General features: G+C 71.8%; 55 protein-coding genes, 1 rRNA gene and 1 riboswitch (1 of these 57 cut by a window edge). Of the genes, 21 read left to right on the top strand and 35 right to left on the bottom strand.

All coding sequences use genetic code 11. From position 1 onward, the window contains the following. Window positions 1-1338, top strand: the 3' portion of a protein-coding gene (gene lnt, locus ABTZ54_RS31930; RefSeq protein WP_351669990.1) for an apolipoprotein N-acyltransferase. The gene continues 258 nt to the left of window position 1, outside the view; only the last 1338 of its 1596 coding nucleotides appear in the window; the start codon falls outside the window, past its left edge; it ends in the stop codon at window positions 1336-1338. On the opposite strand, the gene ABTZ54_RS31925 is transcribed toward lnt, so the two are convergent. Both ABTZ54_RS31925 and ABTZ54_RS31920 read right to left on the bottom strand, forming a co-directional pair. Then, complete coding sequence (locus ABTZ54_RS31925; RefSeq protein ID WP_351669987.1) at window positions 1262-2167, bottom strand: Gfo/Idh/MocA family protein; 906 nt, start codon at window positions 2165-2167, stop codon at window positions 1262-1264. The genes lnt and ABTZ54_RS31925 overlap by 77 nt on opposite strands. A gap of 77 nt (window positions 2168-2244) precedes the next feature. Then, entirely contained in the window at window positions 2245-3432 is a 1188-nt protein-coding gene (locus tag ABTZ54_RS31920) for an FAD-dependent monooxygenase (protein ID WP_351669984.1), read from the bottom strand. Window positions 3433-3599: 167 nt separating this feature from the next. On the opposite strand from ABTZ54_RS31920, the gene ABTZ54_RS31915 reads away from it, so the two are divergent. The 3 genes from ABTZ54_RS31915 to ABTZ54_RS31905 all read left to right on the top strand — a co-directional run bounded on the left by ABTZ54_RS31915 (window position 3600) and on the right by ABTZ54_RS31905 (window position 5408). Beyond that, window positions 3600-4208 carry a TetR/AcrR family transcriptional regulator gene (locus ABTZ54_RS31915; RefSeq protein WP_502997351.1) on the top strand — a complete coding sequence of 203 codons (609 nt, stop codon included), beginning with the start codon at window positions 3600-3602 and terminating at the stop codon, window positions 4206-4208. 76 nt (window positions 4209-4284) lie between these two features. Continuing rightward, window positions 4285-4815: a DinB family protein gene (locus tag ABTZ54_RS31910; RefSeq protein WP_351669978.1), complete on the top strand. Its 531-nt coding sequence runs from the start codon at window positions 4285-4287 to the stop codon at window positions 4813-4815. A 110-nt stretch (window positions 4816-4925) separates the two neighbouring features. Continuing rightward, window positions 4926-5408 (top strand): hypothetical protein, encoded by a 483-nt coding sequence (locus ABTZ54_RS31905; protein ID WP_351669975.1) that lies wholly within the window; start codon window positions 4926-4928, stop codon window positions 5406-5408. Here ABTZ54_RS31905 and ABTZ54_RS31900 read toward each other — a convergent pair. The 8 genes from ABTZ54_RS31900 to ABTZ54_RS31865 form a co-directional block, all read right to left on the bottom strand. Continuing rightward, window positions 5396-5839, bottom strand: a complete 444-nt coding sequence (locus ABTZ54_RS31900) for a hypothetical protein (RefSeq protein WP_351670016.1) — start codon at window positions 5837-5839, stop codon at window positions 5396-5398. The two genes, ABTZ54_RS31905 and ABTZ54_RS31900, sit on opposite strands and share 13 nt — an antisense overlap. 121 nt (window positions 5840-5960) lie before the next feature. Then, complete coding sequence (ung, locus tag ABTZ54_RS31895; protein ID WP_351669972.1) at window positions 5961-6644, bottom strand: uracil-DNA glycosylase; 684 nt, start codon at window positions 6642-6644, stop codon at window positions 5961-5963. A gap of 137 nt (window positions 6645-6781) precedes the next feature. Then, window positions 6782-8362, bottom strand: coding sequence for an ABC transporter substrate-binding protein (locus ABTZ54_RS31890; protein ID WP_351669969.1), 1581 nt, complete (start codon window positions 8360-8362; stop codon window positions 6782-6784). Between the two features lie 149 nt (window positions 8363-8511). Next, window positions 8512-9279, bottom strand: a complete 768-nt coding sequence (locus ABTZ54_RS31885) for an SDR family oxidoreductase (RefSeq protein ID WP_351670014.1) — start codon at window positions 9277-9279, stop codon at window positions 8512-8514. Window positions 9280-9314: 35 nt separating this feature from the next. Next, entirely contained in the window at window positions 9315-10076 is a 762-nt protein-coding gene (gene fabG / locus ABTZ54_RS31880; RefSeq protein ID WP_046912306.1) for a 3-oxoacyl-ACP reductase FabG, read from the bottom strand. Window positions 10077-10253: 177 nt separating this feature from the next. Continuing rightward, complete coding sequence (locus ABTZ54_RS31875) at window positions 10254-10637, bottom strand: DUF3037 domain-containing protein (protein WP_351669966.1); 384 nt, start codon at window positions 10635-10637, stop codon at window positions 10254-10256. Further along, on the bottom strand, window positions 10634-11518 hold the full coding sequence (locus ABTZ54_RS31870; RefSeq protein ID WP_351669963.1) for a HipA family kinase: 885 nt from the start codon (window positions 11516-11518) through the stop codon (window positions 10634-10636). Before ABTZ54_RS31870 ends, ABTZ54_RS31875 begins: the two co-directional genes overlap by 4 nt. A 68-nt stretch (window positions 11519-11586) precedes the next feature. Continuing rightward, window positions 11587-12915: an NsdA family TPR-like regulatory protein gene (locus ABTZ54_RS31865; protein ID WP_351669960.1), complete on the bottom strand. Its 1329-nt coding sequence runs from the start codon at window positions 12913-12915 to the stop codon at window positions 11587-11589. A 262-nt stretch (window positions 12916-13177) separates the two neighbouring features. Between ABTZ54_RS31865 and ABTZ54_RS31860 the strand changes: the two genes are divergently transcribed. Together ABTZ54_RS31860 and ABTZ54_RS31855 are read left to right on the top strand one after the other, a co-directional pair. Continuing rightward, window positions 13178-14356 (top strand): CaiB/BaiF CoA transferase family protein, encoded by a 1179-nt coding sequence (locus ABTZ54_RS31860; protein WP_351669957.1) that lies wholly within the window; start codon window positions 13178-13180, stop codon window positions 14354-14356. Beyond that, window positions 14353-15567 (top strand): cytochrome P450, encoded by a 1215-nt coding sequence (locus ABTZ54_RS31855; protein ID WP_351669954.1) that lies wholly within the window; start codon window positions 14353-14355, stop codon window positions 15565-15567. The genes ABTZ54_RS31860 and ABTZ54_RS31855 overlap by 4 nt, the downstream gene beginning before the upstream one ends. 4 nt (window positions 15568-15571) lie before the next feature. Here ABTZ54_RS31855 and ABTZ54_RS31850 read toward each other — a convergent pair whose 3' ends face one another. Continuing rightward, on the bottom strand, window positions 15572-16816 hold the full coding sequence (locus ABTZ54_RS31850) for a C40 family peptidase (RefSeq protein WP_351669951.1): 1245 nt from the start codon (window positions 16814-16816) through the stop codon (window positions 15572-15574). A 180-nt stretch (window positions 16817-16996) separates the two neighbouring features. Between ABTZ54_RS31850 and ABTZ54_RS31845 the strand changes: the two genes are divergently transcribed. Together ABTZ54_RS31845 and ABTZ54_RS31840 are read left to right on the top strand one after the other, a co-directional pair. Continuing rightward, complete coding sequence (locus tag ABTZ54_RS31845; RefSeq protein ID WP_502997350.1) at window positions 16997-17668, top strand: adenosylcobinamide amidohydrolase; 672 nt, start codon at window positions 16997-16999, stop codon at window positions 17666-17668. Window positions 17669-17793: 125 nt separating this feature from the next. Further along, window positions 17794-18285, top strand: a complete 492-nt coding sequence (locus tag ABTZ54_RS31840) for a Rieske (2Fe-2S) protein (protein ID WP_351669948.1) — start codon at window positions 17794-17796, stop codon at window positions 18283-18285. Between the two features lie 37 nt (window positions 18286-18322). Here the strand turns inward: ABTZ54_RS31840 and ABTZ54_RS31835 are convergent, their stop codons facing one another. Continuing rightward, complete coding sequence (locus ABTZ54_RS31835; protein WP_351670008.1) at window positions 18323-18979, bottom strand: cysteine hydrolase family protein; 657 nt, start codon at window positions 18977-18979, stop codon at window positions 18323-18325. A gap of 117 nt (window positions 18980-19096) precedes the next feature. On the opposite strand from ABTZ54_RS31835, the gene ABTZ54_RS31830 reads away from it, so the two are divergent. Next, window positions 19097-19558 carry a pyridoxamine 5'-phosphate oxidase family protein gene (locus ABTZ54_RS31830; RefSeq protein WP_351669946.1) on the top strand — a complete coding sequence of 154 codons (462 nt, stop codon included), beginning with the start codon at window positions 19097-19099 and terminating at the stop codon, window positions 19556-19558. An 18-nt stretch (window positions 19559-19576) separates the two neighbouring features. Here ABTZ54_RS31830 and ABTZ54_RS31825 read toward each other — a convergent pair whose 3' ends face one another. Continuing rightward, window positions 19577-20482 carry a LysR family transcriptional regulator gene (locus tag ABTZ54_RS31825; protein WP_351669944.1) on the bottom strand — a complete coding sequence of 302 codons (906 nt, stop codon included), beginning with the start codon at window positions 20480-20482 and terminating at the stop codon, window positions 19577-19579. 74 nt (window positions 20483-20556) lie between these two features. On the opposite strand from ABTZ54_RS31825, the gene ABTZ54_RS31820 reads away from it, so the two are divergent. Further along, window positions 20557-21597: a DMT family transporter gene (locus tag ABTZ54_RS31820; protein ID WP_351669941.1), complete on the top strand. Its 1041-nt coding sequence runs from the start codon at window positions 20557-20559 to the stop codon at window positions 21595-21597. A gap of 39 nt (window positions 21598-21636) precedes the next feature. Here the strand turns inward: ABTZ54_RS31820 and ABTZ54_RS31815 are convergent, their stop codons facing one another. Beyond that, window positions 21637-22968 (bottom strand): aminotransferase class I/II-fold pyridoxal phosphate-dependent enzyme, encoded by a 1332-nt coding sequence (locus ABTZ54_RS31815; protein WP_351669938.1) that lies wholly within the window; start codon window positions 22966-22968, stop codon window positions 21637-21639. A 71-nt stretch (window positions 22969-23039) separates the two neighbouring features. Here ABTZ54_RS31815 and ABTZ54_RS31810 point away from each other — a divergent pair, with 71 nt between their 5' ends. Further along, window positions 23040-23708, top strand: a complete 669-nt coding sequence (locus ABTZ54_RS31810) for a pyridoxamine 5'-phosphate oxidase family protein (RefSeq protein ID WP_351669935.1) — start codon at window positions 23040-23042, stop codon at window positions 23706-23708. Between the two features lie 10 nt (window positions 23709-23718). Beyond that, on the top strand, window positions 23719-24366 hold the full coding sequence (locus tag ABTZ54_RS31805) for an FMN-binding negative transcriptional regulator (protein ID WP_351669932.1): 648 nt from the start codon (window positions 23719-23721) through the stop codon (window positions 24364-24366). Between the two features lie 12 nt (window positions 24367-24378). Here the strand turns inward: ABTZ54_RS31805 and ABTZ54_RS31800 are convergent, their stop codons facing one another. From ABTZ54_RS31800 to ABTZ54_RS31790, 3 genes are all read right to left on the bottom strand, one after another. After that, on the bottom strand, window positions 24379-25359 hold the full coding sequence (locus ABTZ54_RS31800; protein WP_351669929.1) for a DMT family transporter: 981 nt from the start codon (window positions 25357-25359) through the stop codon (window positions 24379-24381). Window positions 25360-25534: 175 nt separating this feature from the next. After that, window positions 25535-26581, bottom strand: coding sequence for an EamA family transporter (locus ABTZ54_RS31795; RefSeq protein WP_351669926.1), 1047 nt, complete (start codon window positions 26579-26581; stop codon window positions 25535-25537). A 41-nt stretch (window positions 26582-26622) separates the two neighbouring features. Next, window positions 26623-27195 (bottom strand): peptidase, encoded by a 573-nt coding sequence (locus ABTZ54_RS31790; RefSeq protein WP_502997348.1) that lies wholly within the window; start codon window positions 27193-27195, stop codon window positions 26623-26625. 257 nt (window positions 27196-27452) lie between these two features. Between ABTZ54_RS31790 and ABTZ54_RS31785 the strand changes: the two genes are divergently transcribed. Together ABTZ54_RS31785 and ABTZ54_RS31780 are read left to right on the top strand one after the other, a co-directional pair. After that, window positions 27453-27665 carry a hypothetical protein gene (locus tag ABTZ54_RS31785; protein ID WP_351669923.1) on the top strand — a complete coding sequence of 71 codons (213 nt, stop codon included), beginning with the start codon at window positions 27453-27455 and terminating at the stop codon, window positions 27663-27665. Window positions 27666-27734: 69 nt separating this feature from the next. After that, window positions 27735-28163 (top strand): type II toxin-antitoxin system Rv0910 family toxin, encoded by a 429-nt coding sequence (locus ABTZ54_RS31780; RefSeq protein WP_351669920.1) that lies wholly within the window; start codon window positions 27735-27737, stop codon window positions 28161-28163. Between the two features lie 63 nt (window positions 28164-28226). Here the strand turns inward: ABTZ54_RS31780 and ABTZ54_RS31775 are convergent, their stop codons facing one another. The 4 genes from ABTZ54_RS31775 to ABTZ54_RS31760 all read right to left on the bottom strand — a co-directional run bounded on the left by ABTZ54_RS31775 (window position 28227) and on the right by ABTZ54_RS31760 (window position 33963). Beyond that, window positions 28227-28649 (bottom strand): PadR family transcriptional regulator, encoded by a 423-nt coding sequence (locus ABTZ54_RS31775; RefSeq protein ID WP_351669917.1) that lies wholly within the window; start codon window positions 28647-28649, stop codon window positions 28227-28229. 1455 nt (window positions 28650-30104) lie between these two features. After that, on the bottom strand, window positions 30105-31139 hold the full coding sequence (locus tag ABTZ54_RS31770; protein ID WP_351669914.1) for a TniB family NTP-binding protein: 1035 nt from the start codon (window positions 31137-31139) through the stop codon (window positions 30105-30107). Then, entirely contained in the window at window positions 31136-33217 is a 2082-nt protein-coding gene (locus ABTZ54_RS31765; protein ID WP_351669911.1) for a TnsB C-terminal domain-containing protein, read from the bottom strand. Before ABTZ54_RS31765 ends, ABTZ54_RS31770 begins: the two co-directional genes overlap by 4 nt. Next, the gene (locus ABTZ54_RS31760) at window positions 33205-33963 is read right to left on the bottom strand and encodes a TnsA-like heteromeric transposase endonuclease subunit (protein WP_351669908.1); all 759 of its coding nucleotides are present in this window, start codon (window positions 33961-33963) and stop codon (window positions 33205-33207) included. Before ABTZ54_RS31760 ends, ABTZ54_RS31765 begins: the two co-directional genes overlap by 13 nt. Window positions 33964-34353: 390 nt before the next feature. Between ABTZ54_RS31760 and ABTZ54_RS31755 the strand changes: the two genes are divergently transcribed. The 4 genes from ABTZ54_RS31755 (at window position 34354) to ABTZ54_RS31740 (ending at window position 37675) form a co-directional block, all read left to right on the top strand. Next, window positions 34354-34983, top strand: coding sequence for a hypothetical protein (locus tag ABTZ54_RS31755; protein ID WP_351670004.1), 630 nt, complete (start codon window positions 34354-34356; stop codon window positions 34981-34983). A gap of 165 nt (window positions 34984-35148) precedes the next feature. Next, entirely contained in the window at window positions 35149-35559 is a 411-nt protein-coding gene (locus ABTZ54_RS31750; RefSeq protein WP_351669905.1) for an Imm10 family immunity protein, read from the top strand. A gap of 839 nt (window positions 35560-36398) precedes the next feature. Beyond that, window positions 36399-36755: a hypothetical protein gene (locus ABTZ54_RS31745; RefSeq protein WP_351669902.1), complete on the top strand. Its 357-nt coding sequence runs from the start codon at window positions 36399-36401 to the stop codon at window positions 36753-36755. Window positions 36756-36865: 110 nt separating this feature from the next. Continuing rightward, window positions 36866-37675 carry a PhzF family phenazine biosynthesis protein gene (locus ABTZ54_RS31740; protein ID WP_351669899.1) on the top strand — a complete coding sequence of 270 codons (810 nt, stop codon included), beginning with the start codon at window positions 36866-36868 and terminating at the stop codon, window positions 37673-37675. 69 nt (window positions 37676-37744) lie between these two features. Here ABTZ54_RS31740 and ABTZ54_RS31735 read toward each other — a convergent pair whose 3' ends face one another. Both ABTZ54_RS31735 and ABTZ54_RS31730 read right to left on the bottom strand, forming a co-directional pair. Then, the gene (locus ABTZ54_RS31735; protein WP_351669896.1) at window positions 37745-38536 is read right to left on the bottom strand and encodes a CPBP family intramembrane glutamic endopeptidase; all 792 of its coding nucleotides are present in this window, start codon (window positions 38534-38536) and stop codon (window positions 37745-37747) included. Between the two features lie 63 nt (window positions 38537-38599). Beyond that, the gene (locus tag ABTZ54_RS31730; protein ID WP_351669893.1) at window positions 38600-40108 is read right to left on the bottom strand and encodes a glutamate-cysteine ligase family protein; all 1509 of its coding nucleotides are present in this window, start codon (window positions 40106-40108) and stop codon (window positions 38600-38602) included. A 481-nt stretch (window positions 40109-40589) separates the two neighbouring features. Between ABTZ54_RS31730 and ABTZ54_RS31725 the strand changes: the two genes are divergently transcribed. Both ABTZ54_RS31725 and ABTZ54_RS31720 read left to right on the top strand, forming a co-directional pair. Further along, a complete protein-coding gene (locus ABTZ54_RS31725; protein WP_502997349.1) occupies window positions 40590-41210 on the top strand; it encodes a hypothetical protein in 621 nt (206 codons plus the stop codon). A gap of 302 nt (window positions 41211-41512) precedes the next feature. Next, complete coding sequence (locus tag ABTZ54_RS31720) at window positions 41513-41719, top strand: DUF5999 family protein (protein ID WP_046912031.1); 207 nt, start codon at window positions 41513-41515, stop codon at window positions 41717-41719. Window positions 41720-41795: 76 nt separating this feature from the next. Here the strand turns inward: ABTZ54_RS31720 and gcvP are convergent, their stop codons facing one another. After that, window positions 41796-44681 carry an aminomethyl-transferring glycine dehydrogenase gene (gene gcvP, locus ABTZ54_RS31715; protein WP_351669886.1) on the bottom strand — a complete coding sequence of 962 codons (2886 nt, stop codon included), beginning with the start codon at window positions 44679-44681 and terminating at the stop codon, window positions 41796-41798. Window positions 44682-44861: 180 nt separating this feature from the next. After that, window positions 44862-44960: riboswitch (glycine riboswitch) on the bottom strand. A gap of 113 nt (window positions 44961-45073) precedes the next feature. Here gcvP and ABTZ54_RS31710 point away from each other — a divergent pair. Next, window positions 45074-45448, top strand: coding sequence for a PRC-barrel domain-containing protein (locus tag ABTZ54_RS31710; protein WP_351669883.1), 375 nt, complete (start codon window positions 45074-45076; stop codon window positions 45446-45448). Window positions 45449-45490: 42 nt separating this feature from the next. Here ABTZ54_RS31710 and ABTZ54_RS31705 read toward each other — a convergent pair whose 3' ends face one another. The 11 genes from ABTZ54_RS31705 to rrf form a co-directional block, all read right to left on the bottom strand. After that, a complete protein-coding gene (locus ABTZ54_RS31705) occupies window positions 45491-46882 on the bottom strand; it encodes a DNA polymerase IV (protein WP_351669880.1) in 1392 nt (463 codons plus the stop codon). A gap of 74 nt (window positions 46883-46956) precedes the next feature. After that, window positions 46957-47568, bottom strand: a complete 612-nt coding sequence (locus ABTZ54_RS31700) for a MerR family transcriptional regulator (RefSeq protein ID WP_351669877.1) — start codon at window positions 47566-47568, stop codon at window positions 46957-46959. Between the two features lie 182 nt (window positions 47569-47750). Further along, a complete protein-coding gene (locus ABTZ54_RS31695) occupies window positions 47751-48224 on the bottom strand; it encodes a bifunctional nuclease family protein (protein WP_046912036.1) in 474 nt (157 codons plus the stop codon). Between the two features lie 53 nt (window positions 48225-48277). Beyond that, entirely contained in the window at window positions 48278-49021 is a 744-nt protein-coding gene (gene ftsR, locus ABTZ54_RS31690) for a transcriptional regulator FtsR (protein WP_351669873.1), read from the bottom strand. A 28-nt stretch (window positions 49022-49049) separates the two neighbouring features. Next, complete coding sequence (locus tag ABTZ54_RS31685) at window positions 49050-50006, bottom strand: FHA domain-containing protein (RefSeq protein ID WP_351669870.1); 957 nt, start codon at window positions 50004-50006, stop codon at window positions 49050-49052. Between the two features lie 61 nt (window positions 50007-50067). Next, window positions 50068-50946: a DUF881 domain-containing protein gene (locus ABTZ54_RS31680; RefSeq protein WP_351669867.1), complete on the bottom strand. Its 879-nt coding sequence runs from the start codon at window positions 50944-50946 to the stop codon at window positions 50068-50070. Next, the gene (locus ABTZ54_RS31675) at window positions 50943-51275 is read right to left on the bottom strand and encodes a small basic family protein (RefSeq protein ID WP_015032176.1); all 333 of its coding nucleotides are present in this window, start codon (window positions 51273-51275) and stop codon (window positions 50943-50945) included. The genes ABTZ54_RS31680 and ABTZ54_RS31675 overlap by 4 nt, the downstream gene beginning before the upstream one ends. Continuing rightward, entirely contained in the window at window positions 51272-52201 is a 930-nt protein-coding gene (locus ABTZ54_RS31670; protein ID WP_351669864.1) for a DUF881 domain-containing protein, read from the bottom strand. The genes ABTZ54_RS31675 and ABTZ54_RS31670 overlap by 4 nt, the downstream gene beginning before the upstream one ends. 111 nt (window positions 52202-52312) lie before the next feature. Then, entirely contained in the window at window positions 52313-54808 is a 2496-nt protein-coding gene (locus ABTZ54_RS31665; protein WP_351669861.1) for a sugar phosphate nucleotidyltransferase, read from the bottom strand. A gap of 116 nt (window positions 54809-54924) precedes the next feature. Continuing rightward, entirely contained in the window at window positions 54925-55533 is a 609-nt protein-coding gene (gene clsA / locus ABTZ54_RS31660) for a cardiolipin synthase ClsA (protein WP_351669858.1), read from the bottom strand. 137 nt (window positions 55534-55670) lie between these two features. Beyond that, a 5S ribosomal RNA gene (rrf, locus tag ABTZ54_RS35755) occupies window positions 55671-55738 on the bottom strand; the annotation flags it as partial.

Raw genomic sequence — 55738 nt, 5'->3', positions numbered from 1 at the left:
CTGGTCGTCCTCGCCGCGCTCCTGGGGCTGTTGTGGCTGCCGTGGGGCTGGCTGGTGCGGGTGATGCTGGGCGGGGAGCCGTCCGCCGGGCGGGCCGCCGCCGCGCTCGTCGTCGTCCCGTCGGGCTGGCTCCTCGTCGAGCTGGCCCGCTCCTGGGAGGGCCTGGGCGGGCCGTGGGGGCTGCTCGGGGCAAGCCAGTGGCAGGTGCCGCCCGCGCTGCGGCTCGCCTCGGTCGGCGGGGTCTGGCTGGTGAGCCTGCTCGTGGTGGCGGTCAACACGGCCCTCGCGCTGCTGATCGCGGTGCGGCCGGTGCGGCGCACGGCGCTGGTGGGCCTGCTGGGCTGCGCCCTGGTGCTCGGCGCCGTCTGGTGGGGCACGGCCCCGCCGCGTACCACCGGCACGGTGCGGATCGCGGTGGTCCAGCCGGGCGTGTTCGACGGGCCGGGCGGCGTGGACCGGCGCTTCACCCGCGCCGAGGAGCTGACCAGGACGCTCGCCGGACAGCGGCCCGACCTGGTGGTCTGGGGCGAGAGCAGCGTCGGCGCGGACCTGGGCGCCCGGCCCGACCTGACCGCCCGGCTCACCACGCTCTCCAGGACCGTCGGCGCGCCGCTCCTGGTCAACGTGGACGCGCGCCGCTCCGACCGGCCGGGCATCTACAAGAGCGCGATCCTGATCGGACCGCACGGCCCGACCGGAGAGCGCTACGACAAGATGCGGCTCGTGCCGTTCGGCGAGTACGTCCCGGCACGCGCCCTGCTCGGCTGGGCCACCTCCGTCGGCAAGGGCGCCGCGGGCGAGGACCGCCAACGGGGCACCCACCCGGTCGTGATGACCCTCCCCGCCCCGCGCGAAGGCGGCCGGCCGCTGCGGATCGGGCCGCTGGTCTGCTTCGAGTCGGCCTTCCCCGACATGAGCCGGCGGCTGGTCAGGGACGGCGCGGACGTGGTGGTCGTGCAGTCGGCGACCTCCACCTTCCAGGACACCTGGGCCCCGGCGCAGCACGCCTCGCTGGCCGCGCTGCGGGCCGCGGAGTCGGGGCGTCCGGTGGTGCACGCGACGCTGACGGGGATCAGCTCCGCGTACGCCCCCGACGGGCGCCGGACCGGCAGCGCGCTCGGCACCGACCGCAGCGCCGCCACGGTCTACACGCTCCCCCTCGCCGACACGGTCACCCTCTACGACCGGTTCGGCGACTGGCCGGTCTACGGCGCGCTCCTGGTGATCGGCGCGCTGTGCGCGGCCGAGGGCGCGCGGACGTTCAGGAGGCCTGGGCGAGGGCCTCGCGTACCACCCGCTCGCACAGCTCGTGGCTCAGCAGGGCGTCCCGTGCGCTGAGCGGCCGCCCCTCGCGTACGGCGTCGAGGAAGCCCAGGACCGCCTGCTCGATGCCCCGCTGGCGGGCCACCGGCACCCAGTCGCCGCGACGGCGCACGGTCGGCTGGCCCTTGTGGTCGACGACCTCGGCGAGGTTGAGGACCTGGCGCTTGGTGTCCTGTCCCGACACCTCCAGGATCTCCTCGGTGGAGCCGTTCAGACGGTTCATCATGCCGATGGCGGTGAAGCCGTCGCCGGAGAGCTGGAGCACGACGTGGTGCATGAGCCCGTCGCGGACGCGGGCGCGCACGTCGACGTGGTCGACCTCGCCGGGCAGCAGGAAGCGCAGGGTGTCGACGACGTGGATGAAGTCGTCGAAGACGAAGGTGCGCGGGTCCTCGGGCAGGCCGATCCGGTTCTTCTGCAGCAGGATCAGCTCGCGCGGGTGCTCCAGGCACTGGGCGTAGCCGGGGGCGAGCCTGCGGTTGAAGCCGACGGTGAGGCCGACGCCGCGCTTCTCGGCCAGCTCCACGAGCGCTTCGGAGGTGGCGTAGTCGTAGGCGAGCGGCTTGTCGACGTAGGTCGGCACCCCGGCTTCCAGGAGCCGGGTGGTGATCTCGGCGTGCGCGGCGGTCGCGGCGTGCACGAAGGCGGCGTCGAGTCCGACGGCGAGGAGCGAGTCGAGGTCGGTGTGCCGCTGCCCGGCGGGCAGGTGGTAGGTGTCGGCGACCCGTTCGACGGTGGCGGGGGTCCGGGTCTGCACATGGAGTTCGACCCCGGGAAGGGCGGACAGGACGGGCAGATAGGCCTTCTGCGCGATGTCGCCGAGTCCGATGCAGCCAACCTTCACGGGTGCTCCTTGCCGTAGTTCGCTCGCGCGCGTGATCGCTTGTTCGCCCACGTCCCCCGAAGGGCCGTACGCGCCGGTCAGCTTACGCGCGGCGGTACGGGGCCGGCGGGCGGCCTCCAGTCGGCGATGCCGTCGAAGCCGCGCAGCACGAGTCCGGGGCCGAGGCGGGAGACGGCGGTGACGGCCGTGTTCCGCAGGGCGACGGCGGGGCGGGCGGAGAGCAGCGCGAGCCGGCCGGTGCGGGCGGCCTTGCGGACGAGGGCGCCGGTACGGGGCAGCCGGTCGGCGCTGTACGCGGCGAGCGCGGTCGGCACGGGGCCCCCGCGGCCGGTGTGGTGGGCGAGGACGATCGCGTCCTCGACGGCCTGGTTGCCGCCCTGGCCGAGGGTGGGCTGCATGGCGTGGGCGGCGTCGCCGAGCAGTGCCGTGCGGCCCTGGTGGAAGGCGGGCAGCGGGTCGATGAGGTGGTGGACGTCGTGGCGCAGGACGGCCGCCTCGTCGGTGGCGGCGAGGATCGCGGGGACCGGGTGGTGCCAGTCGCCGAACAGGCGCAGGAGCTCGGCCTTCTCGCCGTCGGGCGCGTGGGCCCCGGCGGGTGCGGCGGCCATGGCGTACGCGTAGACGCGCCCGTCCTTGAGGGGCTGACTGCCCCACAGACGCCCGGGGCCCCAGGTCTCGTGCGGGGCGAAGGGCTCGGCGGGGGCGGGGACGACGACCCGCCAGGTGGTGTATCCGGTGTACCGGGGGCCCGGATGGACGGGGAAGAGGGCGCCGCGGATCGCGGAGCGGATGCCGTCGGCGGCGACGACGAGTTCGGCCTCGTGCGTGCCGCCCGGGGTGGCGACGCGGGCGGGCCGGTCGGCGGAGCCGGGGTCGGCGAGGGCGGCGGCGGTCCCGGTGCGCACGGCGGTCGCCGGGAGGGCGGCGCGGAGCAGGTCGACGAGGGTGGAGCGGTGGAGCAGGACGAGCGGTCCGCCGAAGCGTTCGGCGGCGGCTCCCGCGTCGGTACGGGCGAGCCAGCGGCCGTCCGGGCGGCGCATCCCGCCGTCGCCCTGCCAGGCGGCGAGCGCGCGGACCGGGTCGCCGAGGCCGATTACGTCCAGGGCGCGCAGGGCGTTGGGCGCGAGGCCGATCCCGGCGCCGACCGGGGTGAGCCCGGCGGCGCGTTCGAGGACGGTGACGTCCCAGCCGCGGGCCCGCAGAGCGATGGCGGCGGTGAGACCGCCGATGCCTGCGCCGACGACGACGGCACGGTGCTGTTCCATGACTCCCCCTTCGGAGGGCTCCGAGCCGCCGGACGGCAGGCGACCTACGAACTACAGGTGTAGTGACACCCTGACCGTACTACAGCCGTAGTCGCCCCGACACCCCCTCTCACTACACACGTAGTCCCACCCGCCCCGACGGTCGCTAGGTTGTCCCCATGACCCCCATGACCCCCATGACCGCCGCACCGACCCCCCACACCCCGCCCACCCGCGCCGACCGCATCGGCGACGCCGCCCTCGATCTGCTCGTCGAGCGGGGCATGCGCGGGCTCACCCACCGTGCCGTCGACGAGCGGGCCGGGCTCCCCCAGGGCTCCACCTCCAACCACGCCCGCACCCGCCAGGCGCTCCTGGAGACCGCCGTCCGCCGCCAGGTCCAGCGGGAGGCGGCGGTGCTCACGCCGGACGAGCTGCCCTCGGCCGACGCCGGGCCCCAGGCGCTCGTCGACGCCCTCGCGCTCGCGCTGCACCGCTACCTCACCGATCACAGGACCCTGCTCGTCTCCCGCTACGAGCTCGCCCTCGAGGCCACCCGCCGCCCCGAGCTCCGCGCCTTCTTCGACGCCGCGGGCTCGGTCTTCCACGGCCCGGTGACCGCGATGATGGCCGAGGCCGGATCGCCCGCACCCGAGCGGCACGCGCTCTCGCTGATCGCCTGGTGCGAGGGGATGATGTTCTCCTGCGCGGCCGGCTCCTTCCACGCCGCCGCGCCCGGCCTCGCCGAACTGCGCACCGGATTCGACGAGTTGCTGCGCGGACTGCTCGCCCGCTGACACCCCGCCCGCACCCCCGCGTGAAGACACGGCAAAACGCTGGCCCGCCGGACGATCTTGGGCGACGATGCGGGGCATGAGCACCGAACAGACCGACGCCGGCTCCCGCGTCGACCCCGGCACCCTCACCGGCGAGCGCGAAGCCCTGGAGCAGTGGCTCGACTTCCACCGCGCGACCCTGGCGACGAAGTGCGAGGGCCTCGACGACGCGCAGCTGCGCACCGCCTCCGCCCCGCCCTCGGACCTCAACCTGATGGGCCTGGTCCGCCACATGGCCGAGGTCGAGCGCGGCTGGTTCCGCCGCGTCCTGGCCGGCGAGAAGGAGGCCGGCTGGATCTACTCCACCAAGGAGGACCACGACGGCGACATCCACGTCACCGCCGAGGACACCTGGGAGGAGGCGTACGCCACCTGGCAGGCCGAGATCGCCCACGCCAGGGCCAACGCCGCAGGCCGCGGCCTCGACGACCTGGGCAGCGGGACGCACCGCACCGGGCGGACCTTCAACCTGCGCTGGATCTACCTCCACATGATCGAGGAGTACGCGCGCCACAACGGTCACGCGGACCTCATCCGCGAGCGGATCGACGGCGCCACCGGGGACTGAGAACCGGCCGGGACGAGCCGGGTCAGCCCGCGCCCGGGTGATCACCCATGCGGGGCATTCCCCGCGAGTAGGGGTGTGAGAAACCGCGCCCGACCAGCAGAGTTGCCCGGGTGCATGGAACCAGAACCACAGTGAGGATCCTGGCCGGAGTCGCGATGGCCGCCCTCTCGGGCTGCGTCGCGGTGCAGGCGCCGCCCACGGCCCCCGCGCCGGTCCCGAGCCCGGCGGGCGAGCGGCCCGGCCACGACGTCGCGCCGCAGATCGTCCAGGGCCCCGCCCGGGAGGCCCTGGAGGCGGCGATGCCCGATCCCCCGGCCCCCGAACCCCGCGCGACCACCGGACGGCAGCGCGGCACGGACGACGGGCGCGGCGAACGCGCGGGCGACGCCGCCGACACCCCGCGACACCACCCGAGGAAGCCGCACTCGTCCACCGCGCCCGGACAGCGGCACGGCCGCCCGGCCGTCGACCTGCCCGGACTCCTCGAACCGCCCCGCTCCGCCGCCGAGCTGTGCGAGCTGGGCGCGCGCTACGGCGGCTGGAGCCCGGACAGCGAGCAGGCGAGGATCTGCCGTGGCACCTACGGCCGCTGACCCCGCAGCCGTACCTCCAGGCGCTCGATCGCGGCCCGCACCCCGTTGCCGTAACCGTCGTCGTCCAGGACCTCGGCGGCGGCGCGGGCCCGGTCCAGGTGGACGCGGGCCGCGTCCGGGCGGTCCAGCTTCACGTAGTCGGCGGCCAGGTTGAGGTGGAGCGAGGGGTAGAGGGCGCGCAGCGCCACGGCCGAGTCGTGCCGGGCCAGCCGGTCCTCGTCGAGCCCCTCGGCGGCGGTCAGGGCCCGCAGGTCCCAGGCCAGCTCGGTGTCGGGGTCGTCCTGGGCGTCGGCCATGTAGTGGGCGAGGGTGCAGCGGTGCAGCGGGTCGCCGTCCGGTCCGATCTGCGCCCAGATCGCGCCGAAGCGGTTGCGGGCCTCTTCCCTGTCCCCGCCGTGGAGCAGCATCATCGCCTGCCCGATCCTGGTCATGACACCGTCGTCCGACACCTGCTGCCCGGTCACTGCGACCTCCACCCGCTGTCGATCCGGCCCCCGGTACGAAACGGGCCGGACCCGACGCTAGCGCAGCCGCGCCGGATCCGGCCGAGGCTCAGCCGAGGTCGGGGATGCGCCAGTCGATCGGCTCGTGCCCCTGGGCGGCGACGGCCTCGTCGATCTGGGTGAAGGGGCGGGAGCCGAAGAACTTCTTCGCCGAGAGCGGCGAGGGGTGGGCGCCCTTCACCACCACGTGCCGCTCCTCGTCGATGAGCGGCAGCTTCTTCTGCGCGTAGTTCCCCCACAGCACGAAGACCGCCGGGTCGGGCCGGGAGGCCACGGCCGTGATCACCGCGTCGGTGAACTTCTCCCAGCCCTTGCCCTTGTGCGAGTTCGCCTCGCCGGCCCGGACGGTGAGCACCGCGTTGAGCAGCAGGACGCCCTGCTCGGCCCACGGCATCAGATAGCCGTTGTCGGGGACCGGGTGTCCGAGCTCGGCGTGCATCTCCTTGTAGATGTTGCGCAGCGAGGGCGGGGTCTTCACACCCGGCCGGACGGAGAAGCAGAGCCCGTGGCCCTGCCCCTCGCCGTGGTACGGGTCCTGACCGAGGACCAGGACCTTCACCTGGTCGAACGGGGTGGCGGCGAGGGCCGCGAAGACCTCCTCGCGCGGCGGGTAGACCGGCCCGTCGGCCCGCTCCTTCTCGACGAACTCGGTGAGCTGCTCGAAGTACGGCTTGCGCAGCTCCTCGCCGAGGACGCCGCGCCAGGACTCGGGCAGCATGTCGGTGTCGGTCACGTCCACAACCTCCGGTGGGTGTTTCGCCTTTACGCACGAGAACCTACCGGGAGCCACTGACAACGCGGTCCGCCGCCCGCTCCCCGAGGGGGGCGGACGGCGGACGGACGGCTCCGGATCCGGCGGGGACCCGGCTCCTACCAGCTGGTGCGGCGGCTGAGCTCCCACATCTGCATGACGGTCTGCGGGTCGAGCGCCCGCTCGCCGCCGCCGATGTCGTCGCTGGCCGCGATGTACAGCTTGCCCTGCCACAGCGGGAGCAGCCGGACGTCCTGGACCATGATCTCCTGGGCCTGCGCGAACTCGTCGAGGACGGCCCCGCGGTCGCTCTCGCGCCGGGACTTCGGGATCAGCTCGTCGGTGATCTTCGGGCTGACGTACGGGGTGCCGAGGACGTTGTCCTTGCCCATGAAGGGGGCGACGAAGTTGTCCGGGTCCGGGAAGTCGGGGAACCAGCCGCGGCCGAAGACCGGGTACTGGCCCTTCTGGTAGCCCGCCTGGAACTCCTTCCAGGGCTTGCCGTGCAGGGTGACCTCGAAGAGGCCGTTCTCCTCCAGCTGCCGCTTGAGCTCGGCGAACTCGGCGGCGGTCGAGGAGCCGTACCGGTCGGTCGTGAACCAGAAGTCCAGCTTGACCGGTTCGGTGATGCCGGCGGCGCGCAGGATGCTCTTGGCCTTGGCCGGGTCGGGCGAGCCGAAGCGGTCGTAGAACTTGGTGGTGTGGCCCGCGATGCCCTTGGGCACCATGGAGTACAGCGGCTCGGCCGTGCCCTGGTAGACCTTGTTCACCAGCTCGTCGCGGTCGACGAGCTGGGCGATGGCCTTGCGGACGGGGAGCCGGGCGACCGAGTCGTCGCGGGTGTTGAAGACCAGGTAGCGGATGTCCGCGCCGGTGGACTCGACGAGCTGGAGGCCCTTGTTCTCCGGCTTGTCGGCCTGGAGCGCGACGACCTCGGCGGCGGTGAGACCCCGGTAGGTGGCGTCGATCTCCTTCTTCTTCAGGGCGGCGACCATCGGGTCGGACTCCTTGAAGTACCGGATGGTCACGCCGCCGTTCTTACGGTCGGCGAAGCCCTTGTAGCTGGGGTTGCGGGTCAGCTCGGCCTTCTCGCCCTCCTTGTACGCGTCGAGGACGTACGGGCCGGAGCCGACCAGCTTGCCGTCCTTGCGGAGCTGGTCCGCCGGGTACTCGGCCGGGTCGACGATGGACATGGCCGGGGTGGCGAGGATGAACGGGAAGGTCGCGTCCGACTTGTTCAGCCGGAAGACCACCGTGCGGTCGTCGATCGCCTCGACCTTGTCGAGGGAGCCCAGCATGCCGTTGGGGCCGCCCTTGACGTCGATCGTGCGGATGCGCTCGATCGAGTACTGGACGGCCTTGGCGTCCAGCTTGTGCCCGTTCGAGAAGGTCAGACCGTCATGGAGGACGCATTCGAAGACCCGGCTCGAACTCCCCTCCTTGAACTTGCAGTCCGCCGCGTCCGGCTTCGGACTGGTGCTGCCGGTCGGGAAACTCACGAGCGTCTGGAAGACATTCCGGAAAAGCTCCCAGGAATTGTCCCAGGCGGCCGCCGGATCAAGCGTGGACGGAGAACTCGTCGTACCGACGACGATTCTCTGATCCCCTGCGGATTCACCGTCCGAAAACACACTGCATCCGGACAGGAGGGATATGGACGCAAGGGCTGCAGCGGCCTGCAGACTGGTCCGGTTGAACACGTGCACGCTCCTCGTTCAGCCTGGGGTCGGCAGACGATACCGCAGCGCCCCACCAGGTCAACGTTCGACCCTGGCGGGGCACTTGAGGGCATTCAGCCTATAACCGGGGCCAAACCGGTCATGAATTCAGGAAAGTGTCCGGATATCGGTCACCCGACACCGGCGTTCAGAAAAAGACCCCCGTCGACGACGAGCGTCTGGCCGGTGATCCAGTCCGACTGGGCGGAGGTGAGGAAGGCCGCCGCACCGCCGATGTCCTGCGGCTCGCCGAGCCGGCCGAGGAGATACGGGGCGGCCGCCTCGGCCTCCCGCCCCTCGTACAGCGCCGCGGCGAACCGGGTCTTCACGACGGCCGGGGCGATGGCGTTGACCCGGACCGACGGGGCGAACTCGTGCGCCAGCTGGAGGGTCAGGTTGATCATGGCCGCCTTGCTCATCCCGTACGCGCCGATGAACGGCGACGGGGCGAGTCCGGCGATCGAGGCGATGTTCACGATCGCCCCGCCGTGCTCCTTCTGCCACGCCCGGTAGGTCTGCTGGGCGAAGCCGAGGGCCGACACCACATTGGTCTCGAAGACCTTGCGGGCCACGTTCAGGTCCAGCTCGGCGATCGGCCCGAAGACCGGATTGGTGCCGGCGTTGTTGACCAGGAAGTCCACCCGGCCGAAGGCCTCCATGGTGGCGGCGACCGCGGCGGCCTGGTGGGCCTCGTCGTGCGCCTTGCCCGGCACGGCGATGACCCGGTCGGCGCCGAGCCGCTCCACGGCCTCCTTGAGGGCCTCCTCGCCCCGTCCGGTGATGCAGACCCGGTCGCCACGGGCCACCAGGGCCTCGGCGACGCCGTAGCCGATGCCCCGGCTGGCGCCGGTGACCAGGGCGACCTTGCCCGAGAGCTCGGGCGGTTCCTGCGCGCTCATCGCGTTCATCGCGTCCTTCCTCCCGTGCCCGTACGTCAGTTGAGCGGGCCGCCGGCCACGTACATGACCTGGCCGGAGACGAAGCCGGCGTCGTCGCCCGTGAAGAAGGCGATGGCGTTGGCGACGTCCTCGGGACGGCCGACCCGCTGGACCGGGATCATCGAGGCGGCCGCGGCCTGGAACTCCTCGAAGCCCATGCCGACGCGCTCGGCGGTCTGCGCGGTCATCTCGGTGACGATGAAGCCGGGGGCGACGGCGTTGGCGGTGACGCCGAACTTGCCGAGCTCCTTGGCGAGGGTCTTGGTGAGGCCCTGGAGACCGGCCTTGACGGCGGAGTAGTTGGCCTGGCCGCGGTTGCCGAGCGCCGACGAGGAGGAGAGCGAGACGATCCGGCCGAAGCCCGCGTCCACCATGTGCTTCTGGCAGGCCTTCGCCATCAGGAACGCGCCCTTGAGGTGCACGTTCATCACGAGGTCCCAGTCCGACTCGGACATCTTGAAGAGCAGGTTGTCGCGGAGCACGCCCGCGTTGTTGACGAGGATGGTCGGCGCGCCGAGCTCGGCGGCGACGCGCGCGACGGCGGCCTCCACCTGGGCGCCGTCCGAGACGTCGCAGCCGACGGCGAGCGCGGTCCCGCCCGCGGCGGTGATCTTCTCGACGGTGTCCTTGCAGGCCGCCTCGTCGAGGTCGAGTACGGCGACGGCGCGGCCCTCGGCGGCGAGCCGGATCGCGGTGGCGGCTCCGATGCCGCGAGCCGCACCGGTGACGACGGCTACGCGCTGCTCGGTGGTGGACATGCTTGGTTCTCCTCGCCCTTGGATCATCCCTGGATGCGGTCCGTACCGGCGGCCGCCCGCTCTCCCGCACATGAGCGACCGCTTAGTATCATCCGCAGACGAGACGCTAGAAGCCCTGGCACCCGGTGTCAACGGCCCACCGGGTGCACTGGCCCACTCCCCTGGGCCGGATGCGCCCTAGCGGACCAGCAGGTCGAGCAGGCGTTCCACCTCGGCCTCGGGGTCGGCCGTCAGACCGGTGTGCACCGGTCCCGGCTGGACCACCGTCGAGCGGGGCGCGATCAGCCAGCGGAAGCGCCGTCCGGCGTCGTCCCCGGCCGCCTGGCCCGCGTCGGCGCCGCCCAGGCAGACCCCCTCGACGGCGCGCAGCGCGGCCCGGACCCCGGCGACGTCGGCGGCCGGGTCGAGCGCGCCCAGCTTGGCCGCGTCCAGATGGGTGCGGGCGGCCACGAAGGAGCGGGCCCGGCAGTAGACGACCACACCGGCGTTGAAGCACTCGCCGCGCTCCACCCGGGGCACGACGCGCAGCAGCGCGTACTCGAATACATCGCGTTCGGTCACGTGGTGCTGTCCTCGCCGTTCTCGGTACGGTCCTGCTGGTCGTGCTGGTTCTGCGCGGCGGCGTGCGGCCGGGGCGCGAGCCGCTCGGCCAGCCAGCCGGGGGGCTGCGAGGGGCGGCGCTCGGTGCGCGGCCCCAGCGTGATCCGCTCGTGGATCGTCGCGGCGCGCGGCAGCAGCGCCTCCACGTACGCGTTCCGCAGCTCGTCGGTGGTCGTGAAGCCCGGCTCGTCGACCAGCCACTCGTCGGGGACGTCGGCGGCGACCTCGTCGAGGAGCTCGCGGGTCACCAGCGGCGCCAGCTCGGCGGCCGCGGCGGCGACGTCCGGCGCGAACGGGGCCAGGGCGTGGTCCGAGGCGTCGTAGGGCTTGGCGGCGGAGGCCTGGGCGCCGGGCCAGTTGTGGTGCCAGATCATGGTGGCGCCGTGGTCGATGAGCCACAGGTCGCCGTGCCAGACGAGCATGTTGGGATTGCGCCAGGACCGGTCGACGTTGTTGATCACGGCGTCGAACCAGACGACCCTGCCGGCCTCCTTGGCGTCCACCTCGTAGGCGAGCGGATCGAAGCCCAGCGAGCCGGGCAGGAAGTCCATGCCGAGGTTGAGCCCGCCGCTCGCCTTGAGCAGCTCCTGCACCTCCTGGTCCGGCTCCGCGAGCCCGATGACCGGGTCGAGCTGAATACCGACCAGCTCCGGCACCCGCAGCCCGAGCCGCCGGGCGAGCTGCCCGCAGATCACCTCGGCGACCAGGGTCTTGCGCCCCTGCCCCGCGCCGGTGAACTTCATGACGTACGTGCCGAGGTCGTCGGCCTCGACGATCCCGGGGAGCGACCCGCCCTCACGCAAGGGCGTGACGTAACGGGTCGCCGTCACCTCTGTAAGCATGTTCCGAGGCTGTCCAATCGTTTCGGGGAGCGCTGGTGGCTTCCGCCCCCAGCCTAGGCGGCGCGCGGTCAGGACGGGACGCGGAGGAGGTCCCGTACGCCCGGGCGTCGGGCGTAGGGCGCGAGCGCCGCCCGCATTCCCCGTGAGGCGTCCACGACGGTACGGGAGCGCAGCCCCGCGCGGGCCTCGGTGAACGCCGCCCAGGTCACGCACGCCTCGTCGATCCGGCCGCTCGACAGCAGCAGCTCCGCCCGCCTCGCCAGGGTGAGCGCGAGGCCCCGCCGGTCGTGGGGGGCGCGGGCGCGGGCGGAGCGGTCGAGGGCCCGCAGGGCGAGTCCCGGCCGCCCGAGGAGGCGGTGCAGCTCGGCCTCCTGGAAGGCCAGCGCGCTCTCCGGGTACGAACGGAACGGGCCGTCCCCCTCGTCGCCCTCCCGGGCCCGCTCCGCCTGGTCGAGCGCGCTCAGCGCGGCGCGCTCCTCCTTCATGGCCGCCCGGACGACGGCGAGTTGGGACAGCGTGTAGGCGCGCACCGCGCCCGAAGGGCGGCCGGACGTCGCGTCGACGGCGGCGACGGCGCACCGCAGGGCGGCCGCGCGGTGGCCGAGGGTGAGCGCCTGCGCGGAGAGGGCGCGCAGGCCGATGGCCCAGACGTCCTGGTCCCCGGACTCGCCGGCCAGCGCGAGCGAGGCCTTGAAGTAGCCCTGGGCGCGCCCGTGTTCGCCCATGTCGGTGTGCATGAGACCCAGCACCAGGACGAGATGGGCCGCCTCGCGGCGCAGGCCGCGGTGGACCTCCTCCGCGCAGGGCGCGCGCAGCCACGCGGCGACCGTCTCGGAGAGGTAGACGGCGAGCGCCCTGCGCGCGTGGGCGCCGCCGTGGGTGCCCAGGGCGAGCGCGAAGTGCCGGACGGCGTCACCGAGCAGCGCGACCTCGCAGGCGCCGACGCGCACGGGCCCGGCCGGCTCCGCGGCCGGGGGCAGGGGGGCGGGCTCCCGCCAGCGCGGTGCCCGGGTCATGGTCCGGTAGGGCGTCGCCCTCGCCTGCCGGCCGCCCTGCCCGTCGCCCTCGCCGAGCATGGCCGTGGCGAGCACCGCCTCGGCGCCGGCGTCGCGCACGTCCGGCTTCCGCTCGGTGTCCGTCCCGCGCGTGAGGCCCAGTGTCTCGGGCGTCACCACCCGGCCGAGCCGGCGTGTGAACGCCTCGGACATGAGCAGCGGCACCGGCTCGTACGGTTCCGTGCCGCCCAGCCAGTGCGCGACCGCGGTCCGGTCGTAGGCCAGTCGCAGGCCTATCTCGGCGCCGGTCGCGTTCACGGCGCGCGCACAGGCCTCCTGGGTCCAGCCCGCCTCCTTCAGCAGGGCGCGGAGCCGCTCGTTCGCCACGCGGTGTCGGGCCATCGTGGTGTTCCCCTTCCCCCGTCGGATGTCGACAGCCCCCGGCCCGAGGCCTCGGGGCTGCTCCCACCGGAACACCGCGCGTGGCCGGATCTCCAATCCGTTCAACGGTTTCAACACCCGTGGCACCCGGCCCGCCGTCCCGCGTCCGACGGCCCGGCCCCGCTCTCAACGCCTTCAACAGGCCCGGTCTCGTCACCTGTGGTCCGCGACCGGTCCGCCTCGATAGCCATGAACGGCGATCCCGGACGAGGAGAGAGAGCACATGGATGTGGTGGAGAGGCCGCACGGCGGGCCGCTGCGGGGCGTACGGGTCCTGGAGCTGGCGTCGACGGGCGCGGCTCCGTACTGCGGGATGCTGCTGGCGGATCTCGGGGCGGACGTGGTCCGTGTCGACCGCCCGGGCGGACGCCGTGAACTGGCCGAGGCGCACCGGGTGGTGGACCGGGGCAAGCGCTCGGCCGTGGTGGACCTGCGGCACGAGCGGGGGCGCGGGCTCCTGCTCGACCTGGTGTCGGAGGCGGACGTCCTGGTCGAGGGGTTCCGCCCCGGTGTGATGGAGCGGCTCGGCCTCGGTCCCGAGCCGTGTCTGCGGCGCCGTCCCCGGCTCGTCTACGGGCGGATCACGGGTTTCGGACGCGTCGGGCCCTATAGCGCACGCCCGGGGCACGACCTGGGTTTCACCGCCCTGTCGGGCGCCCTGGGGATCGTGGGACCCGCCGGAGGTCCTCCGGTGCCCGCCGCGAACCTGCTGGCCGACATGGGCGGCGGCGGGATGCTGCTGGCGATGGGCGTGATCGCCGCGCTGAGGGAGGCCGAGCTCAGCGGCGCCGGTCAGGTGGTGGACACCACCATGGTGACGGGCGCCGCCTCCCTGCTCAGCGTGGTGCTGGGGCTGCGCGCGGAAGGCGCCTGGTCCGATCGCCGGGGCGCGAACCTGCTGGACGGAGGGGCGCCCCACTACACGACGTACGCGTGCTCCGACGGACGCCATGTCGCGGTGGCCGCGCTCGAACAGCGCTTCTACGACAGCCTCGTCGAGGCGCTCGGTCTTGCCGACGACGTCCGGCACTGGCGGGACGACCCCGGCCGGTGGCCGGAGCTGCGGGCCGTCCTGGCCGCCGCCTTCGCCCGGCACCCGCGTGACCACTGGGTCGCCGAACTCCCGCCGGACGCCTGCGTGGTGCCCGTACTCGACCTGGACGAGGCCGTGCGCGAGAACGGCGCGGGCGCACCGTACACGCTCCACGAGGGCATCCCGCAGCCGACGCCCGCACCCCACTTCAGCCGCACTCCGACGGCTCTCGGCGGGCCCGCGCCCGCGCCCGGCCAGCACAGCGCGCAGGTGCTCGCCGCCTATGGCATCGCCCCGGAACGCGTCCGGGAACTCGAAGCGGACGGCGTCGTGGTCTCCGCGCGGCGGGAAACGGAGAAGGCGATATGAGCGCCGCACAGGAAACGGCCGCCGCCACATACGGATTCGATCTCACCGACAGCGCGTTCCACCGGGACCCCTATCCCGTGTACCGGCGGCTGCGCGAGGCGGCGCCCGCCGTGCTCCTGCCGTACGGCTCCTGGGTCGTGACGCGCTTCTCCGAGGTCTCGGCGCTCCTGCGGGACGCCCGGCTGCGCACCGACTTCCCCACCGACCCCCGCTGGGTGGAGCGGCACGGCGGCCCGGACGCGCCGACGGTCGCCGACGGCCGGCACTGGATGCTCCTGAACGAGGGGCCTGACCACAGGGGCACCCGGCGGCTGTTCACGCACTTCTTCACGCCCGCCGCCGTCGAGGGGCACCGGCGGAGGGTCGGCTCGGTCGTCGGGGCCGTGCTCGACGGCCTGGAGCGCGGCGCGGCCGTCGACGTGGTGGCCGACGTGGCCGAGCCGATCGTGGCGGCGAGCATGTGCGAGCTGCTGGGGCTGCCGCCCGCGCACAAGGAGCGCTACGCCGCCTGGTCCGCCACGATCAGCCGGATGACCGATCCGGTCCCCGGCTCTGGCGTACGCGACCAGGTCGGTGCCGCCATGGAGCGGTTCCGCACCCACATCGAGGGGCTGGCCCGAGGGGGCGGGCTCGCGGGGATCGCGGCGGAGCTGCTGGACGGGGGCAGGTGCGAGGCGGAGGCCCGGGTGATCGTCGCCAACCTCGTCATGCTGGCGATGGCGGGCACCGACACGACGGTCAGCCAGATCGCCCTCGCCGTGCGGGCCCTGCTCGACGGGACCGAGCGGCCCGCCTGGGCCCTGTCCGACCCGGAGTCGGCCGAGCGTGCCGTGCCCGAACTCGCCCGTTACGACGGGCCCGTGCAGCTGGTCACCCGCCGCGCCGTCGAGCCGCTCCGGGTGGGCGACGCCGAGATCCCGGCCGGGGCGAAGGTCATGCTGTGCCTGGGCGCGGCCAACCGCGACGAGCGCCGCTACCGGTCCGCCCACCGGCTCGATCCGCACCGGCCGGACGTCGCCGCCCTGCCGTTCGGCGACGGCGCGCACTACTGCCTCGGCGCCCGGATGGGCCGGATGGTCGTCGGGACCACCCTGGCCGAGCTCTTCCGGCGGTATCCGTCGCTCCGGCCGGCGCACCCGTGGGACCGCCTGGACTGGCGTCCCAGCGTGGTGGCGCGCCGGCCCGAGACCCTGCCGGCCGTGCTCGCGTGACGGCTCAGCAGTCGGGGATGACGTTGCCGTTGTTGTCCTTGGCCTGGTCGTTGCCCCAACGGGAGAGGTAGAACGCGGACACCCACTGCCGGGCGGGTCCGGCGTCGGGGTCGGTCTTGAGCCACCAGTGGTTATAGGAACCGCCGTCTCCTATTTCACGGCCCCACGCCTTGCAGTAGACGTAGCTGGTGCCCTGGTACAACGTCCCCGTCGCCGACGTCGCCGTCGGAGAGGCGAACACCGAGGCGTTGGCGAAGGTGTCCACCCAGTAGCGGCCGGACGTCGGCGCCGGGGTGCTGCCGGGGCAGTCGGGGATCACGGTGCCGTTGTTGTCCTTGGCCTGGTCGTTGCCCCAGCGGGAGAGGTAGAACGCCGACACCCACTGGCCCGCGGGCCCGGCGTCCGGATCGGTCTTCAGCCACCAGTGGTTATAGGAACCGCCGTCTCCTATCTCACGACCCCACGCCTTGCAGTACACGTAGCTGGTGCCCTGGTACAACGTCCCCGTCGCCGACGTCGCCGTCGGAGAGGCGAACACCGAGGCGTTGGCGAAGGTGTCCACCCAGTAGCGGCCGGACGTCGGCGCCGGAGCGGGCTCCGGGTCGGGGGTGGGCTGGGTGGTCGAGCCGCCGTTGGCGCCGTACAGCCGGATCGCCCCGTAGTAGTCGCTGTGCGAAGACAGCGCGACGACCCGCACGTATCCACCCGAGTAGGGCGCCTCCACGATGTAGCCCTGGCCGAGGTACAGCGCCACGTGGTGGATGGTGGACGCCGTCCCGCCGAAGAAGACCACGTCGCCGGGGACCAGCGGGGCCGTGCCGTCGGCCCGGGAGTAGCGGGCCACCGCGCGGGAGCTGGTCCACTGGGTGCGCGAGGTGCCGTTGAGGATGTCGCTGCCCACGGCCAGGTAGTAGGAGTACCGGACGAGGCCGGAGCAGTCGAGGCCCTTCACGTTGCAGTCGTCGGGGGCGCCGTTGTCCGGGTCGCAGAGGCCGTAGGTCGGCCCGGGGGTGGAGCCGTGGCCGCCGCCCCAGGAGTACGGCATGCCGATCCGCCCGCAGGCCGCGTCGACGGCCGCGGCGGCCTGCGGGGCCGCGCCGCCGGAGAGCACGGCGCAGGCGGGTGCGGCCTGGGCCGGTCCGACGGCACCGGGGGCGAAGAGCAGGAGGGAGGCCACGACGCCCATGAGGGCGGCCATCCGCAGTACGGCGAAGGACCAGCGTGGCAGGAGAGTTACGCGCGTAGACAAGATGCGGACCCCAGGGGGTGAAATGCGCCATCGACGATGGCTGGAATAGGAAGAGGCCGACCATCGCATCCGCCTCCGCGCAGACACAAGACCCGGGAGGCAAACTCTTTCCGCAACTTCCAAACCGGAGTGGGGAGTTCCGACACCCGCCCGACCCTCGCGTTACAGTGCGACGTGCTTCTGAGAACCGCTCCCGCCACGCCCGCGCTCGCCGACGCCGTCCTGCTCGGCCACAAGGAGGACGGCCGCAGTTGGCCGCTGCTGGTCTGGGCGCCCGGGCCCGGCACCCGGATGGTGTCCAGCGCCGTCCTCGGCGGCGGCATCGGCGCCCGCGACTGGGTGGTGAACGCGCAGGTGCCCCCGGGGTACGCGCGCCGCGACCCCGTCGCCCATCTGAGTGCCCTGGCCGCGCGGGCCGGGCTCGGCGGCGCCGGGGTCGGGCTGATGACGGCGGCCTCGGTCGGCGACCGCCGGTTCGCCTCGGACGGCGGCGCCGAGGCGGTCGTCACGGCGGGCATCGGCGTACGGGGCTGGGCGGCCGCCCCGGACACCGGCGCGGTCGGCGCGCCGCGCCCCGGCACCATCAACATCATCGTGTCGCTCCCGGTGCCACTCTCGGACGCGGCCCTGGTCAACGCCGTCGCGACGGCCACCGAGGCCAAGGTCCAGGCCCTGGTGGAGCTGGGCGCCGACGCCTCCGGCACCCCCACGGACGCGGTCTGCGTCGCCTGCCCTGCCGCCGCCCCCGGCATCGGGGCCGAGCCCTTCGCCGGCCCCCGCTCGCTCTGGGGCGCCCGGCTCGCCCGCGCGGTGCACCGGGCCACCCGGGAGGCCTGCGCGGGGCTCCTTTGAGCCGAGCCACCCGATCGGGCCACCGCGTAACCGTGGCGGGCGACGGCCTTCTTCGGGAAACATGGCGCCGGTCGTCCGGGAATCCGGGAAGCGGCGGATCACAAGCGGAGCACAAGGGGTGAGCCATGAGTGGTGTGGGGCGCAGGACAGTGGTCTCGGCGGCGGGCGGCGCGGGTCTCGTCGCGGCCCTCGCGGCCTGCGGCGGCAGCCCGTCGGAGGGTGACGGCACCACGGGCGGCGCGGCCGGCAAGGGCGACACGGGTGGCGCGGACGCGTCCGGCGGCACGGACACCTCGGGTGGCACGGACGCGTCGGCCGGCACCTCGCAGACCCCGCCGCTCGCGCGGACCGGCGACATCCCGGTCGGTGGCGGCAAGGTGCTCGCCGACCGGGGTGTGGTGATCACGCAGCCCAAGAAGGGCGAGTTCAAGGCCTTCTCCGCGCGCTGCACCCACGCGGGCTGCACGGTGGGCGGGGTGGCCGACGGGGTCATCGTCTGCCCGTGCCACCAGAGCCGTTTCGACGCCTCGGACGGCAGCGTCAAGCAGGGCCCCGCGCCCAGCCCGCTGGAGCCGACGCCGATCGAGGTGACGGGGGACGCGATCAGGCTCGGCTGACCCCGCCCCCCTCGGGAGCACGCCTCGGGAGCAGGCCTCAGGAGCGCGGCGCGGCGGCCCGGCGCGGGGCCTTCCAGCAGCCGAGCACCTCGTCCGTGGTCGCGATGGTGGCGACCAGGGCGAGGGTGTTGCGGATCATCGCGGGGGTGTAGTCGGCCGGCACCCCCGCGATGGCGTCGCTCGGCACGACGACGGTGTAGCCGAGGTTGACGGCGTCGAAGACGGCGTTGGGGATGGCCACGTTGGCGGAGACGCCGGTGACGACGAGGGTCCGGCAACCGAGGTTCCGCAGCAGCGCGTCGACGTCGGTGCCCGCGAGGGGCGAGAGCCCGTGCAACCTCCGTACGACGAGGTCCTGTTCGGCGACCTCGATCGGCTCGGCGATCCGTACGGCGGCGCTGCCGCTGTGCTGCTGTACGGGGAGCCGGGCGGCCGCCCGGAAGAGCCGGGCGTTGCGGTTGGCGCCGCGCCCGTCGGGCCGCCGCTCGGCGACGGCGTGCAGCACCTGGACGTCGGCCGCGTGCGCCGCCGCGACCAGCCGGGCCACGTTGCGCAGGGCGCCCGACGAGCGGGCGACGGCGGCGAGTTCGGGCAGCGCGCTGTCACGGCCCACCACGCCCTGCTGGCATTCGACGGTGAGCAGCACGGCGCCGTCGGGCGCCAGCTGTTCCCTGAGCTGTTCCGCGTGCCCCACGGTCTCCTCCTCGGTCGTCACCGTCTCCCGGATCCGCCGCCGCGCGCTCCTTGCCACCGCGCGACGGACCCCCCATGATTTCTGACACTCCATCAGAAATCCAGAAGGGTGCGGACGATGACCGTCGCACAGCGCCGTGGACGCCGGATCATGATGACCCCGGCCGAGCTCGACACCTTCCTCAGCGAACAGCGCACCTGCCGGGTGGCGACCGTGTCGGCCGACGGCCGGCCGCACGTCAGCGCCCTCTGGTTCGCCTGGGACGGCCACTCGCTGTGGCTGTACTCCCTGACCCGCAGCCGCCGTTGGGCCGAGCTGCGCACCCGGCCGCGGATCGCGGTGGTGGTGGACGACGGCGAGGAGTACGGGGAGCTGCGCGGGGTGGAGCTCTCGGGCGCCGTGGAGTTCGTGGGCGAGGCCCCGCGCACGGGCGAGCCCTGCCCCGAACTGGAGGCCGTCGAACGCCTCTTCGCGGCGAAGAACTTCGGCCTGGACGCCATGCCGCACGACGGCCGGCACGCCTGGATGCGCCTGACCCCGGAGGCCGTCGCGTCCTGGGACTTCCGCAAGCTGGGGTAACGGCACCCGGGGCCCCGCTCAGCCGCCCAGCGGAGCCGCCGCCTCCCGCAGCGCCTCGACCACCGCGCGGATGGACGGCCGGCGGCCCGCGTCGGTGCGCCAGGTCGCGTAGATGTGCCGCCGCACGGGCTGGCGCACCGGCACGAAGGCGACCCCGGCCATGACGGCGGGGCGGCCGAGCCGGGGCGCCACGCAGACGCCGAGCCCGGCGGCGACCAGGGCGAGCTGGGTGTAGTGGTCCCCGGCGACATGGGCGATCCGCGGCTCGACGCCCTTGGAGCGGAGCGTGAACATCAGCCAGTCGTGGCAGAACTCGCCCGCGGGCCAGGAGACCCAGTCCTCGTCGGCGAAGTCTTCGAGCTCCACCGCCGCCCGCCCGGCGAGCGGATGGTCGGCCGGCAGGGCCACGTCGGCGGAGTCGTCGAGCAGCCTGACCCGCTCCAGACCGGCCGGGACGGGCGCCCGCTTGTTGTTCCAGTCCAGGACCACGGCGAGGTCGCCGTCCCCGCGCAAGACCTCGCGTACCCCGAGGTCCGGCTCCAGCTCGGCGGTGTGGACGCGCAGTTCGGGGTGGGCGGCGCGCAGGGCGCGGATCGCGGTGGGGAACAGCCCGCGCATCGCCGTGGGGAAGGCGGCGATGCGCACCTCGCCCACCACCTGCCCGCGCTGCGCCTCGATGTCCGCCTGGGCGAGCTGGACCTGGGAGAGGATGCGCGAGGCGTGCTCGGCGAGGAGCAGCCCGGCGTCGGTCAGCCGCACCCCGCGCCCGTTCTTGGCGAGCAGCTGCTGGCCGACCTCCCGCTCCAGTTTGGTCAGCTGCTGGGAGACGGCCGACGTGGTGACGTGCAGCCCTTCGGCGGCACCGCTGACGGAGCCGTGCCGGGCGACGGCGTCGAGGGTGCGCAGGCGCTCCAGGTTCAACATGTAAGCAATACTAAGAGGACGACTCCAAAAATTCTCGCTTGTACTACGAGATGGGGTCGGTCACCCTGAACGGCATGAGCAGCCCCGCCCTCCCGTCCCCGTCCCGTCGCCGGTCCGCCCTGGACTGGCGCGTCCGCTTCGGCGTGCTGGCCCTGATCTGGGGTTTCAGCTTCCTCTTCATCAAGGTCGGCACGGAGGGCTTCGCCCCCTTCCAGGTCACCTTCGGCCGCCTTCTGTTCGGCACGGCGGTGCTGGCCGTCGCCCTCGTCGTGAAGCGTGACCGGCTCCCGCGCGGCGCCCGCACCTGGGGCCATCTGACGGTGGCGGCGTTCCTCCTGAACGCGCTGCCGTTCTCCCTCTTCTCGTACGCCGAGCTGACCATCCCGTCGACCCTGGCGGGCATCTGCAACGCGACCACGCCGCTGTGGGGCATGCTCCTGTCGCTCGTCGCGCTCTCCGAGGACCGCCCAACCCGCGTGCGGGCGGCGGGCCTGGGCATAGGCTTTGTCGGCGTCCTGACCGTCCTCGGCGCCTGGCAGGGCTTCTCGGGCCTGGACGTCACGGGCACGGCGCTGGCCCTGCTGGCCTCGGCCAGCTACGCGGTGGGCTGGATCTACGTCCGCCGCACCCTGTCCGCCACCGGCTCCTCGAACCTCGCCCTCGCGGGTTCCCAGGTCGGCCTCGCCACCCTCCAGCTCGCGGTGGTCACCCCGCTGTTCACCAGCCTGCCGACCCACGTCGAGCTCCTGCCGCTGCTCTCGGTGATCGCGCTGGGCGCCCTGGGCACGGGGTACGCGATGCTGCTCCAGTACGGCGTGGTGGCGGAGGTCGGCCCGACGACTGCGTCCATGGTCACGTACTTCATCCCGGTCATCGCGACGGCCGCCGGAGTCGCCCTGCTCGGCGAGCACCTGGCCTGGAACACCCCGGTGGGCGCGCTGGTGGTCCTCGCGGGCGCCGCCCTCACCCAGACCCGCGGCCCCCGCCGCCGCACCGAGCGGTCCCCGGCCCCGACGGCGAGCTCCCCGGGCACGGCCGCCCGGACCACACCGCCCCACGCGACAGCCGACCCGACCGGGACCACGCAGGTCGCTCAGGCCACGCAGACCACCTAGACCACCCAGCCCACCCAAACCCCCTGAGCCCGAAGCCCCTCACCCATAACTCCGCGCCGGCGCAGGCCCCGCCGCGTACGCGACGGCGTCGGCGAGGGGTTCGATGTCGGCGGGGGTGAGGCGCGAGACGGTCAGGCGGATCGCCGGGCCCGTGTCCATGCGGAAGCGGGCGCCGGGGGCGACCGCCCAGCCGGCGGCGAGCATGCGGGCGACGGCCCCGGTCTCGTCGGCGACCGGCACCCAGACGTTCATGCCGCCGCGCCCGTGCGCCTCGACGCCCCGCCGGGCGAGCGCGCGGACGAGGCCGTCGCGCCGCTCCCCGTACGCCGCCGAGACGGCCAGCGGGTCGACGGCGCCGGTGGTCCACAGGTGCGTGACCGTCCGCTGGAGCAGCCGGCTGACCCAGCCGGGGCCGAGCCGCTGCCGCCCGAGCACCCGGTCGACGGTCTCCGGGTCCCCGGTGAAGGCGGCGATCCGCAGGTCGGGCCCGTACGCCTTGGCGACCGAACGGACGAAGACCCACCGCCCGGCGCCGGTGGCGAGCGGGTACGGCGGCGCGGCGACGATGCCGTGCCCGTGGTCGTCCTCGATCAGCAGCACGTCCGGGTGGGCGCCGAGGACCGCGCGCAGTTCCGTCGCCCGCGCCTCGCTCACGCAGCCGCCCGTCGGGTTCTGCGCCCGGTCGGTGACGATGACCGCCCGCGCGCCGCCCCGCAGGGCCCGGGCCACGGCGTCCGGCAGCGGCCCCTCGTCGTCGACGGCGACCGGCACGGGCCGCAGCCCGAGGGCGGGGACGAGGTCCAGGAGGCTGCCCCAGCCGGGGTCCTCGACGGCGACGGCGTCCCCCGGCCTGAGGTGCGCGGCGAGCACCCGCTCGATCGCGTCGAGGGAGCCGGACGCCACGCCGACGGGCCCGGCGGGCACCCCGTCCGCGTCGAAGGCGGCCCGCGCGAGCCGCGCGAACTCCGCGTCGACCGGGGCCTCCCCGTACATCGGCGGCCGTTCCGCGTAGCCGCGCGCGACGGCGGCGAGGGCCTCGTCGAGAGCCGGAAGGAGCGCGGGGTCCGGGCTGCCCTCGCTCACGTCCCGCACCCCCTCGGGCGCCTCGACCCTGATCGAGCCGCGGGCCGTCGTCGCGGGCGCGGACCGCACCCGGCTGCCGCGCCGCCCGTCGGTCTCGATCACCCCGCGCTCACGCAGGGTCCGGTAGGCGGCGGCGACGGTATTGGGATTCACTCCGAGAGACGCGGCCAACTCCCGCATGGGAGGAAGCAGTTGTCCTGGCGCGAGGAAACCTTCGCCCACACCCCGCTCGACGCTGGCGGCGATCTCCGATGCGCGACGACCTTCGATCCGATACTCTCCTAGCACAAACCCAAGTATGCACTAGTGCAATGGAGAATGCAATGAGTGCAATGAGTGCAACCAACACAATGAGCGCAATGCCGGAGACGGACACCTACACCCCCACCGAGCGCACCGTCCCCACCCGCTCCGCCAAGCGCGCCTCGTACGACCGCACCCTGGTGCACTCGATCCTCGACGAGAGCTACCTCTGCCACCTCGGCTTCGTCCGCGACGGCGCCCCCGTCGTCCTGCCGACCCTCTACGGCCGGATAGGCGAGCGGCTGTACGTGCACGGCTCGACCGGCTCGCGCCCGCTGCGCATGGCCGGGCACGGCGAGGACGCTCCGGGCCTGCCGGTCTGCCTCACCGTGACCCACGTGGACGGCCTGGTGCTCGCCAAGTCGGCCTTCCACCACTCGATCAACTACCGCTCGGTCGTCGTGCACGGCACCGCCCACCAGGTCACCGACCCGGAGGAGCTGCGCACCGCCCTGGACGCCCTCGTCGACCACGTCGTCCCCGGCCGCTCCTACGACTCCCGCCCCGGCAACGCCAAGGAGCTCGCCGCGACCGCCGTCCTGCGCCTGGACCTCGACGAGGTCTCCGCGAAGGTCCGCACCGGCGGCCCCAACGACGACCCGGAGGACGCCGCGCTCCCCCACTGGGCGGGCGTGGTCCCCGTACAGCGCGGCTACGGCACCCCGGTCCCCGCCGAGGACCTCGACCCGGCCATCGCCCTGCCGGACTACCTCGCGGCCCTGTGAGGAGACGACCGTGCTGATCCACCCCTGGGACTCCCCCCGGGACGACACCGAGTGGCGCACCTGGCTGTCCGCCCACGACTTCGGCCAGCTCGCGGTGACCGGCGCACCGGGCGAACCGCCCTGGGTGCAGCCCCTGCACTTCCGGTACGAGCCCGAGCCCGGCCCGTACGGCCGGGTCATCACCCATCTCGCCCGCCCGAACCCTCTCTTGCGCGACCTGGCGGTAAACCCCGCCGTGGTGCTGAGCGTCGTCGACGACTACGTCTTCGTGCCCGGCCACTGGACGGCCCCCGAGGGCAGCCCCTCGGAGCACGGCACCCCCACCTCGTACTACGCGGCGGTCCAGCTCCGCTGCACGGCCCGGATCGTCGACGACCCGGCCGAGGCGGCGGAGCTGCTCAACCGTCAGGTCGCCCACTTCCAGCCGGAGGGCGGCACCGCTCCGGTGTGCCCCGGCGAGGCCCCCTTCGGTCGGATGCTGCCGGGCATCCGGGTGCTGTGCCTGGATGTGACCGACGTGCGGGCGAAGTTCAAGTACGCGGGCAACAAGCCCCAGGAGGTCCAGGACCGGGTGGCGGACCGGCTCGCCGGGCGGGCGGGCCCGGGCGACGCCGCCGCCCGCGCCCACCAGCTGCGCCGTCGCGCCCCCGGGGCGTGAACCCCGGCGCGCTCAGCCCCGTACCGGGACGGCCTCCACGATCCGCCGCCGGGCCGCCGCGGCCGAGCGGGCCTCGGCGAAGGCGAGCCCGGTCACCGCGGTGAGCAGCAGCAGGGTGCCCGCGACGGTGGCCGCGGTGAGCTGTTCGCCGAGGAGGGTGACGGCGATGAGGGCGGCGCTCACCGGCTCCAGGAGCATGATCACGGAGACGGTCGCGGCGCGGACCACGGCCGCTCCGGCGAAGTACAGGGCGTAGGCGAGGGCGGTCGGCACGGCGGCGACGTATCCGAGCAGGAGGAGCACCTGGGCGGGCGCGCCGGTGTGCGGCACCAGTCCCTCGGACGCGGCCAGGGGCAGCAGGCCGACGGCGCCGACGGCGAAGGCCCAGGTGGTGGTGGACAGCGCGTCCGCTCCCCCGCCGTCGCGGCCGAGCCAGCGGGTGAGCAGGGTGATCGCCGCGTATCCGGCGGCGGAGACGACGGCGAGCAGCACGCCGAACGGCCGGACCTCGGCTCCCCCGCCGCCGAGGACGAGGACGGTGAGCCCGGCGAGCGCCCCGGTGACGGCCGCGGCACCCCCGGGGCCGACCCGCTCGCCCATGACGAGCCGGGCGCCGACCGCGATGAGCACGGGTCCCGAGCCGAGCGTGACGACCGTGGCGACGGCGAGCCCGGTGACGTCCACGGCGGCGAAGTAGGCGCTCTGGAAGATCGCGAGCCCGATGCCGGTGCCGAGCACGCGCAGCAGCCGCCGCCCGCGCGGTTCGACGGTGACGGGCCTCGGCCGGCGGCGCAGGGCGAGCGCCCCGAGCAGCAGGACGAGCCCGCCGACGCAGCGCCAGAACGAGAGGGCGAGGGGGCCCATGTCGCTGGCCCGGAAGAGCAGCGCGGCGGCGGCGCCCGCCGTGCCCCAGGCGATTCCGGCGACGATCAGATAGGTGAGGCTCCGGCCGGTGGAGAGTCTGGGCAGGCCGGGGACAGGAGTGTTCGACACGTGTGCGCTCCGCGAGGAAGACGGGAAGGAGGGGTCGTCGGAGTCCGCGGGCGGGCATCGACGACCTGCCCGGCGGCCTGTGTCGGCCTGCCGGACCCGGTCTTCGTCAGCTGGGAGCAGCCGCCCGCGCTAGGCGGCGGGAGGCGGAAGCACGGTCGAATGCATGATCGGCACCTTAGGACGCGGACCGCTCGACCGACAACCCGTTTCCCTCACCGCCGGCCGCGGCGGCCTCCGAGGCGACGGCTGCACCGGCGTCCGGCCCGACGCCCGCCCCGGCGCCGTCCGCCGAGCCCGCCACCACCCCCGACGCCGCCTTGGGCGTCGCGGACTGGGCGATGAAGGCGCCGACCAGGACGACCGCGCCGCCCAGGATCTGCGGCGCCTCCAGGTGCTCGCCGAGCAGCACCCAGGCGAGGACGGTCGCGATCACGGCCTCCAGGCAGGCCACGACACCGGCCACCTGCGGGGAGAGCCTGCGCACCGAAACCACGCCGGTGGCGTACGCGAGGACGGTGGCGATCAGCACGATCCAGCCGAGCAGCAGCCAGGCCGGGGCGCCGGTTCCGTCGAGGTCGGCGGTGCCGCCGAGGACCGCCCAGTCCATCTCCCAGGGGCGGGCGAGGACGGTGAGGACGAGGGCGCCGACGAGGAGGGCGTACGCGATGACGCCGAGCGCGTTGACGGGTTCGGCCTCGTCGCTCCCCTGGTCGGCGAGGACGAAGTAGCCGACCTGGCAGCAGGCGGCGGCCAGGGCGAGGACGAGCCCGAGGAGGTCGAAGCTGAGCCCGGACCAGACCTGGACGACGCAGGCGAGTCCGCCGACGGCCAGGACGACACCGAGGGCCGCCCGCCGGGTGACCGGCCGCCGCTGGACGAAGCGGACCCAGCCGAGGACGAGGGCCGGGGCCAGGTACTCGATGAGCAGCGCGACCCCGACGGGGATACGCGAGATGGAGGCGAAGTAGAAGCCCTGGACACCGGCGACGCCGAGCAGTCCGAAGCCGACGAGCAGGGCGGGCTTGCGGCGGACGAGGTCGCGGTGGCGCCAGGCCACGGGCAGCAGGACGAGGGCGGCGCCGGCCACCCGGAGCCACACCACGTGGAGCGGGTCGAGGCCCGCCTCGATGAGCGGCTTGGCCGCCACTCCTGAACCACCGAAAGCAAGGGCGGAGACCAGGGCGAGTCCCAGGCCAGCGCTTTTCTCCTGAGACGCGTGCATCGGGCCATCATGACAGGACACGGTCAGGTGCGTAACCCCCGTTACACCTGTTGAGACAGCTCCCCGATCCGGAGGGCCAGATCCTGCCGGTCGACACCCGCCCTGCGGAGCACCTCGGCGGCCCGGTTGCCGGGGTCGGCGGCGAGCGCGGCGAGCAGATCGAGCCCGCGGACCCGGCGTCCGCCGCGCAGCGCGGCCCGCTCGAAGGCCCCGGCGAGGGCGGCGGCCGCGGCCGGCGACCAGCCCGCGGCGGCGCTCTCCTCGCCCCGGACGGCGGGCAGGTCCGACCCGGTGTCCTCGACGGAGCGCTGCCAGCGCAGCCCGTACCCGATGGAGCGCTGGACGAGGTAGCCGAGCACCCGGGCCTGCTGGTGGGAACCCTCGAAGACGGCGGCGGTCTCCGGGTCGCCCTCGACGAGCGAGTGCAGCAGATGGGCGGTGTCGATCTGCCGGTCGCCGTCCCGCAGGGCGCGCCGCCGGGCCCCCGTCACCACGGTCACCAGCTCGACGGTCAGCGCGTCCTCAAGCTCGGCGCGGCGGACGGCGGGCAGACGGGGCAGCGCGGGGCCGGGGAGGGGGCCGCGCGGCCCCGGGGCGCGGGAGGCACCGGGCACACGGGACACACCGGACACGTCGGGGCCACGGCGGTCGGGAGGGACGGGAAATCGCACCCTCCCACCTCATCAGCCCCGACAAGCCGGGGCATCCCCGGCGAGGAGCATGTCCGCATCCCACCGGAGTCGGGCACGGGCGATCGCCCCCTCCTCCTTACGGATGAAATCGCGCGCCTTCTCCCCAGGGACGCGCGCGCCGCCTTGCCCCGCACCGCCCCGTACGCAACCGCTCGCCCGCCCGGCATCGTCCTCCAGTCATGTTCTGGATGGTCGCCCTCCTCGCGCTCGACGGGCGGCAGTACGTCTACCGCGTGTACGCACCGCGGGCGGCACTGCCGGCCGACCTCTTCTGGGCCGCCTTCCACTGCCACGACGAGAGCGGCGGCCCGCGCGCGTCGGACCGCTTCGACTCGGCGCGGATCTGGTGGATCGGCGACGAGACCGCAGAACTGACGGTTCATCAGTATTGAGTATTGCCCCCGCAGCGACTACGTTCCGCGACACCGAAAGCCGACAGGTACGCGTGAAGGGGTGGTCGCATGGCCGAGGTCAGCGCGGAGGCACGGATCGAGGCTCCGGCCGAGAAGGTGTGGGCGCAGCTCACCGATTTCGCCTCGTACGGGGAGTGGAACGCCACCCACACCAACTTCCCGAACGGCGGCCCGGCCACGCTGGAGGCGGGCGCGACCTTCGCCGAGAACATGAAGCTCATGGGCTTCCCGGCCGAGGTGACCTGGACGGTGGAGGAGCTGGAGACGGGCCGGGTGCTCGCGATCCGCGGCAAGGGCCCGATGGGCGTGACCGTGGGGACCCGCTACGCCCTCACCCCCGACGGCGGGGCCACCACCGTACGGATCGACGGGGAGTTCACGGGTGCGGCCGTCTCCCTCATGGCGGGCAAGCTCAAGGACTCGGCCACGGCGGCGCTGACGGAGTCCCTGCGCAAGCTGGCCGGCCTGGTCGCCTGACGACAGGCCCGAGGGGCCCCGCGGCGCAACGCCGCGGGGCCCTTCTCACTCCCACCGTCCGGCTCAGCGCTCGTCGGCAAGGATCAGATACAGCTTCTTACGGGCCTCGTTGATGACCTCGACAGCCTTCTGCCGCTGCTCAGGGGTGCCGGTCTTCCAGACCTGCCCGAAGGCCTCCATCAGACCGAACCCGGCCTGCCGGATCTCGTTCACGGCCTCCCAGTCGACACCGCGCCCGGCCTCCTCCCACGGAGCCTCGGGCCCCGCCTCGGCCTCCGCGCGCCCGGCGTCGGTGAGCGTGAACAGCTTCTTGCCGCCCTCGCTCTCGCTGGCGATCAGCCCCTCGTCCTCCAGCATCTGGAGGGTCGGGTACACCGAGCCGGGGCTCGGCTTCCAGGCGCCGCCACTGCGCTCGACGATCTCCTGGATCATCTCGTAGCCGTGCATCGGGCGGTCCTTCAGCAGCGCCAGGATCGAGGCACGCACATCACCCCGCCGCGCCCGACCACGCCCTCCACCACGCCCACGCCCGCCAAAGCCGCCGCCACCCCAGGGCCCACCCCCACCGAACCCAGGCCCGAAGGGCCCGAAGGCAGCCCGCCGCCCCTCGAATTCACCACGAGGACCGGGCCCACACGCTCCACGCCCATGTTCATGTCCATAGCCACGCATCGCAACGCTCCTTCCATCGAGATTCCATCGTTGAACTGTCGCGATGCTTCAACGATATATCGGAACTGTTCACCGAGCAACAGCGAACGAACACCGGCCGGTTGACCTGTGCCAGTAAGCGTTGATCGATTGCCAGCCGAGGGCGACCGACACTCTTTTGCGACAGCAATGAGCGATCGCATGTCGATTTGTGTCAGGAATGGTTGACCGAGGGTGGCAGCGGGTGACGCAATCAGGACTGATTCGGGTGGCGCCGACCTGGACTTTTCGCAGTTCGCTGTCTGCAGATGACGCCGATGACGCACTTTCCGGCTATCCCTCTGCAGCCGGCGAGCAAGCTCTCTCAGCTGTGTTCGCAGGTCAGCCCGGTTCGTTGCTGTTGGCAGTCTTGCGGCGGCGCCTTTGCGTCTTCTCGCGGCAGCTTCTTGAGCACCAGCGGCTGGCCCTCCCTGAGGCGGCCCTTTCGAGGGGCTCGTGGCAGTGCTCGCAGGTCAGCAGCCTGTAGGGGGTTGGGTCGATTCCTCGGCGGGCGCGTTGCCCGCAGAGATGTGAGCACCAGCGGCGCAAGCCGGTCCCGGCCTTGGCCGTCTGGAGAGGGACCTGGCAGAACTCGCAGATATCAGCTGGTGGCTGCAGGAACTGGTCCGGTGAGGAGAGACGGTTCCAACGGCGGGCGTCCTGCCGGCAAGCAGCCGAACACGTCTGGCGGTGCGAGCGTGATCCTGGGGGGAGGGGTTTCTCGCAGACTATGCAGCGGCGGTCTTCTTGAGCGGTCGGACCGTCATCGGCGCTGGAGGTGTTGAGGGTGTTTCCACCGAGCTGGCGCCGGAGGTAGGCGGTGCGGCGGCATGCGGAGGAACAGAGCCGGTGACGCTGCCCGGTCTGGACCTTCATCGGTTTCTGGCAGACCCGGCAGGGGGCTGTGATCTGCCGTCGGCGGTGTGCTCGGGTCCTGCAGCGCATGGAGCAGAGGATGGCCCGTCGGCCGAAGGCCCCGGTGGGGGGTATGTCCGTGCCGCATTCCCTGCACTTCTTCGTCTCGAGGGTTGCTCGCAGAAGGTCAGAGTCACGCCCAGTGACTGCGGCCAGGCGTTTCCAGGATGGTGCCCCGGAGCTCTGGCGGTTCGAGCAGGAACTTTCGGAGATAGGTGGGTGGGAGGTGGTTGGCGTGGGCGAGGCGCCTGATGAAGGAGGGGCCCCCTTCACCTGCTCGGGGACGGACCTGGAAAGGGAGGCGGGCGATGGGGGGATTGTTTCGGGCGGCTGCTGTCACTGATCGCCAGCCGCCGAGGGGCCGCCGGGTCGCTTCCGGTGGGAGGCGATGTCCAAGTCGACGGCCAGCAGCCCGGGTTTGGTGATCTTCTCTGCGCCGGTGAGGATGGCATCGACGGCGGCTCCACGGATCTGGTGGGAGAGGGTGCCGATCATGCCGCCGGTGCGGGTGTGAATGAAGCGGTCCAGGCGGGTGAGGGTGCCGCGTTTGTGCTGGTGCAGCAGGAGGTTGGCCTCCATCTGGGCGACCAGCGCCTTCCATTCCTTGTTGTAGGGGAACGCGTGGGTGGCCACTGAAGTGAAGCGGGCAGCGATCTGGTCGCCACGGGTGCCGGACAGTAGTCCGCCGTCCTCGATGTCGATGCCGGCATAGGCGAACGTCGCGGGGATGCGTTCGGAGAAGTACTTGAGCGTGTCGGATGCCTCGGCTCCCGTGCGGGTGTGCAGGGAGATGTTGTGGATCTCGTCGACCAGGACGAGGCTGGTGCGGGCCTTGGTGCAGACGCCGACCACGGCCTCGGTGAGGTCGGTGATGTTGGAGCTTCGCAGCACCGGGAGGCCGAGGAAGCGGGCGAATTCCGCAGCGATCATGCGGGGTGTCGCGGCAGGCGGGACGGTGATGTAGACGACCGGTATGCGCTCGTCCTGGCCGGGGTGCCGGCGGCGGTCCTGGAGTTCGTGGGCCAGGCCGAGCTGGGTCAGGGCGATCGTCTTACCAGTGTTGGCCGGCCCGGACACGATGAGGCCTCTTCGGGCGCTGATGGCGCCGCGGTTGAGGATGATCAGCCGGCGTCCGCAGGTGACGGTGTGCCGGACGGTTGAGGTGGCGACCACTTGCAGGCGGGCATGGTGGTCAAGCCGGTCCTCGTCGTACTGGTATCTGTCCTCTTTGGTCAGGGCGTCGTACTCATCCTGCGTCAGCGTGGCCATCGGCTCACTGATCGCCCCCGCGACGAACTCGCGCCAACCGGGCAGGACTGTCAGGTAGCGGCCGAAATCGTCATCCGGCTGGTCTGCCAGCGGCGTGCTCACGAACGTCTCCAAGGGTCCTCAAGCGGGTCGAAGATTCCCAGCGGGATCACTTCGGCCATCGTTTCCTCGTCCTCCTCCGGCGGCTCCGGCGAGGGTTGCATCTCTGGTCGCGGTGGGGGTGTTGCTGCTGCGGGTGTGGTGGCCTTGGTCCGGGCGGCGACGCGGCGGTCCGCCTTGGACGGCTTGGCCTTCCGCTTCTTTGCCGCTGGCTCGTCGGGGCCGGCGTGTGCGCGAGTCAGCAGAGCTGACACGGCTGCGGCGAGTTCTTCCTCGGTAGCCTTGGGTAGTTGGTGGCTGACGTGGTCCCAGGCGAGGTCACCGAAGGGAACGGGTGCCCGGTTCAGGTATTTCCAGGTTGCCTGGACCCACTCACCTTCGCCGCAGTGGTTGCGTACCCAGACTCGGGAGACGTCATAGGGGTCTCGGTGCACTTCCCAGAGCCCGCGCTTGGCGGTGACGCCTGAGTTCCGCCGCCGCATCGGCCCGAGCTCGGGGGCGTCGTAAGTGCGGTTGTTGATCCGGATGCCGTAGGAGTTGACGGCCCGCCAGGCCGCGGGCAGGAGCTCGATGTAGTCCTGGCCGCTGAGCGCGACCGGGACGTAGCCGCAGGCCTCCACCAGGGCGGCGTACTTCTGGTTGGGGGTGAACAGGCGTCCCGGGTGGCCGGGGTCGCGCAGGCCCTCGTGCGGCCGGTTCTGCCACTTCGCGACGATCCACTCGTCCAGCAGGTCCTGGAGTTCGGGGAGTGACCACAGGTTCTCCTCCTCCGGATGCCGGCCGCGATGGTCGGTGTTGCGGCCGGTGTAGCCGGGAAGGAACTGGGCGAACATCGTCGCGACGGAGCCCAGCATCTTCTCGATGTGCCCCTTCTCGAAGGGCGAGCCCTTGTGCGTGGGCTGGAAGTCGATCTCCAGGAACCGGCAGGAAGCCCGGAAGTTGTGCGAGATGAACACCTTGCCGTGATCGCAGACGATCATCTCCGGGACGATCACCGGCTTTGCCGCAGCATGCTCGAGGCGTTCGTCGATCGTCAGCAGGCGGCGGTGCGGCAGCACCGAGCGCGACATCTTCAACGCGTCGATCCAGCCCGGCCGCATCAGTTCCGGCGTGACCGTGCGGGCTAGCAGCACGCTGGCGTCGACCGACTTCGTCGTGGGCCTGAGCACCGCGGCGGTCAGCGTCCTGGACGCGACATCGATCATGCCGGTCAGTTCGACCTTGCCGACCACTCCGTCGTCGAGGCGGACCATGACGTCCAGCGGAGTGGAGTCGATCTGCATGACCTCGCCCGGAGCCGACACCGTCAGCTCTCCGAACGGGGCAGCAGCCCCATGGGCCATCGACCTGCGGGTGACCGCCGACCCGGTCGCGTGCGTGCCCGCCGCCAGTCTGTCCAGCAGACGGTAAAGCGTCCGCCGCGACGGCAGTTCGGCCAGGTCGTCGCCGTTGTCCCGGAGGATCTCCTCCGTCCTCCAGATCAGGTAGGCCCCGTTGCGGGTCGAGGTCTCGACGCCTTCCTTGATCGCCTTCCGCATCGCCGCGACGACGGCGTCCGGTGCGTCACCGAACTCCTTGCGCTTGCGACCAGGTCGGTGGTCCACGAGCCTGGCTAGCCCGACCAGGCCATCCTCCATATAGCGGCGTCGCCGCAGCCCCACCGCCCCGGGCTTAATCTCGTGGCCGAGGGCCGCGAGTTCGGCCGCCTTGGCCTTCTGGCGTGAGGTCACCGACGTGCCCGGTCCATAGCCCGGCCGTGGCAGTGTTCCGGGTTCGACGCCGGGCGGCAGTCCGTGCAGGACCTCGAGGATGTGCTCTTCCCACCACAATGCCCGCTTCATCACATCGGGATCGAAGGTCTCCAGCAGGCCGGACGGCGGCAGCGGCATGCGTTCAGGCTGGAACAGAATCTCGAAGTCCGACGTCTCGAACAGATCAATCAGGGCCACCACTCGGTGCGGTGTCTCGGCGTCCTCCAGCACCGCCGCCTGTGCGGTGACCTCGAGAACACCCCTGACCTGGCCCTCGAACCGGACCCGCTGGCCGACCACCAAGGCCGTCGGCCGCTTCAGGCTGCCCATGAGTTCCCCTCCGTCCAGACCAGGCTGTCGGTCTCCATCAGCCCTCCCACCAGGTCCGTCTTCAAAGCCCCGGACCACAGCAGATGAAAAAGCACCGGCAGAACCTGCAACCGGTCGCCGACCAGCCCAGCGCCGTCCCAGAGACCCATCGGTTCGCAGAAGACTTCCAGGAGCCGGTCCACCGCCGCCGCCGGCCGTCCGCAGCGGGCCCGCCGGTACCGAGACAGCCAGCGGACATTCGCCATGAACACCGGATCAGGCCGTCCGGCCCACTCGAACTCCCAGCCCACGGCTCGGCAGGCATGACCGGTGGCGTCGAACGCCTCCCGCGTCGCCTCATCCATCTCGTCCTCGGCCCGGACATCAACGACACGGGCGCGACCGTCGGACAGCCGGACAAAGTAGTCCGGAGCGTGTCGGCGCTTGCGAGTGCCGTCGTGCCAGTGCAGCCAGAACGGCTGCGAAGCGATCGCGAGCACGTGCGGGTCGCGATCCAGCAGGATCAGCCGGTCCCTCTCCAGCCAGGACTCGTAGCCCACGTGATCCCGAACCGTCGTCGAGTAGTACCAGCCCGCGAACCCCTGGCCGTCCTTCCGCCAGCTGAACTCCCGTACCGGGTCCACAGCCTCGAACGGCGTATCCCAGCTGGCCCCCAGCGACCGGCGCACAAGCAAGCTGTTGACAGAAAATGCCAGGTCAAAGGCCGTAAGGGCAGCCTCGTCCGACACACTGGCAAGTGCCCCCACCACGTCCTCCGCTTGCTGTACGCCAGGTGATCATCCTTTGGTGGCACAAACTAGCGTTGATCATTCATCAGTGGCAATCGATCAGGTTTAACTGACACAGGTCACCGGTGACCTGTCTCAGCGAATCTGCTCTGCCGAGCGGTGCCAGGTGACGCAGTCTCGTGCCCGCTCCAGCGCCTTGACCTGCGGGTCCTTGTCGGGGTGACGGCGGTGACGCACTTTCCGCCCATCCCTCTGCCTCCTGTCGGCGTACACATCGAGGTTCTGCTCAGGGCTGGACGAACGAAAGTGCTCGGCGCCCTCGCAGTCAGGCGAGGTCCAGACGAGTGCGTGGCATATTCGGGAGGCGGTAGGGGCGAGGGGTGGGGGAGACTTCGCCGGGTGATCGTGATGCAGCCTGTCCTGGAGATGTACGTACCCGACGGCTTCGGCTTGTGGCCTCTCGCCGCGGTCGAGCCGTTCGCCTTCCTGCCCCTCAGCGGCGAACTTTCGTCCGCCGAGGTCGGGGCGGCTGTGGCGCGCATCGCCGGCTGCAATGACATCGACCCCGGCGGCGACCGTCCGCCCCGTCCGGCCGACGCGCTCTCCTCCTTCCTCCACGGACTGCTGACCTTCGACGAGCTCTTCGCGGCCGGCGGCCTGCGCGTCACCGACCACTCCACGGGCATCACCTTCCTGCCCGGCTGCTGCAACGGCCTGGAGGACTGGCGCGACTGGCGCGAGGTGACCGAAGGCGCCGGCCGAACCGCGTTCGGTCACGACCCCGATCCGGTCGCCGAACGCATCGGCTCCACCGTGCGGCTCACCGTCGATTCCGAGCAGAGGGACAGCCCGGTGATCGAACTGCCTGTCACCGACCTCCGCCACCTGCTCGACGCTGTCGAACGCGACCTGGCCGACTTCCTCACGCTGGCAGCCGACTGGGCCTTCCTCCACCTGCCCGACCGCTGCGCGCCCGTCACCGCCGCTCTCGCCCGCGTTCTCGACCTTCCCACTCCGGTCGCACCGGCCCGCCCGTAGACCGGCCGGCCCGGTCCCGTCGGCCAGGGAGACGGGCTCGAACGTCGTCTGCGGCGTGGCGGTGAGCATGTTCACGTGTACCGGCCTGAGCACGGGTGTACGCAGACACCTCCAGGTGTGCCCCCTGTGTGGAAGCTCAGAGGGACGCGCTGATAGAACGCGGTCATGACGTACCGATTCACTGCCCGAGCCGCCAGAACTGAGATCGATCCCGACGGCTACTTCACGGAGGCAGCGCTTGCCGAGCGGGAGGATGGCAGCGGCTTCATCCTGATGTTCATGGCGGGTGAGGACGATCCCGACGACCAGGAGATAGCTCTGGGGATGGACACGCACTGCCTGGTCACTGCTGGTCAGGGGACCGCATACGGCTGCGTGCGTGAAGCCGTTCTGACGGACAACGTCCTCCGCCTGTCACTTGCCCCTGAAGCTCTGGAAGACCTGCGACTGGACGACAGCGAGATCGAGGCCGTCATCGAAGCACCAGCCGAAGACGTCGTCCAGTTCCGCGAAGTCCTTGCGCAGGTGCTCAACTACGGGCGTGCGAACGCTGTGCCCAGCCGCCTCTCCGTCTGAGCCGCTGTCGCCGCCGACTGCCCAAGCATGAAGGCGAAGATGATGCCCCGTGCTTAGCTACCGCCAGCAGCGAATTTGCGATCCTGACAGTGCTCGCAGGTCCGGATCCTGTAGGGCGCTGGGTCGAGTCCTCGGTGAGCCCGTTGCCGGCAACGGCCCGAGCACCAGCGCCGCTGGCCAGCACTCGGCTTCACTTTCGGCAGTGGGTCGTGGCAGAACTCGCAGGTCCCGGCCGGCGGGCGGAGGAACTGTTCGGGTGAATTGAGTTTTCGCAGGCTGTGCAGCAGCGGTCCTCTTGGCGGGAAGGATCATCGTCGACGCTGGAAGCCGTCGAGGAAGCGCGTCCCTGCTGGCGTTGGAGGTAGGCGGTGTGGCGGCATGCCGATGAACAGAGCCGGTGACGCATGCCGATCTGGATCTTCATCGGCTTCTGGCAGATCCGGCAGGCAGCCGTGGTTTGCCGTCGCCGGTGGGCTCGGGTCCTGCAGCGCATAGAACCCACGTGATCCCGCACGGTCGCCGAGTAGTACCAGCCTGCGAAACCCGGCGTTCCCTTGTCCCAGCGGAACGGCCGGACAGGTTCGACTGCCTCGAATGGAACCTGCCAACTCGATCCCAGAGCGTGCTGGCGACGCTCACCGCTTACTAAGAAAGTCCAGCTCAAACGCCGTTAACGCGTCATCGCCGTAGGCACGCGACAGCACCTCCACCGCACCCCCAACCCGGCAGGCCGAGCAGATCCTCAACCTTCGGTGAGACTGACGACCATTTCAGCAACTTCGCTGAGATTCGTGGAATCCTCGCTGAGACAGGTCAGCCGGGTCGGATACGGTGCGGGCATGACCGAGCCCCTCCCTCCCGATGTGGCCGAGGTGCTCGACGCCCTCCTCGACGCCGACGATCCGGTGCACCTGGCGCTCCGCGCCCAGGTGCCCCACATCCGTGTGCAGAAGCGCTGTACGTGTGGCTGCGGCACCGCCGACTTCGGCCTCGACACGGCCTCGGTCCGGCCGGCATCGTCCGGACCGGGCACGGTGGTGGCCGCCGAGGCCGAGATCCACACCGAGGACGGCGACTCCGCCGGCGAAGTCCTGGTCTTCGCCCAGGCCGGCTACCTCTCCTGGCTGGAGGTCTGCTCCTGGAGCGACACCACCAAGGTCACCCTCGACCTGGCCCGGCGGACACTGCGCCGCTGACGAAGGACGGACCGGCGCGCCGGCCCACCGACGGACCCCGCCGCCGACCGGTCCAGTCCTCCCCGATTGGCCTTGGCCCGCGCTTTCCCCCCTCCGGTACGGTCCGGGGCATGCGGATTCGAATCGTCGACGCCTTCACCGACCGGCCCTTCTCCGGCAACCCCGCCGGGGTCCTGCTCCTCGACTCCTTCCCGGACGACGCCTGGCTCCAGCAGGTGGCCGCCGAGGTCAACCTCTCGGAGACCGCCTTCGCCCACCCGCTGCCGCCGGGCGGCGAGGCGGACTGGGCGCTGCGCTGGTTCACCCCGACCACCGAGGTCGACATGTGCGGCCACGCCACCCTGGCCACCGCCCACGTCCTGCACACCACGGGCATCGCGACCGGCACCGTCCGCTTCTCGGCCCGCTGCGGGATCCTCAGCGCCACCGCCGAGCCCGACGGCACGATCACGCTGGACTTCCCGACCTCCTCGCTGACCCGGGTCGACGCCCCCGAGGGCCTGGCGAAGGCGCTCGGCGCCGAGCCCGTCGCCGTCCACGACACCGCCGCCCACATCGGCGACCTGGTCGTCGAGCTCCGCGACGAGGCGACCGTGCGCGGCCTCGCCCCGGACTTCGCCGCCCTCGCCGTCCTGTCCGAGCGCGGGATCATCGCCACCGCCGTCGCCGACCGGCCCGACGGCGCCTACCAGTTCGTCTCGCGCGGCTTCTTCCCCGCCGTCGGCATCGACGAGGACCCGGTGACGGGCAGCGCCCACACCGCCCTCGCCCCCTACTGGTCCGCCCGCTTCGGCCGCGACGAGCTGACCGGCTTCCAGGGCGGCGCGCGCACCGGCGTCGTCCGCACCCGGCTGCGCGGCGACCGCACCCTCCTCAACGGCCACGCGGTCACCGTCATCGACGGCGAACTGCACGGCTGATCCAGGACACGGCGAGGGGCGTACGGCCGATGCCGTACGCCCCTCGTCATGTCCGCCCGTCCGCGCGGATCACGGGGTCGGCAGCCACCCCACCTTCCCGGCGAGCAGCCCGTAGCCCACGAAGGCCACGATGTCGAGCAGCGCGTGGGCGACCACCAGCGGCCCCACCCGCCCCCACCGCCGGTACAGCCAGACGAACACCACGCCCATCACCATGTTGCCGATGAAGCCGCCGATGCCCTGGTAGAGGTGGTACGAGCCGCGCAGCACCGCGCTCGCCGCCATCGAGGCCCTCGGCGACCAGCCCAACTGGTCCAGCCTGCGCAGCAGATAGCCGACGACGATCACCTCCTCCAGCACGGAGTTCTGAATCGCCGAGAGCACCAGGACCGGGTACTTCCACCACACGTCCGGCAGCGACTCGGGCACCACGGTGAGGTTGAACCCGGCCGCCCGCGCCCCCAGGTAGAAGGCCAGGCCCGCGCTGCCGATGCCCGCCGCGACCAGCGCGCCGCGCCCCAGGTCCGGCCACGGCCGGGTCCGGTCGAAGCCGATCGCCCGCAGCCCGCGCGTCCCGGCGCCCTCGCGCAGCAGCAGATGCGCGACGAGGACGACCGGGACGAGCGCGGTGGCGATGCCGAACAGCTGCCAGGAGAGGTCGAGCCACGGCCGCCCGGGCGCGTACGACCCGTTGAGCGTGGCGGCCTGCTCCTTCAGCGCGCCCGGCTTGGTCAGCGAGCCGATGAAGCTGATCAGGGCGGAGACCCCGCTGGCGCCGAGCGACAGCGCGAGGACGATCAGCGTCTCGTCGCGCAGGACCCGGCGCGGCAGGCCGTCCGGGGGCAGGGAAGCGTCCACCACTCGTTGCTCCGACACCACACCTGTCTCCCATTCCCCATAGCGACCCGGGTACGGGAACCCTACCTACGAGGTGGCCTCCACCCCCACCGGCCAGCTGTGCACGGGCTCGCCGGTCAGCATCAGCTCGCGGTAGCGGCGGGTGGTCGCCACGAGCGCCGCCTCGCGGTCCAGACCGGAGTCGAGCGCCCGGTGGAAGGTGTCGGCCTGCCACGAGGCCCCGTTGACCCGCCGCCGGCAGCGCTCCTCGATCACGCCCAGGTAGAAGTCGCGGTCCCGCGGCTCCACGTGCCAGGCGTCGAGCCCGGCGGCGGCCAGCGGCAGCAGCTCGTCCAGGACAAGACGCACCGCCGGTACGGTCGTGACGCCGCCCGAGCGGCCGGAGCGCGGCCAGCGCAGCTCGGCCTCGATGCCGTGGCGGCACGCGGTGTCGAAGTTGTGCTCGGCGTCCTGGAACGCCATCCGCTTCCAGACCGGGCGGGTGTCGTCGGCGAGCGCCCGGACGAGCCCGTAGTAGAAGACCGCGTTGGCGACGACGTCGGTGACGGTCGGCCCGGCCGGCAGCACCCGGTTCTCCACCCTGAGGTGCGGGACGCCGTCGACCCAGCCGTACACGGGCCGGTTCCAGCGGTAGACGGTGCCGTTGTGCAGGACCAGCTCCTGGAGCCTGGGCACCCCGCCCTCGTCCAGGACGCGCAGCGGGTCCTCGTCGTCGCACAACGGCAGCAGCGCCGGGAAGTAGCGCAGGTTCTCCTCGAAGAGGTCGTACGCCGAGTCCACCCAGCGCTCCCCGAACCAGGTGCGCGGGCGCACCCCCTGGGCCTGGAGCTCCGGGGTCCGGGTGTCGGTGGCCTGCGTGAACAGCGGCGGCCGGGACTCCCGCCACAGCTCCCGGCCGAAGAGGAAGGGCGCGTTGGCGCCGACCGCTATCTGGACCCCCGCGATGGCCTGCGCCGCGTTCCACACGGAGGCGAAGCGGGGCGGGGTCACCTGGAGGTGCAGCTGCACCGACGTGCAGGCGGCCTCCGGCACGATCGAGGTCGAGGTGCAGAGCAGCCGCTCCACCCCGTTGATGTCGAGCGTGAAGTCCTCACCTCTCGCGACGATGATCTGGTCGTTGAGCAGCTTGTAGCGATCGGCCGCGGAGAGGTTGTCGAGGACCGCGTCGTCCTGGGTGAGGGTCGGCAGTATTCCGATCATGACGACTCCGGCGCCGACTTCGGCGGCCTTGCGGTCGGCATATCCGAGCCCCGTCCTCAGTTCCTCGGCGAGCCGGTCGAATACATGCCCGCCGAGCCGGTGCGGCGCGATGTTCACTTCCAGGTTGAACAATCCGAGTTCGGTCTGGAAATCAGGGCTCGCGATACGGTCGAGCACCGGCGCGTTGAGCATCCGGGGCAGGCCGTCCTCGCCGGCGAGATTGAGTTCGATCTCCATGCCCATGAGATTGCGCGGCCGGTCGAACCTTTTCTCCGCCAGGAGCCTCGCGAGTCCCGCGAGACACTGCTGCAGCTTTCGGCGGTAGCGCTGTCGGTCGGCCGGGCCGAACCCGTCCGTCACGACCTTCTCCCCCATCGAAGGGTCCCTCCCCGAGTGGGCAGCCGCCACGACGGCCGCGAGCGTCACGGACGATGATGCCCACCCGGCTGATCCATAACTCCTGCGGGCGCGACGCGTTGACGGATAGTCTGGGCCGAACTCTCCACTGGCAGTGCCCGAGAGCAACGGGCAATGGACATATACCAATGTCATATTGCCCCGCGAGGGGGATCGGGATTCAGCCGACCCCCTCTTGCGAGAAAGTGCAGGCCGGCGTTCCGCCGGACGCAGGCATTCCACCGAATCGCCGTGGAAATACGACCGGATGACCCCTTGCCAGGAATATCGGCGCCGTCTAGCGGAAACACTGTGTGAACACGTGTCGTATAAACTCCGCGCACGAGGCAGAGTGTTGGCGCCCGGCCATGCCCTCATGGCCCCCTGCTCTGACCCCGTCGCTGACAGCGCCGTCGTACCTGCCCACGCGTCACCGTGTCTCCTGAGTGAGAGGCGACCCATCATGCTCCGACCCTCCCCGGCCCCCGCGCCGGCCCTTCGCAGTGTTCTCACGGCCCTCGGCTCGCCGACCGCGGTGAGCGAGGCCCGCACCCCCGCACTGCGAGCCGCACAGGGACCGCTCAGCCCCGAACTGCCGCTCCCCGTCCATGTACTGGGAGTACGGGGAGTCGCCGGCAGCGCAGCCGGCGGCACCGGCGCGACGGTCCGGCCCCACACCCGGCTGGCCGGGTGGCGCTTCCTGATCAGGAACGGGGACCGCGCCATCGCCGCCGCGGACACCCGGCTCACCCCCGACGGCTGGTCGTTCTCGCACTTCTTCGAGGGGCCGTACGTGGCCGCCACCGAACGGGCCCTGATCCAGGCCGAGGCGCTGTGCACCCCGTACCAGCCGCGGCTGCTGTCGGTACCGGAGCTGTACATGCTGACCCTGTGGCTGCACGCCGACCCGGACGCCGACGGCCACACCGCCGCCCCCGGCCCGGCCGACCTCCTCGTGCCGCTCGCCCCCGCGCCGCCCGGGATCGCCGCCAACCGCCCCTACCGGGTGGCCGACCTCCTGCCCGTGCTCAGCCTGCGCCTCGCGCCGCCGCCCCTGCTGGGCTCCGCGGCGCCCGCCTGATCCACCGCGTGCGCGGTGCGCCCCGGGAGCCGACGGCCCCCGGGGCGCACTGCTGTCCGACCGTTGTCCCGTTCGGACTAGCCCGCTCGGACCACCCCGAACCCCCCGAAGAGACGGTGCAGTTGACCTGAACCGCCCCTGCGGGTGATGCGTCCTTGCAGGAGAGGACGAGCTGCCGCGAAATACCTGCGGAACGCCGTCCTTGGGGCAAGACTGGACCGGAACCGAACCGACCTACGGGGGCGGCGATGCATCCGAAGAGCCGCAGGACATCCACCACGACGCAGCGAGAGAACCCACCCATGTGCCAGCACCAGCCCGCCTGTCCCACCGCCCACTCCGCCGACCGTGAGGCGGCACGACTCGTGGCACACCACCCGGAGCAGGGCTGGAGCCTGCTCTGCAACGGGGTCCTGCTCTTCGAGGACACCGGTGAGCTGCTGCCGGACGGCCAGATCATCGCCCCGCACCGGCCGCTGACGGCGGCCAGCGTGACGACGGCGGCCTGAGCCACCCTGAGAAACGCCGAGGGCCGGCCCGGAGAGAAACTCCGGACCGGCCCTTACGTCGTGCTCAGGGTCCCGCTCAGTTGTCGTACTCGTCCAGCGGCGGGCAGGAGCAGACCAGGTTGCGGTCGCCGAAGGCGCCGTCGATCCGGCGGACCGGCGGCCAGTACTTGTCGGCGGCCGAGACACCGGCCGGGAAGACCGCCTCGTCACGGGTGTACGCGTGGTTCCACTCGCCGCCCAGCGCGGCCGCGGTGTGCGGGGCGTTGCGCAGCGGGTTGTCCTCGGCCGACCACTCGCCGGAGGCCACCTTCTCGATCTCGCCGCGGATCGCGATCATCGTGTCGCAGAAGCGGTCGAGCTCGGTCAGGTCCTCGGACTCGGTGGGCTCGATCATCAGCGTGCCGGCCACCGGGAAGGACATGGTCGGCGCGTGGAAGCCGTAGTCGATCAGGCGCTTGGCGATGTCGTCGACGCTGACGCCGGTCGCCTTGGACAGCGGGCGCAGGTCCACGATGCACTCATGGGCGACCAGACCGGCCGGACCGGTGTAGAGCACCGGGAAGTGCGGCTCCAGACGCTTGGCGATGTAGTTCGCCGCGAGGACGGCCACCTGGGTGGCGCGCTTGAGGCCCTCGCCGCCCATCAGGCGCACGTACGACCAGGAGATCGGCAGGATGCCGGCGGAGCCCCACGGGGCGGCCGAGATCGGGCCGACGCCGGTCTCCGGGCCCGCGGTGGGCTGGAGCGGGTGGTTCGGCAGGTACGGGGCGAGGTGCGCCCGGACGCCGACCGGGCCGACGCCGGGGCCGCCGCCGCCGTGCGGGATGCAGAAGGTCTTGTGCAGGTTCAGGTGCGAGACGTCGCCGCCGAACTTGCCCGGCTTGGCGAGACCGACCAGCGCGTTGAGGTTGGCGCCGTCGACGTACACCTGACCGCCGGCCTCGTGCACCTCGGCGCAGATGTCGGCGACGTGCTCCTCGAACACACCGTGCGTGGACGGGTAGGTGATCATCAGCACGGACAGCTCGTCACGGTACTGCTCGATCTTGGCGCGCAGGTCCGCGACGTCGACCTCGCCGTCGTCGGCGGTCTTGACGACGACGACCTTCATGCCGGCCATCACCGCGGAGGCGGCGTTGGTGCCGTGCGCGGAGGACGGGATGAGACAGACCGTGCGCTGCTCGTCGCCGTTGGCGCGGTGGTACGCGCGGACGGCGAGCAGACCGGCCAGCTCGCCCTGCGAACCGGCGTTCGGCTGGATGGAGACCTTGTCGTAGCCGGTGACCTCGGCGAGACGCTCCTCCAGCTCGGTGATGAGCGTGAGGTAGCCGCCGGCCTGCTCGACCGGGGCGAAGGGGTGGATCTGGCCGAACTCGGGCCAGGTCACCGGCTCCATCTCGGTGGTCGCGTTCAGCTTCATGGTGCAGGAGCCGAGCGGGATCATGCCGCGGTCGAGCGCGTAGTCGCGGTCCGAGAGGCGGCGCAGGTAGCGCAGCATCGAGGTCTCGGATCGGTGCGACTGGAAGACCGGGTGGGTCAGGAACGCGTCCGAGCGCAGCGCGTCGACGGGCAGCGCGTCCTCGGTGGCGGCGTCCAGGGCGTCGATGTCGGCGGTGACGCCGAAGGCGCCCCAGACGGCGGCGACCGTGCCGCGGGTGGTGGTCTCGTCGCAGGACATCGACACGCGGTCGGCGTCGACGCGGTACAGGTTGACCCCGGCCTCACGGGCGGCAGCGACGACGGCGTCGGCGCGGCCCGGCACGCGGGCGGTCAGGGTGTCGAAGAAGGCGCCCTGGACCAGCTCCACGCCCCCGGCCCGCAGACCGGCGGCGAGGATGGCGGCGTAGCGGTGGGTACGGCGCGCGATCCCCTTCAGCCCCTCCGGGCCGTGGTAGACCGCGTACATGCCGGCCATGACGGCGAGCAGCACCTGGGCGGTGCAGATGTTGCTGGTGGCCTTCTCGCGGCGGATGTGCTGCTCGCGGGTCTGCAGGGCCAGGCGGTACGCCTTGTTGCCGTCGGCGTCGACGGAGACGCCGACCAGGCGGCCGGGCAGCGAGCGGGCGTGCTTGTCCTGGACGGCCATGTAGCCGGCGTGCGGGCCGCCGAAGCCCATGGGGACGCCGAAGCGCTGGGTGGTGCCGACGGCGATGTCGGCGCCGAGCGAGCCGGGCGAGGCGAGCAGGGTCAGCGCGAGCAGGTCGGCGGCGACGGTGACGATCGCGCCGAGCTCGTGGGCCTGGTCGATGACGGGCTTGATGTCCCGGACGGCGCCGGAGGCACCCGGGTACTGGAGCAGCACACCGAAGACGCCGCGCTCGGCGATCTCGGCGGGGATGCCGGCCGACAGGTCGGCGACGACGACCTCGACCCCGGTGGGCTCGGCGCGGGTCTCGATGACGGCGATGGTCTGCGGCAGGGCGTCGGCGTCGATGAGGAACACGCCGTTCTTCACCTTGCCGACCCGGCGGGACAGCGCCATGGCCTCGGCGGCCGCGGTGCCCTCGTCGAGCAGCGAGGCGCCGGAGGTGGGCAGACCGGTGAGGTCGGCGACCATCGTCTGGAAGTTGAGCAGGGCCTCCAGCCGGCCCTGCGAGATCTCGGGCTGGTACGGCGTGTACGCGGTGTACCAGGCCGGGTTCTCCATGACGTTGCGGAGGATGACCGGCGGAGTGAACGTGCCGTAGTAGCCGAGACCGATCATCGGGGCGAGGACCTGGTTGCGGTCGGCCAGCTCGCGCAGCTCGGCCAGGACCTCGGCCTCGGTGCGGGCGGCCGGCAGGCCGAGCGCCTCGGCGTTCTTGATGACGTCCGGCACGGCCGCGGCCGTCAGCTCGTCGAGCGAGCCGTACCCGACCTGGGCGAGCATCTTCGCGCGGGCCTCGGCGTCGGGGCCGATGTGCCGCTGCTCGAAGGGAATACCCTGCTCGAGCTCGGAGAGCGGAATGCGGTTGGCGGTCATGCTGCGGGGGCCTCCTGGTCGTCACGACCTGCGAGGGGCACCACGGCGCGGGTGCCCGGACGGCCTCCCCCTCTGTCATCTCAACCTGAGAGTTTCACCGGCCATGCCTGACGGCACGACCGGCTTTCACCGTCGGTGAGAGCGGATGCCGTCGACGCCCGCCCTGCTTTCCAGAGTGACCTCGTCCACGCGGTACAGGGGCCTGAGAGATTCCGGGGAGGATTTGCTCCTTCGGCGCCACCGAAAGGTTTCTTCGGAGGACTCTCCCGCGCAGGGTCGACAGCCACAGCCAGCCTACCAGCGCGGTTGAGCCTGGCATCGCTCAAGTGGCCGACATCCCAGTTGTGCACTTTCGTAGGGGTGTAGAGCAGTTGCGACCAGTTGGAGGGACCGTGCAGACCGATATCGATCCGCGCAGCCTGATCGGCCGCAAGGCGTACGACCGGAACGGACACAAGATCGGGACCGTGGACGAGGTGTACCTGGACGACGCGACGGGCGTCCCCGAATGGGCCGCCGTGCGCACCGGCCTGTTCAGCCGCGACGCGTTCGTCCCCCTGGAGCCGAGCGAGCTGGTGAGCGACGGCCTCCACATCCCGTACGAGCGCGCCCTCATCAAGGACGCCCCCGACTTCGGGGTGGGCCGTCACCTCTCCCCCGAGCAGGAACTCCAGCTCTACCGCCACTACAGCCTCGCCCTGCCCCCACCGCCCCAGGACACCTCTCCCAGGGACTTCGGGCGCCTGGCGGGCCAGGAGGACATGTAGAGGCCCCTGAGAGCGGGTGCGGGCCCCACGGCGGGTGCCGCCTCAAGCCGCCTCCTCCCCCCGGACCAACGGCAACGGATCCGAAGGCTCCAGATCCGGATCGTCCACGGAGAAGGTCCGCACCCGCCCCGGCACCACCGCCCCCGGCTCCTCGAACCGGACGGTGACCCGCCCGACCCCGCTCCCCTGCACCCACCCGGCCCCGTACTCCGCGTGCCGCACGTCCCGCCCCGGCGCCCAGTGCCGCTCCGCGCTCTCCGCCGCGGCGGGAGGGGCGGGCTCGGCCGCGTCGGGGCCTGCGACGTGCGGCGCGGCGACGCCCTCGGCCTCCTCCCGGGCCTCCGCCTCCGCGCGGGCCTCCGCCTCCGCCTGCGCGAACAGGTCCTCCTGCGTGTAGTCGGCGAGCCCGCTCACCCCGACCCCCAGCAGCCGCACCCCGCCCGTGGTGTCCACCAGGTCGAGCAGCCGCGCCGCGGCCTCCCGCACCACCACGGGATCGTCCGTCGGCCCCCGCAGCGTCTCGGAGCGCGTCAGCGTCGAGAAGTCGTACCTCCGCACCTTCAGGACGATGGTCCGCCCCGAGTGCCCCGACCCCCGCAGCCGCGCCACGCACCGCTCCGCGAGCCGCTCCACCTCCAGCCGGATCCGCAGCCGGTCGTGCAGATCCACGTCGAAGGTGTCCTCCACGGAGACCGACTTGGCGTCCCGCTCGGCCACCACGGGCCGGTCGTCGTGCCCGAGGGCCATGAGGTACAGCGAGCCCCCGTGCGCCCGCCCCAGGAGCCGTACGAGCTCGTCCTCACCCGCCTCCACCACCTCGGCGACCGTGGTGATCCCGGCCCGCCGCAGATGCTCCCCGGTGGCCGGCCCGACACCGGGGATGATCCGCACCGAGCGCGGCCCGATCAGCTCCCGCTCCGTACCGGGCTCGATCAGCAGCAGCCCGTCCGGCTTGGCCTCCTCCGAGGCGATCTTCGCGAGCATCTTGGACCCGGCGAGCCCCACCGAACCGGTGAGCCCGGTCGTCGCGAGGATGTCCCGCCGCAGCCGCTCCCCCGTCGCCCGCGCACCCGCGCTGTCGTCCGCGAGCCCGCCGGCCTCCAGGTCCACGAAGGCCTCGTCCAGGCTGAGCGGCTCGACCAGCGGCGAGAGCCGCCCGAGCAGCTCCATGACCTGCCCGCTGATCGCCCGGTAGAAGGCGAAGCGGGGCACCAGATAGGCCGCGTTCGGCGCGAGCCGCCGCGCCTGCGCCATGGGCATCGCCGAGTGCACCCCGAAGCGCCGCGCCTCGTACGAGGCCGTCGCCACCACCCCGCGCGGCCCGAGGCCGCCCACCACCACCGGCTTTCCACGCAGGCTCGGCTTCGACGCCTGCTCCGCTGCGGCGAAGAAGGCATCCATGTCGAGATGCAGGATGGTGGGCGCGGCTCTCACGTCTCCGATGCTGCCCTACGCCACTGACAACGGACCCCGCGCGCGCCGACGGCGCATGCGGGGTGCTCGGGCCCTCAGACCGCCCGGTCCCGCCGCCGCCGCGCCAGCTCGTCCGCCGGGTTGTGCCCGACGAGCGTCTCGCCCGTGTCGATGCGCTCCCCGTGCAGCTGCGAGAGCGCCGACTCGACGTCCCGCCACACCACTCCGACGGCGATGCCGAAGACGCCCTGGCCGCCCTGGAGCAGATCCACGACCTCGTCCGGCGAGGAGCACTCGTACACCGTGGCCCCGTCGCTCATGAGCGTCATCCGCTCCAGGTCACGGAAGCCCCGGGCGCGCAGGTGCTGCACGGCAGCCCGGATGTTCTGCAACGCGACCCCGGTGTCCAGGAAGCGCTTGACGATCTTCAGGACCACGACGTCGCGGAAGCTGTAGAGACGCTGCGTCCCCGACCCGTACGCGGGCCGCACGCTCGGCTCGACGAGCCCCGTGCGCGCCCAGTAGTCCAGCTGCCGATAGGTGATGCCGGCCGCCGCACAGGCCGTGGGGCCCCGGTAGCCGACGGACTCCGGGCCGGCGCTCACGTCCCCGCCGAAGTCGCCCGCACTGCCGTGAAGCGGATACGGGCCCTTCTCCCCGGGGGCACGCCCCAGGAAGCCCCCTGCCGTACCGTCGCCGCTGCTCATCACGCCGACCCTCCGTCCTTGACCTGCCCACTCGAAGGTAGGCAGTCACTCGGGGTGCGTCAACGATCGCCACACTCGGCACGCCGAGTGATAATCACCCTGAGAGTGGTTTCACGTGCCCCTCTCCGGGGAAAGGCTACTCGAATGCACGCGGAGCGCTCTTCGGCCACAGCCGTACGGGCCTACTGATTGCCGGTCTCGAAGTCCTCCGGCGAGATCTGGTCGAGGAACTCGCGGAACTTCTCCACCTCGTCCTCCTGCTCGTCCGGAATCGCGATCCCCGCGTCGTCGAGCACGCCGTCACTGCCGTAGATCGGCGTGCCGGTGCGCAGGGCCAGGGCTATCGCGTCGGACGGCCGGGCACTCACCTCGACACCGCTGGCGAAGACCAGCTCGGCGTAGAAGACCCCGTCGCGCAGATCCGTGATGCGGACCTCGGTGAGCTCCTGCCCCACGGCCTCCAGCACGTCCTTGAAGAGGTCGTGCGTCAGCGGCCTGGCAGGCGCCATGCCCTGCTGGGCGAAGGCGATCGCGGTCGCCTCACCCGGTCCGATCCAGATGGGGAGGTACCGATCGCCTCCCACTTCACGCAGGAGCACGATCGGCTGGTTGGAGGGCATTTCCACCCGGACACCCACAACGTCGAGCTCGTTCACACAGCAACCCTAGGACGTGCCCGACCGGTTTGGGTAGTCGGGCCGTCCGCCGATCACTGCAGCCGCACTCCCAGCGCGGTCTGGACCAGTGCCGCGTGGAGGCGTACGGAGAGCCCGGCGAGCTCCTTGGCGGTCGCCTCGGCATGGGCCCTGGTCTGCGGATTACGGTGCCGGCGCAGCGGCGCCACCATCTGCTCGACCAGCCCGGCCTCGCGCTCCGCGGCCGCCTTGACGGCCCGCAGATGCCGGGGCTCCAGACCGAATCGCCCCAGATCCGCCACCAGTTTGGCGACCGTGACGGTCTCGGCGTCGTACCCGCCGCCCTCGGCCGGGGCGATCAGCCCGTACGACTCCCACTCGACCAGCTCGACCTCGGTGACCTCGGCGGCGGCGAGCAGCTCGGCACGGCCGATCCGGGCGGCCGTGGGAGGCTCGCCCTCCGCGTCCCAGGCCCCGTCGACCAGGTCCCGCTGTGGACTGGGCGAGGGCAGCTTGATCTGCTCCCCGCGCTCCAGGGCCTCCAGATGCTCGCGGATGACCTTCAGCGGAAGATAGTGGTCCCGCTGCATCCGCAGGATCTGGGCGAGCCGCTCCACGTCCCGCGGACTGAACTTCCGGTATCCGGAGGCCGTGCGCTGGGGCTCGACGAGCCCCTCGGCCTCCAGGAACCGGATCTTGGAGATGGTCACTTCGGGAAACTCGTCACGCAGCCGGCTCAGCACCGTGCCGATGCTGACCAGACTTTCGCCCGCGGTGGCGGTGCCGTGACCGGCACCGCCCGTAGGTGTTCGCAGCATGGACCTTCCCTGAAGGTTCTCCGGGGCGTCACACGCCCCGCTGGCTCGCGAAGAACACGAGCCGGTACTTGCCGATCTGCACCTCGTCACCGTTGGAGAGCACGACCGAGTCGATCGGCTCCCGGTTGACGTAGGTGCCGTTGAGGCTGCCGACGTCCGACACCGTGAAGGTGCCGTTCGGCTGCCGACGGAACTCCACGTGGCGACGCGAGACGGTCACGTCGTCCAGGAAGATGTCGCTCTGCGGATGCCGGCCGGCCGTGGTCAGCTCGCCGTCCAGAAGGAAGCGGCTGCCCGAGTTCGGACCGCGGCGCACGATCAGCAGCGCCGCACCGCCCGGAAGGGCCTCGACCGCCGCCAGCGCCTCGGCCGACAGCGACGGAATCTGGCCGGTGACCTCCGCGTCGTAGGCCTCCAGGCCCGAGATGGAGATCGTCGAGGTGGTCTCGGAGGCACGCTCCGGAGCCACCCCGCCGCGCAGCGGCGCACCGCAGTGCGAGCAGAAGCGGCTGTCCGCCGTATTGCGGTGACCGCACCTCGTACACACCGGCATGGACGCGTCCTCCTGCCGCGGCTGCCCCGCGGAGGTCTGTGTCGCGTACGGGTCGGGCACAAACCCTCCACCCGTACCTGAGGTTGATAGTTCCCCGAAACCTATGCGCGCGGCACCGGCAGGGTCAACAGACGACGCGCCCTGTGTGCCCGGAATGTCACCGCCCTGGCCGCCGAGCTCGTCGCGGAAGAGGGGGCGCTCGCCGCCCTGTTCCTCGCTCTGGGCGTGGCGCGGCGCGCGGTGCCTGGCGTTGCCGCCGTCCTCGCTTGCGCTCTTGCCGAACAACTTCGAAAACCACTTCACGGGCGATTCCCCTTGACCGAAACAGACCCGCCCGTGGGGCAGGACGAACCCTGACTCAATACACCTGCCGACCCGGACATCTTCACAACGTCCGTAACCACTCGACAGTTTCCACCACGCACCACCCATGTGGTGCGGCGACCCCCCGCAACGTCGTGCCCTTGTCGCGTGACCCTCATCGCCCCCCGCCTCACTGCGAGGACGACTGAGCGTAGTCAGGCCGCTTCGCGGGCCGCAAGGCGTCGACGACGATCTTCCCGGAACGCTGCACCGTGGCCGTGGCCTGCTCCTTCTCCAGTGTCTGGACGACTCCGCCGGGGATGTTGAGCGCGGGCTCCAGATCCTCCGGCTTGCCGATGACCTTGAAGACGTACGGAGCGGCCACCTTCGTTCCATCGATCCGCATGTCGCTGCCACTTCCTGTGAAGTAGCTGTCCGCGACCACCCGGACGCCGTTGACCTGGATGGCCTCCGCGCCCGCGGCACGCAGCTCCTGGATCGCGTCGAGCAGCATGTCCGACTCGATCGCGCCGCCGGCGTCCGTGATCGTCAGGGTGATACCGGGCCCCTCGGCGGCGACCGTGCCGGCCAGGATGCCGAGCTGCTGCTGCTTCTCCTGGGTCTGCTTCCGGGCCTCCTCGGCCTGGTCCGAGCTGGACTCCAGCTCCGAGCGCTGGCTGTCGAGCCGCGTCTTCTCGTCCTCCAGGCGCTGCGTGCGGTCGTCGAGCTCGTCGAGGATCCGCACCAGGTCCTCCTGGCGGGCACCGCGCAGCGCGCTGTTGTCGCTGGTGGAGCTGACCTGGATGGCCAGACCGAGCCCGAGCACGAACAGCAGCAGCGCGACCACCAGTTGGGCCCGGGTCACCCGGGGCGGCCACAGACTCGCCGCGAGCCGCTGCCGGCCGGAGATCCCGGGCCGGGCCGGAGCCTCGGCCGCAGGCTCGTCCCGCTGTCCCGCACCCTCGGCGGCCACCGACGGCCGCTCCTCCGGAAGCGGCGCCTGGTCCCCGCCGTTGGCGTCGCGCTCCTCGCGCTCGTTCTTCCCGTCGTGCTCGCTCATCGGCCTCACGCCCGGAACACGTGCCGCCGGATGGCGGCCGCGTTGGAGAAGATCCGGATGCCGAGGACGACGACCACACCGGTCGACAACTGCGCGCCCACGCCCAGCTTGTCGCCGAGGAAGACGATCAGCGCGGCCACCACCACGTTCGACAGGAACGACACCACGAAGACCTTGTCGACGAAGATCCCGTCGAGCATGGCCCGCAGGCCGCCGAAGACCGCGTCCAGGGCGGCGACCACGGCGATCGGAAGATAGGGCTCGACCACCGCCGGAACCTCGGGCCGGACCAACAGTCCGACCACGACTCCCACGATCAGGCCCAGTACGGCGATCAAGATGTGCCCTTCCCTGTGTCGGCCGTGGCCCGCCCGGTGGCCTTGGCCGCCCCGGCTCCCCTCGGCTCTGCTGTACGTACGATCAGGCTCGGCGCGGCCGGCAGACGGACGTCGCCCTCGGCCGAGATGCTCGTGCGGATCCCGAAGTTCTCCTGCAGCGCGTGCAGGTACTGACCGTCGGCGCTGTCCTGGAACGCGGTGCTCAGACGCTTCCCGTCGCCCACGGCGAGAACGGTGTACGGCGGCACCAGCGGCTTGTTGTCGACCAGTATGGCGTCGCCCGCGGCCCTGATCGCCGACAGCGCGGTCAGCCGCTGCCCGTTGATCGCGACGGCCTCCGCGCCCGACTCCCACAGCCCGTTGACGATCCGCTGCATGTCACGGTCGCGCACCCGCCCGGTGTCCGAGAAGCCGGCGCTCTCCCGTGGCCCGCCACCGCCGGAATCGGCGCCCTTGGCGTCGTCCACGACCAGCTTCACCCCGGGGCCGTGCACCGGGGTCGCCCCCGACAGCAGCGCCACCAGCTCGCCCTGATCGCCGCCGTGCTGCTCCAGCGCCTTGCGCTGCCGCTCGCCGACCTCACCGCGCAGCCGCTCGACGTCCTGCTCCAGCTTGTCGGCCGCCGAGGTCTCCGACTCGATCCGGTCGATCAGATCCTGCCGCTCCTTGGCGACGACCGGCGCCGAAACCCGCGCCTCGGCCGCACCCAGCGTCACCACGGCCGCGGCGAGCACCAGACCGGCCGCGAGACCCAGCTTGGCCCGGGTCGTACGGGGCAGCCCGCCGCCCTCCGCGGCACGACGCGCCGAGGCCTCCGCGTATCCGTCGTCCAGCGCGTGGTCGATCACGTTGTTCAGCAGCGACATGGACGCGTCCGGGCGCGGAGGGGGTGAACCTGTGCTCCGAACGGGGGGCTGCTGCGACATGCCGCACATCGTCGCACGTCGCACGGCCTACCGCCGAATGGCCCCCGCCCCGAACCGGGAGGCGCCCGCGGGCACCTCCCGGCCCGATGGGCCCACGCGTCCCGCGTCCCCCTACTGACCTGCGCTGTCGACGACCGCCGACCACTCGTCGAGCAGAGCCTGCGCCGAGGCGTCGTCCGGTCCCTCCGCCCACAGATGAGTGACGGCCTCGGCCGGGTCGGGCAGCACCATCACCCAGCGCCCGTCGGCCTCCACCACCCGAACCCCGTCGGTCGTGTCCACCGACCGGTCCCCGGCGGCCTCCACCACCCGGCGCATCACCAGCCCCTTCACGGCCCACGGTGTCGCGATGTCCCGCTTCAGCACATGGGCCCGCGGAATCCGCGCGTCGATCTGGCTGAGCGTGAGCTGGGTACGCGCCACCAACCCGATCAGCCGTACGAACGCAGCCGCCCCGTCGAAGACGCTGCTGAACTCCGGCACGATGAAGCCGCCCCGGCCGTCCCCGCCGAAGATCGTCGACTCCTCGCGCCCGACCCTCGTGAGGTCGTCGGGCGAGGTGGTCGTCCACTCGACCTGCGTGCCGTGGTACGCCGCGACCTGCTCGGCGATCCTCGTGGTCGTCACGGGCAGGGCGACCCGCCCGGACCTCCGCTCGGCCGCCACCAGGTCGAGCAGGACCAGCAGCGCCCGGTCGTCCTCGATGATCCGCCCACGCTCGTCCACCAGCGAGAGCCGCTCCCCGACCGGGTCGAAACGCACCCCGAAGGCCGCCCGCGCCGACGCCACGATCTCCCCGAGCCGTACGAGACCGGCCCGCCGGCTCTCCGCCGACTCGGTCGGCCGGGCCTCGTCCAGACCCGGGTTGATCGTGAGCGAGTCCACCTGGAGCCGCCCGAGCAGACTGGGCAGCACGAGCCCCGCACTGCCGTTGGAGGCGTCCACGACGACCTTCAGCCCGGCCTCGGCGATCCCCGAGGTGTCCACGTTCCGCAGCAGCGACCCGGTGTACGAGTCGAAGACGCTGGCCGGGAAGGACAGGTCGCCGATCTCCCCGGGGAACGCCCGCCGGTACTCCTGGCGCGCGAAGACCCGGTCCAGCTTCCGCTGCCCGGCCTGCGACAGGTCCGCGCCCCGCTCGTCGAAGAACATGATGTCCACGGAGTCCGGCACACCCGGCGACGTCCGCACCATGATCCCGCCCGCGCTGCCGCGCGCCGTCTGCTGCCGCGCCACCGGCAGCGGCACGTTCTCCAGATCCCGTACGTCGATGGCGCTGGCCTGCAGGGCGGAGATCACCGCTCGCTTGAGCGCCCGCGCGCCGCGCGAGTGGTCGCGCGCGGTGGTGACCGTCGCGCCCTTCTTCAGCGTGGTGGCGTACGCGCCGGCCAGCCGGACGGCCAGCTCGGGCGTGATCTCCACGTTGAGGATGCCGGAGACCCCGCGCGCGCCGAAGAGATGCGCCTGGCCCCGGGACTCCCAGATGACGGAGGTGTTGACGAAGGCGCCGGCCTCGATGGTCTTGAACGGGTAGACCCGGACGTTGCCCTGCACGATCGATTCCTCACCGATCAGGCACTCGTCCCCGATGACGGCCCCGTCCTCGATCCGGGCTGCCCGCATGACGTCGGTGTTCTTGCCGATCACACAGCCGCGCAGATTGCTCTGCGGCCCGACGTAGACGTTGTCGTGGATGACGGCCTTGTGCAGGAAGGCGCCGCTCTTGACCACGACGTTGGATCCGATCACGGTGTGCTCGCGGATCTCCGCCGCGGCCTCCACCTTGGCGTAGTCGCCGATGTACAGCGGCCCGCGCAGTACGGCGTCGGGGTGGACCTCGGCCCCTTCGGCGACCCAGACGCCCGGGGAGATCTCGAAGCCGTCGATGTCGACGTGGACCTTGCCCTCCAGGACGTCCGCCTGGGCCTTCACATAGCTCTCGTGGGTGCCCACGTCCTCCCAGTAGCCCTCGGCGACATAGCCGTAGATCGGCTTGCCTTCCTTCATGAGCTGGGGGAAGACATCACCCGACCAGTCGACGGGAACATCCGCCTCGACGTAGTCGAAGACCTCGGGCTCCATGACGTAGATGCCCGTGTTCACCGTGTCGGAGAAGACCTGACCCCAGGTCGGCTTCTCCAGGAAGCGTTCGACTTTCCCTTCCTCGTCGACGATCGTGATGCCGAATTCCAGCGGATTGGGCACCCGTGTCAGACAGACGGTGACAAGGGCGCCCTTCTCCTTGTGGAAGGCGATCAGGTCGCTGAGGTCGAAATCGGTGAGCGCGTCCCCCGAGATGACGAGGAAGGCGTCGTCCTTCAGCGCCTCCTCGGCGTTCTTCACACTCCCCGCGGTGCCGAGTGGTTTCTCCTCGTTCGCGTACGTGAGCTCCATTCCGAGCTCTTCGCCGTCCCCGAAGTAATTGCGGACGAGCGAAGCGAGAAACTGCACGGTGACGACGGTCTCGTTGAGACCGTGCCTCTTGAGCAGTCGCAGGACATGCTCCATGATCGGCCGGTTGACCACCGGCAGGAGAGGCTTGGGCATGCTCGAGGTCATGGGGCGCAGGCGGGTGCCCTCGCCACCGGCCATCACGACGGCCTTCATGTCGGAAGCGTCCTCCTTGAAGAGACGACGGTCCTGCCGACTTCACCTGTCCGCTTGCGGGCCCTCGGGCGTCCTCGTTCCTGCCGGCGACGCTGCACGGCACGGGACGGACGGGCTCAATCGGCCGCGGTATCCGCCTTCACGAGTCGACGGACCTGGACCACGTAGAGGATCCCTGCCCACCAATACAGAGTTGTACCCCATCCGGCGAAGGCCCACCCGAAAACTTCAGCGAGTGACGAAAGCCAGCCCGTTCCGTCACTGAGCAGCAGCAGCGGGAACGCGTACATCAAGTTGAAAGTGGCAGCTTTCCCGAGGAAGTTCACCTGCGGCGGCGGATACCCGTGCCGGCGGAGGATTCCCACCGCGACCAGCAGCATCAGCTCGCGGGCCAGGAGCACGGCGGTGAGCCACAGCGGAAGGATCTCCCGCCAGGTGAGTCCGACGAGCGTGGAAAGGATGTACAGCCGGTCGGCGGCCGGATCGAGCAGCCGGCCGAGGTTGCTGATCTGGTTCCAGCGCCGGGCCAGCTTCCCGTCGAGATAGTCGCTGACACCACTCAGGGCCAGGACGAGCAGAGCCCAGCCGTCACTGTTGGGACCGCCGAACACAGGCCGGAGGATCAACCACAGGAAGAGCGGCACGCCGACGAGGCGAGCCATGCTGAGGATGTTGGGGATGGTGAGGACCCGGTCCGTCTGAACGCGAGTCTCCTGGACCTCCACCCGGGGGCCTCCTGTGGGAGCGAGTTGACGATGTGCCCCATGACCTTACCCTCAGCCACGGGCGCCGGATGCACAGGGGCCCCGTAAACGCAGAAAAGCCCCGCACCATGAAGGTGCGGGGCTTTCCCACAATGATTGTTCGGCGGCGTCCTACTCTCCCACAGGGTCCCCCCTGCAGTACCATCGGCGCTGAAAGGCTTAGCTT

This window comes from Streptomyces sp. NPDC094032, assembly GCF_040303965.1.
Classification (GTDB): Bacteria; Actinomycetota; Actinomycetes; order Streptomycetales; family Streptomycetaceae; genus Streptomyces.
This window is presented reverse-complemented; position numbering and strand designations above follow the sequence as displayed.

Bases quoted from the DNA above. Each gene is read 5' to 3' on its own strand.
- ABTZ54_RS31920 (WP_351669984.1), bottom strand. From the start codon at position 3,432: ATGGAACAGCACCGTGCCGTCGTCGTCGGCGCAGGCATCGGCGGTCTC.
- ABTZ54_RS31915 (WP_502997351.1), top strand. From the start codon at position 3,600: ATGACCCCCATGACCGCCGCACCGACCCCCCACACCCCGCCCACCCGC.
- ABTZ54_RS31910 (WP_351669978.1), top strand. From the start codon at position 4,285: ATGAGCACCGAACAGACCGACGCCGGCTCCCGCGTCGACCCCGGCACC.
- ABTZ54_RS31900 (WP_351670016.1), bottom strand. From the start codon at position 5,839: ATGACCAGGATCGGGCAGGCGATGATGCTGCTCCACGGCGGGGACAGG.
- ABTZ54_RS31885 (WP_351670014.1), bottom strand. From the start codon at position 9,279: ATGAGCGCGCAGGAACCGCCCGAGCTCTCGGGCAAGGTCGCCCTGGTC.
- fabG (WP_046912306.1), bottom strand. From the start codon at position 10,076: ATGTCCACCACCGAGCAGCGCGTAGCCGTCGTCACCGGTGCGGCTCGC.
- ABTZ54_RS31870 (WP_351669963.1), bottom strand. From the start codon at position 11,518: ATGCTTACAGAGGTGACGGCGACCCGTTACGTCACGCCCTTGCGTGAG.
- ABTZ54_RS31865 (WP_351669960.1), bottom strand. From the start codon at position 12,915: ATGGCCCGACACCGCGTGGCGAACGAGCGGCTCCGCGCCCTGCTGAAG.
- ABTZ54_RS31860 (WP_351669957.1), top strand. From the start codon at position 13,178: ATGGATGTGGTGGAGAGGCCGCACGGCGGGCCGCTGCGGGGCGTACGG.
- ABTZ54_RS31855 (WP_351669954.1), top strand. From the start codon at position 14,353: ATGAGCGCCGCACAGGAAACGGCCGCCGCCACATACGGATTCGATCTC.
- ABTZ54_RS31840 (WP_351669948.1), top strand. From the start codon at position 17,794: ATGAGTGGTGTGGGGCGCAGGACAGTGGTCTCGGCGGCGGGCGGCGCG.
- ABTZ54_RS31830 (WP_351669946.1), top strand. From the start codon at position 19,097: ATGACCGTCGCACAGCGCCGTGGACGCCGGATCATGATGACCCCGGCC.
- ABTZ54_RS31825 (WP_351669944.1), bottom strand. From the start codon at position 20,482: ATGTTGAACCTGGAGCGCCTGCGCACCCTCGACGCCGTCGCCCGGCAC.
- ABTZ54_RS31820 (WP_351669941.1), top strand. From the start codon at position 20,557: ATGAGCAGCCCCGCCCTCCCGTCCCCGTCCCGTCGCCGGTCCGCCCTG.
- ABTZ54_RS31810 (WP_351669935.1), top strand. From the start codon at position 23,040: ATGCCGGAGACGGACACCTACACCCCCACCGAGCGCACCGTCCCCACC.
- ABTZ54_RS31795 (WP_351669926.1), bottom strand. From the start codon at position 26,581: ATGCACGCGTCTCAGGAGAAAAGCGCTGGCCTGGGACTCGCCCTGGTC.
- ABTZ54_RS31785 (WP_351669923.1), top strand. From the start codon at position 27,453: ATGTTCTGGATGGTCGCCCTCCTCGCGCTCGACGGGCGGCAGTACGTC.
- ABTZ54_RS31780 (WP_351669920.1), top strand. From the start codon at position 27,735: ATGGCCGAGGTCAGCGCGGAGGCACGGATCGAGGCTCCGGCCGAGAAG.
- ABTZ54_RS31765 (WP_351669911.1), bottom strand. From the start codon at position 33,217: ATGGGCAGCCTGAAGCGGCCGACGGCCTTGGTGGTCGGCCAGCGGGTC.
- ABTZ54_RS31755 (WP_351670004.1), top strand. From the start codon at position 34,354: ATGCAGCCTGTCCTGGAGATGTACGTACCCGACGGCTTCGGCTTGTGG.
- ABTZ54_RS31750 (WP_351669905.1), top strand. From the start codon at position 35,149: ATGACGTACCGATTCACTGCCCGAGCCGCCAGAACTGAGATCGATCCC.
- ABTZ54_RS31745 (WP_351669902.1), top strand. From the start codon at position 36,399: ATGACCGAGCCCCTCCCTCCCGATGTGGCCGAGGTGCTCGACGCCCTC.
- ABTZ54_RS31740 (WP_351669899.1), top strand. From the start codon at position 36,866: ATGCGGATTCGAATCGTCGACGCCTTCACCGACCGGCCCTTCTCCGGC.
- ABTZ54_RS31730 (WP_351669893.1), bottom strand. From the start codon at position 40,108: ATGGGGGAGAAGGTCGTGACGGACGGGTTCGGCCCGGCCGACCGACAG.
- ABTZ54_RS31720 (WP_046912031.1), top strand. From the start codon at position 41,513: ATGTGCCAGCACCAGCCCGCCTGTCCCACCGCCCACTCCGCCGACCGT.
- gcvP (WP_351669886.1), bottom strand. From the start codon at position 44,681: ATGACCGCCAACCGCATTCCGCTCTCCGAGCTCGAGCAGGGTATTCCC.
- ABTZ54_RS31700 (WP_351669877.1), bottom strand. From the start codon at position 47,568: ATGAGCAGCGGCGACGGTACGGCAGGGGGCTTCCTGGGGCGTGCCCCC.
- ftsR (WP_351669873.1), bottom strand. From the start codon at position 49,021: ATGCTGCGAACACCTACGGGCGGTGCCGGTCACGGCACCGCCACCGCG.
- ABTZ54_RS31685 (WP_351669870.1), bottom strand. From the start codon at position 50,006: ATGGGTGGTGCGTGGTGGAAACTGTCGAGTGGTTACGGACGTTGTGAA.
- ABTZ54_RS31670 (WP_351669864.1), bottom strand. From the start codon at position 52,201: ATGTCGCAGCAGCCCCCCGTTCGGAGCACAGGTTCACCCCCTCCGCGC.
- ABTZ54_RS31665 (WP_351669861.1), bottom strand. From the start codon at position 54,808: ATGAAGGCCGTCGTGATGGCCGGTGGCGAGGGCACCCGCCTGCGCCCC.